A 57273-nucleotide genomic window follows, 5' to 3' on the forward strand; every position below is an offset into this window, starting at 1 on the left:
CGAGACCTGCGTGAGGATGTCGATGCAGTACTTCTCGTCCTCGACCATCCGCTGCAGGCCGCGGGCCTGGCCCTCGATGCGGCGCAGCCGCTTGAGGTAGTCGTCCTTGCGGTGGATGTAGCCGTGCTGGCTGCTGGTCTCCAACGGGTGTCCTCCCGACGCGTCCGGTGGGCGCTCGGGCACAACCATACCCCCCTAGGGCATATGCCACCGTGCGTCGTCGGTCACCCGTCGGCGTCGCGCGCCCGCAGCCGGTCCACCGTGGCCTGCAGCCGCGCGGTGTCGGCGCGGGCGTCGGCCAGCTCGTCCTGCAGGCCGAGGATCACCTCGGCCGAGGCGAGGGTGTGCCCGTCGTCGAGCAGGCCGCGCAGCCGCGCGGCGAGGGCCAGCTGGTGGCGGGAGTAGCGGCGGTGCCCGCCGGGGGAGCGGTGCGGCTGGAGGACGCCGGCGGTGTCGAGGCTGCGCAGGAAGGCCGCCTGGACGCCGAGCAGCGCCGCGGCCTGGCTCATGGTCAGCGCGGGGAAGTCCGGGTCGTCGAGACGGCCGATCGGGTCGTCGTCCCGGGAGGCTGGTGGGGGCATGGCGGTCCTCCGGGGTCTGCGGGTGGCGCGGGGCCGGGAAAGCGCGAGGGCCGGGTCCGCACGGACCCGGCCCTCGGGAGTCGCCGCCGATCAGCTCTCGACGGACTTGCGCTCGGACGTCTCGCCCTCGATGGTCCGCCCCTCGACGGCGGCCGGCGTGTCGGCACGGGTCACCGTGATCTTGCGAGCCCGTGCCTTCTCGGCGACCGGGATGCTCACGGTGAGCACGCCGTCGTGGTAGTGCGCCTCGAGGCGGTCGGTGTCGAGGCTCCTGCCGAGGACGAGCTGCCGGGTGTAGCTGCCGTACGGGCGCTCGGCGATCGCCCACTCGGCGTTCTCCAGCTGCGGCACCGAGCGCTCCGCGGTGACGGTCAGCGTGGTGCCCTCGACCTGCAGGTCGATCGAGCCGGGGTCGACGCCGGGCAGGTCGAAGTGGGCGACGAAGTTGTCACCGACGCGGTAGGCGTCCATCGGCATGCCCGACAGCGGGCGGGCGGTCAGCCCACCGCCCCGGCCGGTCAGCTGGTCGAGCGCGCGGAAGGCGGCGTTCGTGGCGGCGAACGGGTCATAGGCGGTCAGCATGGCCATCGCTGTGTCAACCTCCTGTGTTCGTGCTGGTGTGTTCGCTGCCCGAGGTGAACCTCTAGTGGCAACTGGAGAATACCTCGGTCGCACCCGAGTAAACATCCTGTGCACAGATTTGTTCCCGTCCTCGCGCCGGACCGACGCGGGCGGGCCGACGTCCCGCACTGCCGGTGCGCCGTACGCACGCCCACGCGTGAGCGGGGTCCCCCTGGGGCAGGAGACGCCCGTGGACGACACCAGTGCCCCCCGAGCGCAGGGGGAGACCGAGCAGCAGCGCGGCGACCTGGAACCGGCGGTGACCACCGACCTCGACGGCGACGTCGCGACGCTGACCGTCGGTGGGGAACTGACCGAGGAGGCCCGCCGTCCGCTGGTGCGGACGATGACCGACCTGATGCTCAGCCGGCCGGACCTGCGGCGGGTGCGGCTGGACCTGCGCGCGGCCACGTACCTCAACTCCGCCGGCATGGCCGTGCTGGTGCAGCTGCAGAAGCTGGGCCAGCCGCGGGGCGTGGAGGTCGCGCTCGTCGCCCCGCCGGCCGCGGTCGCCCGGCCGCTGCAGCTGTCCGGGCTGTGGCTGCGCTTCCCGGTCGAGGAGCAGCAGGCGGTGGAGGACGACCGGGTCGACCGGGAGGGCGGCGCCGGCTGACTGCCGGTGTCGCGGACGGCGCGCCGTGGTGCAGCTCCTAGCCTGACCGGGTGCCGTCGAGCCACTCCCACAGCCACGGTCCCGACCCGGACGCGCCGCCGCCGACCCCGGAGGTGCTCACCCGGAGACGGCGCGCGGTCTGGCTGATGCTCCTGCTGCTCGTGCCGGTCGGTCTGGCGACCGTCGTCGGGCTGGTGGTGCTCTGGCCCGGCGACGAGCCGACCCGCGCCGAGCAGGCGGCGGTGCAGTTCTCCCCGCCGGGGACGACCTACCCGGAGGGCCGGGTCTCCGCCGTCGAGCCGTTCGACTGCTCGATCCCCGGCGGCGGTGGGCAGGTCGCGCAGCAGCTCACCTGCGCGAACGTCGTCGTCGAGGTGCTCGAGGGCGACGGGGCGGGGGAGTTCCAGCAGGTGGAGCTCCCGCCGGAGGTCTACGCCGGCGGGATCGAGGTGGGCGACGTCCTCGTCCTCACCCGGGACCCCGCCGCCCAGGGCGGGACCGGGTACGCGTTCTACGACTACGACCGCGACGTCCCCATCGTCGCCCTGACCCTGGCCTTCGCCGTCGTGACCGTGGCGGTCGCCCGGCTGCGCGGCTTCGCCGCCCTCGTCGGCCTGGCGTTCGCCTTCTTCGTCATGCTGCAGTTCCTGCTGCCCGGCCTGCTCGGCGACTCCTCGCCGACGCTGGTCAGCCTGGTCGGCTCGGCGGCCATCATGTTCGTCGTCCTCTACCTCGCCCACGGTCTCTCCGCGCGGACGACGACGGCGCTGGTCGGCACCCTCTTCGGGCTGGCCCTGGTCGCCGTCCTCGGGGCGGTGGCGGTGTCGGCAGCCCGGCTGACCGGGCTGACCAGCGAGGAGACCGTGCAGCTGCAGACCTTCGACCCGACGCTCGACTTCTCCGGTCTGGTGCTCGCCGGCATCGCCGTCGCCGGGCTCGGCGTGCTCAACGACGTGACGATCACGCAGGCCTCGGCGATCTGGCAGCTGCACGAGGTCGACCAGGGCATGACGTGGCGGGAGCTGTACCGCCGCGGGATGGCGGTCGGCCGCGACCACATCGCCTCGACCGTCTACACCATCGTCTTCGCCTACGCCGGCGCCTCGCTGCCGTTGCTCATGCTCTTCGAGCTGTCCGGGCGGTCGTGGTGGACGACGCTGACCAGCGCCGCACTGGCCGAGGAGGTCATCCGCACGCTGGTCGGCTCGATCGCCCTCGTCCTCGCCGTCCCGGTGACGACAGCGGCCGGCGCCTTCTTCGCCAAGGCCGCCGGCAGCCGGGCGGGCGCGGCGACCGACCAGCGGCTGACCGCCCTGCGCGCCCGCTTCGCCCGGTGAGCGAGGCTGTGCAGGTGCCCCGCCCGCCCGCGCCCGCCACCGACCTCCTGACCGCCGCCCGCGCCGCCCCCGGCTTCATGCCCGACGACGAGGGGACGGCGCTGTACGAGGCCGCTCGCACCGTCGCCGTCCCGGGGCCGTTGCTCGAGGTCGGCAGCTGGATGGGGAAGTCGGCGCTCTACCTGGCCGCCGCGGCCCGCGAGGCCGGCCGGCAGGTCGTCACCGTCGACCACCACCGCGGCTCGGAGGAGCACCAGCCGGGCTGGGAGTACCACGACCCGTCGCTGGTCGACCCGGTCGTCGGGCTGCTCGACACGCTGCCGCGGTTCCGCCGGACGATCGCCGGCGCCGGCGCCGAGGACGTCGTCATCGCGGTGGTGGCGCGCTCGGAGGTGCTGGCACCGCTGTGGGCGACCCCGCTCGCGCTGCTGTTCCTCGACGGCTCGCACACCGAGGAGTCCGCCCGCCGCGACCAGGACGCCTGGGTGGCCAAGCTGGCCGTCGGCGGCACGCTGGCCATCCACGACGTCTTCCCCGACCCGGCCGACGGCGGTCAGGCCCCCTACGGCGTCTACACGCGGGTGATGGCCTCGGGTGACTTCGAGGAGCTGCCCGGCACCGGCTCGCTGCGGCTGCTGCGCAGGCTGCGGTGAGCGATCCGCTCGAGGCGGAGCGGGACGCGGCCCGGGCGCAGATCGCGGCTCTCACCCGCGAGTTCGACCAGGTCGTCGACGCGTCCAGGCAGTCCAACGCCGACGACGAGCACGACCCCGAGGGGGCGACGATCGCCTTCGAGCGGCAGCAGGTGGCTGCCCTGCTGGAGTCGGCGCAGCGTCGGCTGGCCGACGTCGAGGCGGCGCTGGAGCGGCGGGCGGCCGGCGGCTACGGCGTCTGCCAGAGCTGCGGCCGGCCGATCGCCCCCGAGCGGCTGGCCGCCCGCCCCGCGGCGCGAACCTGCATCGACTGCGCCACCCGGAGCTGAGGGAGCGCCCCCGCCGCGAGCCCGCGCGGGGTGGGGGCGAGGGGTCCTTCAGCTCACGTAGCGGCGGGCGGTCGACGTCCGCTGGGCGTGCTCGAGCGCGGCGAAGCGGGCCTCGGCGTGCTGGGGCAGCACCCGCCGCTCGCGCAGCACCCAGGGGATCCCGCGAGCGGCCGCCCACAGGCCCTGGGCGGTCACCCGGTCGCGGGGCAGGGTGCGCAGCAGGTGCACGGTGCGGCGCAGCGCCGGGCGGACGGGACGGCGCAGCCACGTCGTCCAGAGGGTGTTGCGGATGCCGTCACGGCGCCGGCGGTGGGAGTCGCGCGCCTTCGACGCCTGGTGGTGCACCGTCAGCGCGGGCAGGTAGCACAGCTCCCACCCGGCGGCGGCCAGGTCGCCGGCCATCAGCTCCTCCTCGCCGCCCAGCCACAGCCGTTCGCAGAAGCCGCCGACCTCGGTGAACGCCTCCCGGCGCAGCACCGAGGCGCCGGCGAGGAAGGAGCCCAGCGCCGGCCCGGGCAGCCAGGCGGCGCCGCGGACGGGTGAGTCGCGCAGCTCGGGCACGATCGGGTCCTCGCGCCCGCCGGGCTCGACGAGGATGCGCGCGGTCACCACCGCCAGGCGCGGGTGCGCGTCGAGGACGTCGGCCGCGGTGCGCAGCGACCCCGGGTCCCACCAGGTGTCGTCGTCGCAGAAGGCGACGTAGGGGGTGTCCACCCGGGCCACGCCGACGTTGCGGCCGATCGCGCCGAGGTTCTCCGGGCTGGCGACGAGTTCCACCTGCGGGAAGCGCTCGGTGATCGCCTCCGCCGTCCCGTCGGTGGAGCCGTTGTCGACGACGACGACGTGCGGTTGCTCGGGCAGCGCGACCAGCCGGGAGAGGGCCAGCAGCACCTCGTCGCGGCGCTGGTGGGTGATGACGACGACCGACACCCGCGGGTCGCGCCGGCCCTCCTGCTCCTGCGGCCTGGCCTGCGTCGCCGTCACGCGGCGGCCCCGGCCTCGGCCAGCACGCGCAGGTCGGCGCGGACGTGCTCCGGGACCACCCGGCGACGGCGCAGCGCGGCCGGCACCTCCGGCAGCGCGCGCAGCAGCCCCCGGCGCTCCGGCGCCCCGGTGCGCAGCGCCCGGAGCACGAGCCCGACCACCTGTGACCACGGACGGCGCATCACCGCGGTGAGCAGCCGGCTGCGCCAGATCGCCGTCCGCCGGCCCTCCGGTGCCGACCGCCGCGGCGACGGGTGGTGGTGCACGGTGACCGAGTCGACGTAGGCGATGCCCCAGCCGGCGGCGGCCAGGTCGAGCGAGAGCCGCTCCTCCTCGCCGGGGAAGCGGACGACGGGGTCGAAGCCGCCGACGGCGAGGAACGCCTCGGTGCGCACCATCGCGCCGCAGGCGATGAACCCGAGCAGCGCCGGGCCGGGCAGGTCGTCGGGCGTCCCCAGCGGACTGCGCGCCAACTCGGTGCAGAACGAGTCCAGCCGCTCCTCGGGGCCGACCAGGATCCGCGCGTTGAGCACCGCCAGCCGCGGGTGCGCGCGCATGACCTCCACCGCGCGGGCCAGGTCGCCCGGCGCCCACCACGAGTCGTCGTCGGCGAAGGCCACGAACTCGGTGCCGGCCCGCTCGACGCCCAGGGTGCGGGCGTGGGACCCGACGTTGCGCTCCAGCGGGACGACGGTGACCCCGGGCAGGGCCGACCGCACCGCCTCGACGGTGCCGTCGGTGGAGGCGTTGTCCACCAGCACCACCGGCGCCTCGTGGCGCGGCAACGTGCGCAGGAGGTCCTCGCGGCGGTTCTGGCTCATGACGACGACGGCCACGTCGCCGGGGGAAGGGTCGCCGGGGCGGGGAGGGCTGCTCACGGCAGCACCCTGCCCGCGCCGCCGGGCAGCCAATCCGCGGTCTCCTGTGACCCTGCCGTCCCGGCCGCGGGCAGCGCGCCCGGGTCGGTGAACAGGCCCGACGCCGCGGTCGCCCCGGAGAGGGCGTCGGCGGCGAGGACGACGGCCGCCGCGGTCCACGTCGTCCGCTCGACCGGCCAGCGGGCGTCGTCGGGGTAGACGTAGCCGGTCCAGTAGGAGCCGTCGTCGGCCCGCAGGTGCTGCATGGCGGCCACCTGCTCCAGCGCGGCGTCCGGCCGCCCGGCGGCGGCCAGCGCGAGCGCCAGCTCGCAGGTCTCCGCGCCGGTGACCCACGGCCGGTCGGCGACGCAGCGCGCGCCCAGCCCGGGGACGACGAAGCGGTCCCAGTCGGCCGCCAGCCGGGCGTCGGCGTCCTCGCCGGTGACCGCACCGCCGAGCACCGGGTAGTACCAGTCCATCGAGTAGCGCGACCGGTCGGCGAACGCGTCGGGCCGGGTGCGCAGCGCGGCGCCCAGGTCGGCGGCGGCGAGCTCCCAGTCCGGCTGGGGCTCACCCGTCAGGCCGGCCAGCGCGACCCCGCAGCGCAGCGCCTGGAACAGGCTGGCGTTGCCGGTGAGCAGCGCGGTGTCGTCGGCGGTGCCGTCGGGGCGCAGCGCCCAGCCGACCGCGCCGCCGGGCAGCTGCATGCGGGTGACCAGGTCCAGGCCGCGGCGCACGGCCGGCCACAGCGCGGCGACCAGCGACTCGTCGCGGGTGAGCAGCCAGCTGTGCCAGACCCCGACCGCCAGGTAGCCGGCGTGGTTGCTCTCCGCGGCGGGGGAGGTCTCCGCGCCGTCCCGGTACTCCGACGCCCACGAGCCGTCCGGTCTCTGCCGGCGGGCCAGCCAGCGGTAGGCCGCCCGCGCCCGCGCGTGCTCGCCGCCGAGGTCGAGCGCCATCGCGGCCTCGACCGTGTCCCACGGGTCCAGCTGGCCGCCGCGGAACCAGGGCAGCGCGCCGTCGGCCGCCTGCTCGGCGGCGATCGCCGCCACCGTGGCCCGCACCTGCTCCCCGCTCAGCACGCCGGGCAGCTCGGGGAGCAGCTCAGACAGCGGTCGCCTCCCGCTCGGTCTCGCCGGCCGTGGTCGCTGCCGCCGGCTTCTCCGCGTAGACGACCAGGCTCTTGCCGATCACCGGGTCCAGCAGCCGCTCGGCGATCCGGGTCGGCCACGGCCGCTGCGTCAGGTCCCAGACCAGCAGCCGGTGGTAGGCGCGGACGGCGGCGCTGTCGCGCTCCACGCCGACGGCGCACTTGAGCCACCAGAACGGTGCGTGCAGCGCGTGCGCGTGGTGCTGGCCGCCGGGGACCAGGCCGGCGGCCGACAACCGGGCGCGGAGCACGTCGCCGCGGTAGATGCGGATGTGGCCGCCCTCGTTGGCGTGGTAGGCGTCCGACAGCGCCCAGCAGACCCGCTCCGGCCCGTACCGCGGCACCGTCACCGCGACCGTGCCGCCGGGCTTGAGCACGCGGGCGATCTCGGCCATCGCGGTCGCGTCGTCGGGGATGTGCTCGAGCACCTCCGACGCGATCACCCGGTCGACGCTCCCGTCGGGGAAGGGCAGCGCCAGCAGGTCGGCGCGCACCACCTCGTAGCGCGCAGCCTCGCCGTCGCCCGCCACGCCCCCCTCGCCGGCCTCGGCGATGGCGCCCAGCCAGCGCTTCGTCGTCTCGACCTCGGACACGCCCCGGTCGACGGCGACCACCCGGGCGCCCCGCCGGTAGGCCTCGAACGCGTGCCGGCCCTCGCCGCAGCCCAGGTCCAGGACCGTCATCCCCGGCCGCAGGTCCAGCCGGTCGAAGTCCACGGTCAGCACGGACGCGCCTTCCGCTCCAGCACCTCGCGGTACCACTCCGCCGTCCGTTCGGCGGTCGACCGCCAGGTGTAGGAGGCCAGCACCCGGCGCCGTCCGGCCCGGCCCAGCTGGTCGGCCAGGGACGGCGAGTCGAGGACCAGCTGCAGGGCCGCCGTGAGCTCGCCGACGTCGCCCGCCCGCACCCGCAGGCCGGCCTTGCTGCCCACCACCTCGGGCAGCGCCCCGGCGTCGGTGGTCACCAGCGCGGTGCCGCATGCCATCGCCTCGATCGCCGGCAGCGAGAAGCCCTCGTACAGCGAGGGGATGGCGACGACGGCGGCGCCCTGCAGCAGCCGGACCAGGTCCGCCTCGGGCAGCGGGCCGGTGAAGCGGACGGCGTCGCGCAGCGCCAGCCGGTCGAGGGCCGCCTCGGCCGGTCCACCCGGCCGCGCGCTGCCGACGACGGTCAGCCGCACCGGCCGCTCGGTGCGCAGCTTCGCGACCGCCTCGAGCAGGTGCACCAGCCCCTTGAGCGGGACGTCGGCGCTCGTGGTGACGACGATCGAGTACGGGTCGCGCGGCCGGCCGGCCGGCGGCGGGGTGAAGACGTCGGGGTCGATGCCCACCGGGACGACCCGGATGGCATCCGCGGGGACGCCGAGGTGGGTCTCGATGTCGCGGCGGGAGTTCTCCGAGACGGTGGTGACGCCGTCCAGCTGCGGGGCGACGCGGGCCTGCATGCGGGTGAAGCCGTACCAGCGGCGCAGCGTGAGCCGGCGGCGCAGCGAGGGGGCGGCGGCCAGCTCCAGGTCGCGGTCGATGGACACCGGGTGGTGCACGGTGGCCACGGTCGGCACGCCGGCGCGGGTGAGCCGCAGCAGGCCCGAGCCCAGGCACTGGTTGTCGTGCACCAGGTCGTACCGCGGTGCCTGGGGGAGCAGCAGCCGGGCCGCGCGCAGGCTGAAGGTGAGCGGCTCGGGGAAGCCGGCCGTGCACATCGTGGCGTACTCGAGCAGGTCGATCCGGTCGCGGAACTCCGACGGGCGCGGGGTGCGGAACGGGTCGGGCTCCCGGTAGAGGTCCAGGCTCGGCACGCGGACGAGCGGCACCCCGTCGTCCAGCTCGGGATAGGGCTGGCCGCTGACCACGGTGACCCCGTGGCCGAGGGCGGTGAGCTCGCGGGAGAGCGCCCGGACGTAGACGCCCTGGCCACCGCTGTGCGGCTTGCTGCGGTAGGACAGCAGTGCGATGCGCAGCGGCCGTCCCATGGTCGGCGACTCTAACCAGCCCCCGTTCCCGGCCGTTCCGGGGAGCCCCGTGCTGCGGCGCCGCCCGGGTGCCTGACAGGGTGGCCGCATGCTGCGCCACGTCGTCCTCTTCACCTGGTCCGACGACGCCGACGAGGAGCGCCGGGAGCAGACCCTGGCCGCCCTGCGCCGGCTGCCCGAGGAGGTGGGCGGGATGACCTCCTTCGCGGTCGGCCCGGACGCCGGGCTGCGCGAGGGCAACGCGCACACCGCCCTGGTCGCCGACTTCCCGGACGTCGAGGCGTGGCGGCGCTACGCCGACGACCCGGTGCACCTGCAGGTCATCGCCGACCACGTGAAGCCGATCCTCTCCGCGCGCAGCGCCGTGCAGTACGAGGTCTGAGGGAGGACCCTCCTGCTCCCCGCTCCTCGCGAGCTCGCGGCGGGACCTCGCAGGAGAGCCGTTCCAACACCTCACCGGGCTACCGTCAGTGGCATGACGCGATCCCGGCGCGCCCGCCGCACCGCCCTGCTCGCCGCCGGCCTGGTCACCGGTGCGGTCCTGACCGGCTGCGCCTCGGGCGACGGCGTCCGGGAGGCCGCGGCCACCGGGACGCCGTCGCCGTCCGCCGAGGCCGCCTCCCCCGGCGTCGACCTGTCCGCCGGGCTGCTGCCGGCCGAGGCGTTCGGCGCCGAGGCCCGGGTCGTCCCCGTGTCCGGGGAGGAGCTGTCCCGAGGGGCGCTGGCCGGGATGGCCTCACCGGCCGACGTCGAGGTCACGCCCGGGTCGTGCACGGCGGCCCTGCAGGCGCTGCCGGTGCAGCAGCCGCCCGCCGTGGAGGACCTCGCCGCGCAGGTCGCCGTCCAGGGGACGACGTACACCGCCGAGCTGCTGGCCGTGGCCGGCCCCGCGGCCGAGCTCGTCGGCCGGCTGCCCGAGCTGGTCGACCAGTGCCCGCAGGTGACCGTCAGCTCCCCCGAGCACGGCAGCGCCACGGTCGACCTGGCGACGTTCGACGTGCCCGACCTCGGCGACGCCGCGGTGGGGGTGTCGGTGGACGTGGTGGCCGCGGAGCCCGGCGGCGCCCGGCGGGAGGCCTCCGGACTGGTCGCGTTGGTGCGGGACGGCGACCGGGTGGTCGCGCTGGCGACCGGCGACCGGGAGGGCGCCGAGGCCGACCGTGCGGCGTTCACCGCGCTGCTCGAGCAGGCGTACGACGTGCAGGCCGACGCCCTGGGCTGAACGAGGACCCCCTGCCCCCCGCCACTCGCAGGCTCGCGGCGGGACCCTGCAGGGGGCCGACCGCCGGGCGTCCACAGCCGTCCGGCCGGTCCACAGATCTCCCCGCGGGGCCGCTCCGGGCGGGCACGGCGGCGAGGGTCGGGCGCATGGACGACCCCATCCGCCCCCTGGTGTCCCTCTCCGATCCCGCGGACATCGCCGCCGCGTTGCCCCACCTCGTCGGGTTCCACCCGCACGAGTCGGTCGTGCTTGTAGCGCTCGGCGGGCCCACCGGCAACCGGGTGGGCCTCACCGTGCGCGCCGACCTGCCGGCCCGGTCGGCCTCGGCCGCGGTGGTCACCGCCCTGGTCCGCAGCGTCGCCACCGACGACCCAGCCGGCGTCGTCGTCGCGGTCGTCTCCGAGGCGCCCGACGAGCGCGAGTCGCTGCCCGGCGGCGACGCGTTGGCCGGCCTGCCGCACCGCGACGTCGTGCACGACGCCGTCGTCGCCCTGGCGGGGCTGGACATCCCGGTGCGCGACGCCCTGCTGGTGCGGGGCGGCCGCTGGTGGTCCTACGACTGCCCCGAGCCCTGCTGCGCCCCGGGGGCCGGTGCGCCGCTGCCCGGCGGCGTGACCCCGCTCGCGGCCGCCTCGGTCGCCGCCGGCCAGGTCCTCGCCCCGGACCGTGCGGCGCTCGATGCGCGGATCGCGCCGCTCGACGGCCCGGCCCGCGCCGCGATGGAGGCGGCCACCTGGCGGTTGGTGGACCGCCGGGCACGCGCGGCGCGGACCGACCCGGACGCCGAGGTCCGCCGCTCCTGGGACGCCGTGCTGCGGGCCGTCCGGCGCTGCCGCCCGCCCGAGGCCGGCCGGCTGCCCGACCGCGAGGTGGCCGGTGTGCTGTGGGCGCTGGCCGACGTCCGGGTGCGCGACCGGGCGCTCACCCTCGCGCTGGGGGACGACGCCGCCGCGGCCGAGCTGCTGTGGACGGAGTGCACCCGCCGGGCCCCGGCCCCGCTGGACGCGGCCCCGGCCACGCTGCTGGCGGTCAGTGCGTGGCTGCGCGGCGACGGCGCCATGGCCGACGTCGCCCTGGAGCGGGCGCTGGACAGCCGCCCGACCTACACGCTGGCGAGGCTGCTGGCCGACGGGCTGGCCGCCTGCCTGCCGCCGGCCGAGCTGCGGGCGATGCTGGCCGAGGTGTCCGCCGACCCCGACGAGGTCTGGGCGACGGGGTGACCGTGCCTCACAGCAGTTCCGGGCGCTGCCACTCCTGGCCGTGCACGTGCTCGGACAGGAAGTTCAGCACCGTCTCGTACCAGACCTGCGAGTTGCCCGGGGTGAGCACCCAGTGGTTCTCGTCGGGGAAGTACAGGAACCGGGACGGCACGCCGCGCTTCTGCAGGTCGTACCAGAGCCGCAGCGCCTCGCCGATCGGCACCCGGTAGTCGCGGTCGCCGTGGATGACCAGCATCGGCGTGCGGATGGCGTCGGCGTAGCGGTGCGGCGAGTTCTGCTCGTAGCGCTTGGGCTCGCGCAGCGGGTCGCCCCACTCCCGCTCCCAGTAGTAGGCCGCGTCGGTGGTGCCGACGAACGAGTCCACGTCCCACAGGCTGGCGTGGGTGACGATCGCCCGGAAACGGTCGGTCTGGGTGGCCACCCAGTTGGCCATGTAGCCACCGAAGGAGCCGCCCATCGCCGCGGTGCGCGTCTCGTCGACGTCCGGACGCTGCGCGACGGCGTCGACGGCCGCCATCAGGTCGGTGTAGGGCGCCTCGCCCCACGCTCCCCAGCCGCGGCGGACGAAGTCCTGCCCGTAGCCCTGCGAGAGCGCCGGGTCGGGCAGCAGGACGGCGTAGCCGCGGGCGGCCATGACCCACGGGCACCAGCGCCAGGACCACGAGTTCCAGCTCATCAGCGGCCCGCCGTGGATCCACAGCAGCAGCGGCGCCGGGTCCTCCGCCGACGCGCCCTCGGGCAGCACCAGCCAGGAGTGCACCGGCGTCCCGTCGGCGGCGGTGGCCTCGACCTCGTGCAGGCTGCCGGGCAGCCCGCCGAGCGTGCCGGGGTTGGGCAGCGGCTCCGGGTGCTGGCCGGTCGCCCGCGGGTCCAGCCGCACCGGCGCGGGTGGCTCGTCGTACGCCGCCCGCAGCGCGTACAGGGCGCTGCCGTCGCGGGCCACCTGCAGGTCGCTGTAGGCGCCGTCGGTGGTCATCCGCACCGGCTCCCCGCCCTCGGCCGGCACCCGGAACAGCGCGTGCCGGCCGTCGTCGTCGGCCAGGAAGTACACCGTCGTCCCGTCGGCGGCGAACTGCGGCGCGGAGGGCCAGCGGTCGAAGCCGGGGGTGAGCTCCCGCGCCGCGCCGGTGGACACGTCGACGTGCAGCAGCGTGTAGTCCGGGGGGTCGTCGTGGGTCGACATCGACTCCCGCACGCAGACCACGGCACTGCCGTCGGGGGAGAAGCGCGGCGCCGAGAGGTCGGCGAGCGGGTCGTCCACCAGGGCCCGGCTCCCGCCGGTCGCGGTCTCGACCAGGAGCAGCCGGTCGCGCCGACCCGCGGGACCGTCGGGCACCGTCTCCACGCGCACCAGCAGCCGGCCGTCGGGGGAGAGGTGCAGGTGGCCGCCGGCGCCGCTGGGTGGAACGGCGTCGGGGGTCAGGTCGCGCAGCTCGACCGGGGGGCGCTCGGCGCCGGCGGCGGGGTCGGCAGGCAGCGCGCCGGCCCAGAACACGTGCGGGGTGGCGGGGCCGAGGTCGGCGTCCCAGTGACGCACCGGGTAGGCCTCGTGCAGGATCGCGGTGACCCCGGCCTCCTTGCGCCGCTTCCGGCGCTCGGCGTCGGCCTCGGCGTCGGTCGCGCCGGGCATGGCCGAGGCGGTGACCACGACCTCGCCGGTGTCCGCGGCGACGCCGACGGCCTCGATCCCGCCCGGGCGGGTCAGCAGCAGCCGGGCCTCACCGCCCTCGGCGGGCAGGCTCCACAGCGCCCGCTGCGGGTCCTCCCCGGCACCGGCCCCGGACCTGCTCCCGGCCTCGGGGTCGGGGCGGGCGGAGGTGAACAGCAGCGAGCCGTCGGGCGCCCACGTCGGCGTGGACTCGCCGGGGGCGCTGCGGGTGAGGCGGCGGGCCGGCCGCCGTCCCTCCGGGTCGACCTCCCACAGGGCGGACTGCCACGCGGTCTTCTCGGCGTCGAGGGTCTGCACCGCCACGGCGAGCCGGCGGCCGTCGGCGGAGAGGGCCAGCCCGGCCAGCCGGGGCAGGGCGACGAAGGCGGCGAGGTCGGCGAAGGGGGAGGAGGGCGGGACGGGGGCGTCGGCGGGCTCGCTCACCCGGCCCACCGTAGGAGCCGGGTGAGCGTGGCCCCGTGCAGGGTCCCCGGTCCCGTCCCGGGGCAGGCCTCGTCCAGGGCACCGCCCAGAGCCTGCGGAGGGCGGGGTCCTCCCCCGGTGAGGAGGACGGGGTCCTCCCCCGAGGGGTGGGGGGCGAGGGGTCCGCGCTCAGAGGCGGGGAGCCGCCTCGGCCGGGGTGAGGTCCTCGTCGAGGGCGCTGACGAACACGTGCTGGGCCACGCCCATCGGCAGCACGTTGCCGTCGAGGCTGATCGAGCCGGCGGTCAGCTGGGCGACGGCGGTCATGCCCGGTCGCAGGCCCTGGGCGGCGAGCTGGCGCATCAGCTCGCTGTCCTCCTGCAGCTGCTCGCTGATCCGCTTGATCTCCACGCGGCGCCCCTCGGGGGTGGCCGTGGTGGACAGCAGCGTCAGGGAGTCGAGCACCGCGGAGGTCGCGCCGCCGAGGGCGTCGAGACCGGGGATGGGGTTGCCGAACGGCGACACCGTCGGGTTGCCGAGCAGGGTGAGCAGCTTGCGCTCGACGGCCTCGCTCATGACGTGCTCCCAGCGGCACGCCTCCTCGTGGACGTCGGCGTAGTCCAGCCCGATGACGTCGACGAGCAGGCACTCCGCGAGCCGGTGCTTGCGCATGACCGCGGTGGCCAGCTGGCGCCCGGACTCGGACAGCTGCAGGTGCCGGTCGCCCTCGACGGTCAGCAGGCCGTCGCGCTCCATCCGGGCGACCGTCTGGCTCACCGTCGGGCCGCTCTGGTGCAGCCGCTCCGCGATGCGGGCGCGGAGGGGGACGATCCCCTCCTCCTCCAGCTCGAAGATCGTCCGGAGGTACATCTCCGTGGTGTCGATGAGGTCGTTCACTGGTCTCCTCCGTGTCGTCCCTGATGGTACGGGGGGAGAGCGCGTGCACCCGCTCACGCGGCGGCACCGTCACCGGGACGGCGCCGCGGTGCCGACGGTAGCGTCGCCGGGGACACCGCCGTCGCCGTCGAGGAGTGCCCCGTGAGTGACTCGGTCGCGGTCGTCTGGGACGACGCGCTGCTCGGCTACACGATGGGCGGGGACCACCCGCTGCACCCGGTCCGGCTGGACCTCACGATGCGGCTGGCCGACAGCCTCGGCGTGCTGGCCACCGACCGGCTGCAGGTGCTGCGGCCCACTCCGGCCGACGTCGACCTGCTCACCCGGGTGCACGACCCGGCCTACCTGGACGCGGTGAAACGCGCACCGGCCGACCCGGGGGTGGGGCACGGCCTCGGGACGCCGGACAACCCCGTCTTCGACGGGATGTACGACGCCGCGGCGCTGATCACCGGTGGCAGCGTGCTCGCCGCCGAGCAGGTGCACAGCGGCCGGGCGCAGCACGCGGTCAACATCTCCGGTGGCCTGCACCACGCGATGCGCGACCGCGCGTCGGGCTTCTGCGTCTTCAACGACGCCGCCGTGGCCATCTCGTGGCTGCTCGACCAGGGGCACCAGCGCATCGCCTACCTCGACCTCGACGTCCACCACGGCGACGGTGTGCAGGCCGCCTTCTACGACGACCCGCGGGTGCTGACGGTGAGCATCCACCAGACGCCGCTCACCCTGTTCCCCGGCACCGGGTTCCCCGAGGAGACCGGCGACCCGGACACGGCGCTGGGCAGCGCGGTCAACCTGGCGCTGCCCAACGGCACCGACGACCCGGGCTGGCTGCGGGCCTTCCACGCCGTCGTGCCCAGCGTGCTCAAGGCGTTCCGGCCGGAGATCCTGGTGACCCAGTGCGGCTGCGACGCCCACCACGAGGACCCGCTCGCCGACCTCGCGCTGACCGTCGACGGGCAGCGGGCCAGCTACCGGGCCGTGCACGACCTGGCCCACGAGATCTGCGACGGCCGCTGGGTCGCCCTCGGCGGCGGCGGCTACGGGCTGGTCCGGTGCGTGCCGCGCGCCTGGACGCACCTCATCGCCGAGGCCGCCGGAGCCCGGCTCGACCCGGCCACCGAGATCCCCGAGTCGTGGCGGGAGGACGTCGTCCGGCGCGGGCTGCGCGCCCGTCCGCCGACGCACATGACGGAGGGCGGCTACACCGGCTTCGCGCACTGGGACCCGTTCACCGAGTCCCGCGTCGACCGGGCCATCGCCCGCACCCGGACCGCCTCGTTCCCCTACTTCGGCCTGGACCCGGACGACCCCCGTGACTGAACAAGGACCCCCCTGCCCCCCACCGCTCGCGAGCTCGCGGCGGGACCCTGCGGCGGGGCCGCCGCCGGCTCCGGTGGAGGACGCCCCGCCGCCCCAGCCGCCGGCCCACTGGGAGGCCGACATCATCGCCGCCGACGGCGGCACGGTGCACCTGCGCCCGATCTGTCCCGAGGACACCGAGGGCCTGGTCGGGCTGATGGACCGCAGCTCCGACCAGACCCGCTACTACCGCTTCTTCGGTCCGATGAAGCGGCTGTCGGACAAGGACCTGCACCGCTTCACCCACGTCGACCACGACACCCGGGTCGCGTTCGTGCTGGTGCTGGGCGACCAGGTCATCGGTGTCGGCCGCTACGACCGCTACCCGGGTACGAACGACGCCGAGGTCGCCTTCCTCATCGAGGACGCGCACCAGGGACGCGGGCTGGGCTCGGTGCTGCTCGAGCACCTGGCCGCCGCCGCGCGGGAGCGGGGCATCGAGAACTTCGTCGCCGAGGTGCTCGCGCAGAACAACCGGATGGTGCGGGTCTTCCTCGACGCCGGGTACACGCCGACCCGGTCCTACGAGGAGGGCGTCGTCCACCTCACCTTCCCGATCGCGCCGACCGAGACCGCGCTGCAGGTGGCCTACGAGCGGGAGCAGCGCAGCGAGTCGCGGTCGATCGCGCGGCTGCTCACGCCGTCGTCGGTCGCGGTGGTGGGCGCGAGCAACGACGAGGACAAGATCGGCCACGCCGTCCTGCGGCACCTGCTCGACTACGGCTTCCGGGGCCCGATCTACCCGGTCAACCCGGGCACCCGGCACGTGCGTGGCGTGCCGGCCTACGCCGGCATCGAGGACATCCCCGACGACGTCGACCTCGCCGTCCTCGCGGTGCCCGCCGACGAGGTCGCCGACGTGGTCGAGGCGTGCCGGCGCAAGCGCGTCCACGGGCTGGTCGTGATCTCCGGCGGCTTCGGCGAGTCCGGCCCGGAGGGACGGGTGCGCGAGCGGCAGCTGGTCGCCGCGGCCCGCGCCTCGGGCATGCGGGTGGTGGGCCCCAACTGCCTGGGCATCGTCAACACCGACCCGGGGGTGCGGCTGAACGCCAGCCTGGCGCCCCGGATCCCCGGCCACGGGCGGGTGGGCTTCTTCGCGCAGTCCGGCGCGCTGGGCTCGGCGCTGTTGGAGCGGGCGCGCAGCCGCAACATCGGCCTGTCCAGCTTCGTCTCCGCCGGCAACCGGGCCGACGTCAGCGGCAACGACCTGCTCCAGTACTGGGCCACCGACGCGGGCACCGAGGTGGTGCTGCTGTACCTGGAGAGCTTCGGCAACCCCCGCAAGTTCGCCCGCCTCGCTCGCCGGTTGGCGCGCATGAAACCGGTGGTGGCGGTGAAGGGCGGTCGGCACGTGCGGATGACCGAGGGCCTGGCCGGGACCTCGGTGGCGGTGCCCGAGGAGTCGGTCGCGGCGCTGTTCGCCTCGGCCGGGGTGATCCGGGTCGAGACCCTGGCCCAGCTGTTCGACGTCGGCACCCTGGTGGCGCACCAGCCGCTGCCGGCCGGCGACCGGGTCGCCGTGGTCGGCAACTCCACCGCCATGGGCTGGCTGGTCAGCGACGCGGTCCTCGAGCACGGTCTGCGGCTGGCGCACGAGGCGCCCACCGACATCGGCGCCGACGGCTCCGCCGAGGCGTTCCGCGTCGCGCTGCAGGAGGCGGTCGACGACGAGGGCGTGGACGCCGTCGTCGCGGTGTTCCTGCCCCCGGTGACCCGCCGGTCCGGGGCCGCGGAGTTCGGCCGGGCGCTGCTGGAGGTCACCCAGACGGCGGACAAGCCGGTCGTGGCGAGCTTCCTCTCCACCGAGGGCATCCCGCCGGAGCTCGCCGTCCCCGGGGAGGACGGGACGCCGGCCCGCGGCTCGGTGCCGTCGTTCTCCACCCCCGAGCGGGCGGTCATCGCCCTGGCCAAGACGGCGCAGTACGCGGCCTGGCAGCGCCGCCCGGTCGGTGAGGTCCCCGAGCTGGAGGGGATCGACGAGCAGGCCGCGCGGGACGTCGTGCTGTCGGCGCTGGCCTCCGCGCCGGATGGCCGGGCGCTGACCGACGAGGAGCTCATCGCGCTGCTGGCCGCCTACGGCATCCCGCTGCTGGGCACCCGCACGGTCACCGACGCGGAGGCCGCGGTGGCGGCGGCCGAGGAGATCGGCTACCCGGTGGTGCTCAAGTCGACCGCCCCGTGGCTGCGGCACCGCTCCGACCTCGGCGGGGTCCGGCTGGACCTGGGCGACGCCGACGCGGTCCGCTCGGCGTTCGCCGCGATCCCGTCGGGCGACCCGGTGATCGTGCAGGAGATGGCCGCCCCCGGGGTGGCCACCGTCGTGGGGATCGTCGACGACCCGTCCTTCGGTGCACTGGTCAGCTTCGGCCTCGGCGGCGTGGCCACCGACCTGCTCGGCGACCGCGCCTACCGGACCCTGCCGCTGACCGACCTGGACGCCGCCGAGCTGGTGCGCGCCCCCCGGGCGTGGCCGCTGCTCAACGGCTACCGCGGCTCCGAGCCGGCCGACGTCGCGGCGTTGGAGGAGCTGCTGCTGCGGGTCGCCCGGCTCGCCGACGACCTGCCCGAGGTGCTGCAGCTGGCGCTGGAGCCGGTCATCGTCGGCCCGCCCAACCCCTGGCACGGTGGCCGGTCGCTGGTCGTGGCCGGGGCCACGGCCCGGGTCGGCCCGCCCACCGCGCGGGTGGATCCCGGTCCGCGTCGCATGCGCACGCCCGGGGTCTGACCGGCTCCGTCCTGAGCCTGGTGACGTACTGGAACGGCCACCCTTCGGGGCCCGCTGGCCCGGTCCAGGGCACCGCCCCGAGCCTGCGGGGCGGGGAGTGCGGGGTCCTTCGACGAGCGGCGGGGGATGGGTGGTCCCTTCTCAGTCCACGGGCGTCCGGGCGGCGACCAGGTGCCCGCGGAACGGGGCGCGGAGGGTGCTGTCGGCCGCGGTGAACGGGCGCAGCACCTCCCGGGCCCCCGCGCGGATGCGCGCGTACACCTCCGCGGAGATCCGGCTGCCCAGCGGAGAGCCCTCGACCTCCGTGGTGGTGAACTCGTCGGGCGAGGCGAACTCGGCCGTGCCGAGGTGGGTTCGCGTGCCCACGACCTCCAGGCCGGCGTCCGCGAGCGACGTGGTCAGCGCGTCGAGGTCACCGCAGACCCAGTAGCTGCCGAGCAGCGTCCGCGCCTCCGGACCCGCCTGCTGCGCCGCCATCTCGACGAAGGGGCCGTAGGCCGGCTGGTCCTCCAGCGCGGCGGGCACGCAGAGCGCGACCGCGCCGCCCGGGCGGACGACCCTGGCCATCTCCCGCAGGGCCGCCGTCCGGTCGGGGAAGAACATCAGCGCCATCTGGCACAGCACCACGTCGAAGGAGCGGTCGGCGAACGGCAGGGTGGCGACGTCGCCCTGACGCCACTCCAGGTCCGGCCGGATCCGGCGGGCGACGGCGAGCATGGCCTCGTTGAGGTCCACGCCCACCACGCGCCCGTCCCCGGCGAGCCGGTCGGCGACGGTGCGGGCGACGATGCCGGTGCCGCAGGCGGTGTCGAGGACGGTCTGCCCGGGGTGGACGCCGGCCAGGTCGGCCAGGAGCGGCGCCCACTCGGCGAAGAGCGCCGGCACGAACCGGGCCTCGTACAGCTCGGCCGCCTCGGCGGTGACCTGGAACGCCTCGGCGTCCCGGTGTTCGGTGGTCATGGCGCCCCCTCGGTGCTGGGCACCCCCAGGATCCCGCCGACTGCCGATCCGGTCACGGGCTTGCGGCGTGGTGGGCCGGGACGACGGAGCCGGGCCGTCCTCGAGGAGGACGACCCGGCTCCGGTCGGTGGGTCAGGCGAGGTAGTCGCGCAGGGCGTCGGCACGCTGCGGGTCGCGCAGCTTGGCCATCGTCTCCCGCTCGATCTGGCGGACCCGCTCGCGGGAGAGGCCGAACTGCTTGCCGATCTGCTCCAGCGTCCGGGGCTGGCCGCCGTCGAGGCCGAAGCGCAGCACGACCACGTCGCGCTCCCGCTCCTCCAGGGTGGCGAGCACGTTGCGCACGTCGCCCTTCATCATCTGGAAGGCCACGGCGTCCTCGGCGACCGCGGCGTCGGCGTCCTCGATGAAGTCACCGAGCCGGGACTCCTCGTCGGCGCCGACCGTCTGGTCCAGCGACACCAGGTCGCGGGAGTACTCCAGCAGCTCGGTGATCCGCTCGGGGGTCATGTCGAGCTCGAGGCCCAGCTCCTCGGGGGTGGGCTCCCGCTCGAGCTCCTGGTGGATCCGGCGCCGGGTGCGCACCACCTTGTTGACCTGCTCGGCGAGGTGCACGGGCAGCCGGATGGTGCGGCCGGAGTCGGCCATCGCGCGGGTGATGGCCTGGCGGATCCACCACGTCGCGTACGTCGAGAACTTGAAGCCCTTGGTGTAGTCGAACTTCTCGACCGCCCGGATCAGGCCGACGTTGCCCTCCTGGATGAGGTCCAGGAACGTCATGCCGTGGCCGGTGTAGCGCTTGGCCACCGAGACGACCAGGCGCAGGTTGGCCTCGAGCAGGTGCCGCTTGGCAGCCTTGCCGTCGGCGGCCAGCGCCTTGTAGTCCCGCTGCAGGGCGGGGGTCAGCTGCCGCTCGGCGAGCAGGCGCTCGGCGTAGAGACCGGCCTCGATCCGCTTGGAGAGCTCGACCTCCTGCTCGGCGGTCAGCAGCGCGGTCTTGCCGATGGTGTTGAGGTACACCCGGACGAGGTCGGTCGAGACCAGCCCGCTGGTGTCCGGCTCGCGCCGCGGCGAGCGGACCTCGAGGGTGTCGGTGGTGGAAGACTGCAGCAGCGTCACGATCTGTCTTCGTCCTTGCCTTCGGATCGGATGCGCACCGTCGGTCGTCGATGGGCGACGGTGCACCCCGGGCGTCGGGGGTGGGGCCACTCGGCCGGCTCTGGTGGACCGGTGAGCCCCTGCTCTGTGTGTCCGTGTGGTACGCCCTGTCCAACGGCACCGACGGGGTCGGGTGTTCCACGGATGCCCGTTTCCCAGCAAACGCACAGGGCGTGTGTCGCGTCACGTCGGGGTACCCCGTCCGGGAGCGGCTCAGACCTCCAGCAGCAAGGTCATCGGCCCCTCGTTGACCGACGACACGAGCATGCGCGCCCCGAACACCCCGGTCGCCACCTCGCTGCCGCGACGGCGCAGCTCGGCGACCACCTCCTCGACCAGCGGCTCGGCCGCCTCAGCGGGGGCGGCGTCGGACCAGGAGGGACGGCGGCCCTTCCGGGTGTCGGCATACAGTGTGAACTGGCTCACGATCAGCACCGGGAGGCCGAGGTCGCCCACCGATCGGGCGCCGTCCTCGGTGGGGAAGACCCGCAGCTCGTGCACCTTGCGCGCCAGCGCCCGGGCCCGCTCCGCGTCGTCCTCGCGGCTCACACCGACCAGGGCCAGCAGCCCCCGGCCGATCTCCCCGACGACCGCGCCGTCCACCGTCACCGCCGCCGTCCCGACCCTGCTCACCACCGCGCGCACCCGGTCATCCTCCGTCGGTCGGCTCGGAGCCGGACGTCCACAGCCACCCTCCGCGCCGTCCAGCGGGACGCGCGACCGGCGGGGGGCCGGTCCCCACGTCGGCGCGGGCGGGGCGAGGAGGGCGATGGGCCGGGCTGCACGGGCTCGGCTGGCCGGCTGGGCGGTGGTCCGACGGGTACCCGGGCGAGCCGCGCCACTCGTCGTCCACCCCACGGGGCCACGCGGAGACGCCCGAGAGCCCCCACCGACGGCGCGGTCCCGTCTCCCGGGGTCAGCGCAGCAGCCGCTCCACGTCGGCCCACGACTCGACGACCGCGGCCACCCCGACCTCGTGGAGGGCCTCGGCGCGGGCCCGCCGATCGGCCGCCGGGACGAACTGCAGGATCCCGACGGTCGGGTACCCGGCGGCCACTGCCGAGAGGGCGCCGTTCACCGAGTCCTCGACGGCGACCGCGTCCGCCGGCGCCACCCCGAGCGTGCGGCCGGCGTGCACGTACACGGCGGGGTCCGGCTTGCTCGTGGGTTCGACCAGCGAGTCCTCGGCGCTGAACCTGCGGTCGGCGCCGAACAGCGGGGCCAGGCCGGTCACCTCGAGGCAGGCGGCCAGCCGGGAGGAGGCACTCGAGGTGACCGCCGCGAGCGCGAACCGGCCGGAGAGGCGCTCCAGTGGCCCGCGCACCGCCGGGTCCGGGCGCAGGACGGTGCGCAGGTGGGCGGTGACGACGTCCTTCTCCTCGGTCACCCAGTGCTCGAGGTCGGCGCGGGTCAGGTCGCGCCGGTAGCCGGTGGCGAGCTCCGTGGCCGCGGCCCGGAAGTTCTTGCCGTTGGTCATCCGCTGCAGCTCGTCGGGGGCGAAGGCCCGCTCCGCCCCCAGCCCGGCGAGGAACCGGTTGGTGACGTCGGCCGACGCGGCGTAGGCCGGCTCCTCGGAGGGGAACAGCGTGCCGTCGGCGTCGCAGAGCAGGGTGGTCACCGCGGCCGGGTCCAGGGAGGGGGACCGCTGGCCCGTCACGCGTGCCCGCCCGTGGCGAGGAACTCCTCGATGACCTCGCGCGGCCCCTGCCGGTCGAGCGCGGAGAGCGCCCGCTGGACGCACTCGGCGAACCGCGGGTCGCGGCCGATGTGGTCGAAGACCGACTCCTCCGACAGCAACGGCGTGGCGTCGCCACCCGCCTCCTGCGCGATCGGCACGAGGTCGGGGCGCGGGCCCTGGATCGGGACCTCCTCCCCGGCGTAGTCCGCACCGCGCAGGAAGCGCAGCCAGCCGGCCACCGCCAGGCACAGCAGCTGGTGCGGGCGGCCCTCCTCCATCGCCGCCCGGACCGACGGCAGGACGTAGTTGGGGATCTTGGTCGAGCCGCGCCGGGACAGCCGCGACAGCTGGTCGGCCATCCGCGGGTTGGCCAGCCGGTCGAGCAGTGTGGCCTGGTACCCGGCGAGGTCGACGTCCGGGACGTCCGGTAGCGACGGGCCGATCTCCTCGGCCATCAGCCGGGCGAGGAACGTGCGGAAGACCGGGTCGCCCATCACGTCGGCCGTCGTCCGGTAGCCGGCGAGGTAACCCAGGTAGGCGATGGCGCTGTGCCCGGCGTTGAGCAGCCGGGTCTTGATCGTCTCGTACGGCGACACGTCCTCGACGAACCGGACGCCGACCTCCTCCAGCGGCGGCCGGCCGTTGCAGAAGGAGTCCTCGACCACCCACTGGCGGAACGGCTCGGTGATCACCGGCCACCGGTCGTCGACGCCGGTCGCGACGGCGATGGCGTCCCGGTCCTCCGGGCTGGTGTTGGGGGTGATCCGGTCGACCATGCTGCTGGGGAAGGCGACGTGCTCCTCGATCCACGCGGCGAGGTCGTCGTCCCTCAACCGGGCGAACGACACGACCGCGGTGCGGGCCGCCGTCCCGTTGGACTGCATGTTGTCGCACGAGAGCACCGTGAACGGCGGGAGGCCGGCCTGCCGCCGCCGGTGCAGGGCCTCGACCAGGTAGCCGAAGACCGTCTCGGGTGTGCCGGGGTCCTCGAGGTCGCGGGCGATGTGCGGGTCGTCGGCGTCGAACTCGCCGCTGTGCGCGTCGACGCGGTAGCCGGTGCCGGTGATCGTCAGCGTCACCACGCGGGTGCGCTCGTCGGCCAGCGCCGTGAGCACCGCCTCCGGGTCGTCCGGGGCGTACAGGTACCGGGTCAGCGCACCGACGACGGTGGCGCGGTCCCCGTCGGCCGCACGCTCGACCACGGTGTAGAGCCGGTCCTGGCCGGTGAGGACCTCCCCGATCGCGCGGCTGTGCAGGCCGACGCCGATCACGCCCCACTCGGTGGAGCCCCGGCGGGCCAGCTCGTCGAGGTAGACGGCCTGGTGAGCGCGGTGGAAGCCGCCGACGCCGATGTGCACGACGCCGGGGCGGAGCGCGGCGCGGTCGTAGGTCGGGATGGAGACCTCGGGCGGGAGGTCCGGGAGGGTCCGGTCGGACAGGGGGACGGCGGGAGCCGCGGCCCGGGTCGGGGCAGACGTCATCAGAGGACTCTCAGGAGGAGGGAGCGGTCCGGGGTGGCTGTTCACCCGTGCCCGCCTCCGGCTCATGCCCCGAGATCCGGCGTCCCAACCCGGGAGGGGGCAGATGTGGTGCACCCCTCGGTCGATGGGTAGGGGGCCGGGGCCTCGAGCAGCCGGGGACGTCCCCCACCCTCCGGAGGCACCGTGCCCACCCTGCCCTCCCTCCGCCCGCCCGGCCCCACCCCACGGCGGGTCTGGACCGACGTGCCCGCCCTGGGCGTCCGGGTCCACACCCGGACGTGGCGCCCCGAGGAGAGCAGGGACCGGGTGCCCCTCGTCCTGCTGCACGGGCTGGGCCTGTCCAGCAGGTACCTCGTCCCGCTGGGGCGCCGCCTGGCGGCACTCGGCCACGACGTGGTCGCGCCGGACCTGCCCGGCTTCGGCCGGTCACCGCGCGACCCGCGGCTGCGCCGGCCGGGAGGACCCGACGTGGCAACGCAGACCGAGCACCTGCTGGCTTGGCTGGACGCCTGCGGCATCGCCCGGGCCAGCTTCTTCGGCAACTCGATCGGCTCGCAGGTCGCCGTCGAGCTGGCCGCCCACCATCCGGACCGGGTGGACCGGCTGGTGCTGTCCGGACCCACCCCCGACCCCCGCTACCGCCGCCCGTGGCAGCAGTACGCGCAGGTGCTGCGGAACATGGTCTTCGAGGTGCCCACGCTGCAGCCGTTGTTCCAGGTGGAGTACCTGTCCACGGGCATGGCGCGGATGGTGCAGCAGCTGGTCCGCAGTGCGGACGACCCGGTCGAGCTGCGGCTGCCCGACGTCGTGGCGCCCACCCTGGTCGTGCGGGGGCGGCACGACCGGGCGCTGTCCCAGGAGTGGGCCGAGCAGGTCACCCGGCTGCTGCCCGACGGGCGGCTGGTCGCGATCGAGGGTGCCGCGCACAACGCCCACTACTCGGCACCCGACGTGTCCGCCCGGCTGGTGGACGCGTTCCTCGCGAAGGAGTTGGACGACCCGGACACCGCCGGCGACCGGGTCGTCGTCCCGCGGTCGGAGCCCGACGACCCCTTGGCCCCGCGCCGGCCCCTGCCGGCGCGGGCGCACGCCGCGCTCGACCTGCTCAGCACCGCAGCCCTGCTCACCGTGCCGCGGACCCGGCGCTGGGGGCCGCGAACGCGCGCGCTGTTGGCCGCCTTCGGCGTGGCCGGGCTGGCCGACACCCTGCTCACCGACCACCCGGCCGGGCTGCTGCGCCAGGTGCCGCTGCCCGTGCACCTCAACCTCGAGGCGTCCGGTGGCCTGCAGCTGCTGACGGTCGCCGCCACCTGGTTGCGCGGGGAACCGGCGGCCGGTCGCTGGGCGGTGGCCGGCCAGGGGGTCTACGAGCTCCTCCGGGCCGGGGCGTCGTACGTGCCCGCGGGGCCGGCCCGGCTGGTCCCCGTGGCTGCGGTCGCGCACTGACCATCGGCGCCGGCGTTTGTTACGGGTGCGTTTCGTCCGCGTCAGGGCGGGCATGGTCTCCCGACTCGGCCGGGGTGGAACACCCTGCCCACGGGCCGGGCACGACATCGGGTGGCAGCACATCGTGTGGACCAGTACGCCTCGTCCGACATCCGGCCCACGAGGGCCACGGCACGGCGGGGAGGTGTCCCGTGGTCGCGAGGCCTGACGTCCGGCGGCGGCCGCTGAGCGCCGTCCCGACGATCACCGGCACCCCCTGGCACCCGCCGTCGGAGCACCAGCTGCGCGGCATGGACACCGAGGCCGTCCTGGACCTCGGCTGGGGTCGCCTCGTGTTCGGCCAGACCTTCGCCGACCCGCAGCGGCTGGTGGAGGCGCTGCGCGGGGAGGCCGAGGGCCGCCGCGACATCTGCATCTACCCGCGCGATCCCCAGGTGCTCCTGGGCCTGGCGCCCACCGAGCTGTTCCTGGACCCCTCGCTCACCTTCCGGCTGGACCTGCACCGGTACCGGCCGCGACGGGAGCTGGTCGAGAACGTCTTCGTGCGCACGGTGACCTGTCCGGACGACGTCGCCGCGATGGAGCGCATCATCACGCGCACCGGCATGGTCTCCGGGGACCCGGACACCGTGTGGCACAACCACTCCACCCGCACGGTCCGGTACCTCGTGGCGGAGGACCGGCGCACCGGACGGGTCGTCGGCACGGTCACGGGCGTCGACCACGTCCGCGCGTTCGGCGACCCCGAGGGCGGCAGCAGCCTGTGGTGCCTGGCCGTCGACCCGGGCGAGGCCCCGCCGGGGACGGGGGAGGCGCTGGTGCGCGTGCTCACCGAGCGCTACCTCGCCCGGGGGCGCAACTACCTCGACCTCTCGGTGCTGCACGACAACGCCCCCGCGATCGCGCTCTACCGCAAGCTCGGCTTCCGCCAGGTGCCCGCGCTGGTGGTGAAGCGCCGCAACGCGGTGAACGCGCCGCTGTTCGTCCCCGGCCCGGCCGGGCTCGACCGGCTCAACGTCTACGCCCGGATCCTCGCCGACGAGGCGCTGCGCCGGGGCATCCGGGTCGAGGTCACCGACGCCGCCCACGGGGAGATGCGGTTCAGCCTCGGCGCGCGCAGCGTGCTGACCCGCGAGTCCCTCTCCGAGCTCACCACGGCCGTGGCCATGAGCCGCTGCGACGACAAGCGGGTCACCCGCCGGATCATGGCGGGTGCCGGCGTCCGCGTCCCCGTCGGCGCCGAGGTGGTCGGCGACGACCTCGGACCGGCCCTGGCCCTGCTCGAGCGGTTCGGCGAGGTGGTGGTGAAGCCGGCGCGCGGGGAACAGGGCAAGGGCATCACCGTCGGGGTGCGGGACGAGGCGGGCCTGCGGTCGGCGGTCGCGCTGGCGCGGCAGCACTGCCCGGACGTGCTGGTCGAGGAACTGGTGCCGGGGGAGGACCTGCGGGTGGTCGTCATCGACTCCGAGGTGGTCGCCGCCGCCGTGCGCCGGCCGGCCACCGTGGTCGGCGACGGCGTCTCCGACGTCACGACCCTGATCCGCCGGACCAGCCGGCGCCGGGAGCGCGCCACCGGCGGGGAGTCGCGGATCCCGCTGGACGACACGACGGCCGCCGTCGTCGCCGAGGCGGGCTGGGCGATGGACGACGTCCCGCCGGCCGGTGCGCGGATCCGCGTGCGCCGGACGGCGAACCTGCACACGGGCGGCACCATCGAGGACGTCACCGCTCGGCTGCACCCCGAGATCGCAGCGGCCGCCGTCCGGGCCAGCCGCGCCATCGGCATCCCGGTGACCGGCCTGGACTTCCTCGTCCCCGACCTCGACGGGCCCGAGCACGTCTTCGTCGAGGCCAACGAGCGGCCGGGGCTGGCCAACCACGAGCCCCAGCCGACCGCCGCCCGCTTCGTCGACCTGCTGTTCCCGGAGACCCGTCGCCGCTGACGCACCCACCCGGCTCGGGCCGCGGGGCAGCTCCCCGGCGTCGCGGTGAGGTCCCGGTACCCGGCCTGCACGACGTCCCAGCAGTCGCAGGCTGCCTGATGAGGAGCGGGCTCGGAGGTGCGGTGGCGCCGGGCTGCCGGGGTCGGTGGACTACCTGAAGGCGTCCTTGATCTTCTCGCCGGCCTGCTTGAGGTTGCTCCTGGCCTGGTCGGCCTTGCCCTCGGCGACCAGGTCCGGGTCGTCGGTTGCGCGGCCGACGGCCTCCTTCCCCTTGCCGGCCAGCTCGTCGATCTTGTTGCTGATCTTGTCCTCGCTGCTCATGCCGGCCCTGCTACCCACTGGGACGGGCAGCATGCTGCGGGCCACCGCACCGGTGGCGTGGCACGTCCGTCCGGGCCCGCAGCGTCACGGACGTGCGCCGGGCCGCCCGGCGTGGCCGGTGGGCGGGTGCCGGGATGGTCGATCTCGTCGCCGGCCTCGTCGGTGCGCTCGCCCGCCTGCTCGAGCCCCGGCGAGCGGGGCCTCCGCACCCCCCGCGACCCTGCTGCCGGGCCCGGCCGCACGCACTGGTGGGGTCCGGTCGTCAGGCGGCGGCTGTGGTCGGCTGCGGGAACAGGCGGCGCAGCACGTCCGACAGCGTGATGACGCCCAGGACCGCACCGCTGTCGGTGACGACTGCCAGGTGGTTGCGGGTCTCCCGCATCGCCTTGAGCGCGGCGTGCACGGTGGTGTCGACGTCCAGGGTGAACACCGGCCGGGCGAACCCGGCCGCGGACGCCTCCTCGGGCGCGGTGAGGGTGTCGCGGACGTGCACCACACCGGTCAGCCGCGCCCGGGTCCCGAGCAGGATGCGCAGGTGCCCGGTGCGCCGGGTGGCCTCGCGCACGGCGCCGACGCCGGCGTCGGCGGCTACGGCGACCAGCGGCGCGTCCGGCGTGACCAGCTCGCGGACGGTCATCCGCTCCAGCTCCAGAGCGCCGGAGATCTGCGCGGAGAACCGCGCGTCGAGCGCGCCGACGTTGGCCGAGTGCTCCACCAGGTGGCGCAGCGCGTCTGGGCTGTGGCCGACGGCGACCTCGTCGGCCGGCTCCACTCCCACGCGACGGACCAGCCGGTTGGCCGCGGTGTTCAGCAGCCGCAGCACCGGACGGAACACCGCCATGAACGCCCGCATCGGCCCGGCGAGCAGGGTCGCCGAGCGCTCCGGGTGCGCGATGGCCCACGACTTCGGGGCCATCTCGCCGACCACCAGGTGGATGAGGGTCACGATCAGCAGCGCGAGGACGAAGCCGGCGACGTCGGCGGCGACCAGCGGCAGCCCCCAGGTCTCGAACAGCGGGGTGAGCCAGTGGTGCACGGCCGGCTTGCTGATGGCACCGAGGGCCAGGGTCGCCGCCGTGATGCCCAGCTGCGAGCCGGCCAGCAGCAGCGTCAGCTCCGAGGAGTTCCGCAGCGCCGCCCGCGCCGAGCGGCTGGTCGGTGCGGCTTCCTCCAGCCGGTGCCGCTTGGCGGCCAGCGCGGCGAACTCCACCGCCACGAAGAACGCGGACAGCGCGACGATGACGACCGTCGCGGCGAGCACCACCACGGGGTTGTCGCTCATCGGGTGTGCTCCTCGGCGGTCGCGGCCGTGCGGCCGGTGGGGTCGGTGGCGGCACCGGTGGCAGTGTCTGGGTCGGCGCCCGGGGCGGTGCGGTCGGGCAGCTCCAGGCGCACCCGAGAGGGGACGTGCCGTTCCACGGCGAGGACTGCGACGGCCAGGTGCCGGACAGCGGGGGCGTCGTCGTGGACCAGGTCACCGGGGTCGGGCGGCAGCTCGACGGTGAGCGTGGCGCCGGGCTCGGGCAGAGTGCCGGCGGCGGCCATGACCAGGCCGGCGATCGTCTCGTAGTGCCCACGTGGCAGGTCGACACCCAGGGCGCGCTCGACCTCGTCGACGTGCACGTCGCCGGCCATCTCCCACACGCCGTCGCCCTCGACCGGCACGTACCCGGGGTCGACGTCGGCGTCGTGCTCGTCGGTGATCTCCCCGACCAGCTCCTCGGCGAGGTCCTCGAGGGTGATGACGCCGGCGAACCCGCCGTACTCGTCGATGACGCAGGCCATCTGGTTCCTCGTCTCGGCGAGCTGGCGCAGCGCGTCGGGCAGCGAGGTGAACGTGGACACGACCAGGCACTCCCGCGCGATGGCGGTCACCGGTGCGGAGTCGGGCTCGGTGGTGGTCAACAGGTCGGCCAGGTGCACCACCCCGGCCACGTCCCCGGTGGTGACGTCGAGCACCGGGTACCGGGAGTGCCCGGAGGCCATCAGCTCACGCAGCTGGCCCAGGGTGTCGGCGTCGCTGACGGTGCCGACCCGGGGGCGGGGGATCATCGCGTGTTCGACGTCGCGGTCGGGGAAGTCGAGGATGCGGTCGACCAGCATCGACAGCTCCGCGGGCAGGTCGCCGCTCTCCCGCGACTCCTCCACGATGTGCTCCAGATCGCGGGCGGTGGCCGCGTGCTCGACGTCGTGCACCGGCTCGATCCTCAGGGCGCGCAGCAGCAGGTTCGACGCCTGGTCGAACACCCAGATCAGCCAGCCGAACACCTTGAGGTAGCCGACGGTGGAGGTGGCCAGCCAGCGGGCGACCGGCTCCGGCCGGGCGATGGCCAGGTTCTTCGGGAACAGCTCGCCGAAGAGCATCTGCACGAGCGTGGAGAACAGCAGCGCCAGCACCGCGCCGATGCCGACGCCGACCGCGGTCGGGATGCCGACGCCGCCGAGCAGCGCGCCGAGGGACTCCCCGATCAGGGGTTCCGCGACGTACCCCACCAGCAGTCCGGTGACGGTGATGCCCAACTGGGCACCGGAGAGCATGAACGAGGTGCGCCGGGTGACGCCCAGGGCGCGCTTGGCGGCGGCGTCCCCGGCCTCGGCGCGGGCACCCAGCGTGGAGCGGTCGACCGCCATGTAGGCGAACTCCTGCGCCACGAAGTACCCGGTGAGCACGGTGATCCCGCCGACCACCGCCACACCCAGCAGGAGAGAGAGCACGTCGGTCACCGGCCACGCCCCCCCTCACCGGAGACGGGGTACGCGGCCTGGGGACTGTGATACGGGCTCATGGCTCTCTTCGGTGGAGGTGTCGTGGTGGGCCGGGAGGCCCCTCGGCTGAACGCGGCAGGGACGGTCGCCGTTCCGGCCGGCGACGCGGGTCACGGCGCCGACCCGGGAGGCGACAGGTGTGCCCGCGACACGGCCGCCGAGCCGCGCTCAGGGCTCGATCAGGCCCGCGCGGATCGCGTACCGGGTCAGCTGGGTGCGGTCCCGCAGTTCCAACTTGGCCAGGATGTTGGCCCGGTGCCGCTCGACGGTCTTGACGCTGATCACCAGCAGGTCCGCGATCTCCTGCGAGGACCGGCCCTCGGCGATCAGCTTGACCACCTCCTCCTCGCGGGCCGACAGGACGCTGCCGGGCAGGCGTTCACCGCGAGCGGCGCGCTGGAGGTACTCGCGCATGAGGGCGGTCAGCGCATCGGGGTAGATGAACGGTTCTTCGCGCACGACCGCGCGGCAGGCCTCGACGAGGTCCCGGTCGGCGACCGACTTGAGCACGTACCCGGAGGCGCCGGCGCGGAGGGCCTCGAAGAAGTACTGGTCGTTGTCGTACATCGACAGCAGCAGGATGCGCGTGGCCGGAGATCGCCGGGACAGCTCCCGGGCGGCCTGCAGGCCGGTGAGCCGGGGCATGGCGACGTCGAGGACGGCGAGGTCGATGGCGTGCACGCGGGCCAGCGCCAGCGCCTCCGCGCCGTCGCCGGCCTCCGCGACGACGGTCAGGTCCGGCTCGCTGTCCAGGATCAGCCGGACGCCGCGGCGGACGAGGGCGTGGTCGTCGGCGAGCAGGATCCGGGTGGGCGCGGAGGCGGTCACCGGCCGTCCCCCGGGCGGGGCGTCGGGACCAGCAGCCGCAGCTCGGTGCCGCCCTCGGGGTGGGGCCCGACGGTGAGCGTGGCGGCGACGAGCATGGCCCGCTCCCGCATGCCGCGGATCCCCGCACCCTCACGGCTGTCGCCGAGGCCACGGCCGTCGTCGACGACCCGCAGCTGCACCGCATCGCCGGCGAAGGTCGGTGCGAGGTCGACGCACACCCGCCCGGCGTCGGCGTGCCGGGCGACGTTGGTCAGCGCCTCCTGCGCGACCCGGTAGACGACCAGCTCGGCGTCGGGGCCGAGCGACGGGAGGTCGGGGGAGAGCCGTCGGCAGACCTCCGCGCCGGTGAGCTGGGCGTGCTCGGTCACCAGCGACGTCAGGGCGCTGACCAGGCCCAGGTCGTCGAGCACGCCGGGCCGCAGCCGTCGGGCCACCTGCCGGACCTCGTCGAGGCTCGCCCGCGCGGACTCCTGCACGAGCAGCACGTCCTGCTGCAGCTCCGCCGGCGCCCGGTCGGCCACCCGGCGCAGGCCGAGCAGGACCGCTGTCAGGCTCTGCCCGACCTCGTCGTGCAGCTCCTGGGCGACCCGCCGGCGCTCGGCTTCCTGAGCGGCCAGGGCCTGTCCGCTGGAGGCGGCACGCTCGGCCTCGAGCCGTTCCAGCATGGCGTTGAAGCTGCCGACGAGGTCGGCGGCCGGTCCGCTGCCCTGCTCCCGGAGGCGCTGGCCGGGGCGGAGCAGGTCGACGTCCTCCATCAGGTGCCGCAGCCGGTCCAGTGGCCCCAGCATCCCGCGGAGCAACAACCCGTTGGCCGCCAGCATCACGGTCAGGCCGACGGCGAGCACCAGCGCCTCACGGGCCAGCACCGGCGTCGAGACGGTCGCCGGGGACGCCGCCAGCACTGCGGTGCCCACGGCGAAGACGGCGCCGTTGACCAGGCAGACACGCCAGAACAGCGGCAGCCCGCGTCCTGTCCTCAGCCCTGCCTCCTGCGCCATGCGCTGGCCCCCACCCGCCGTTGCACGTGATCGACGCTGTCGAGCCTCGGGCACGGGAGCCCGCCGGCCAAGTGCCGATCACGAAGATGGGGTCCAGCACCCATCCCCTCCCGCGGCCACCCGGGAATGGGTGCTGCCACGGATTCCGCCCCCGCCCACCGGCCCCGAGGATCGTGCGAGCCGGCGATCGGCAGGCGGAGGAGGACGTCCAGGGGAGGCCGGGTGCACCACGTCGCTGAGGCACTCATCGCGCTCGGTGGCGCGTTCCTCGTCTGCGGCCTGGTCGCCCGGGCCGGCGTGCCCATCGGGCTGCCGACCATCCCGCTGTTCATGCTCGCCGGCGTGCTGCTGGGGCCGCACACCCCCGGCTTCGTCCTGGTCAGCCGACCGGCGGACCTGGAACTGGTCGCCCGGCTCGGCCTGGTGTTCCTGCTGTTCTACCTGGGCCTGGAGTTCTCCCTCGCCCAGCTCACCTCCGGCGGACGGCGGCTCGCGGCAGCCGCCGGGGTCTACCTGTGCCTGAACATCGGCGGCGGGCTGGCGCTCGGCTTCGCGCTGGGCTGGGGGACGTCGGAGGCGTTCGTGATCGCCGGCATCGTCGGCATCTCCTCCTCCGCCATCGTCACCAAGCTGCTGGTGGAGACCCGGCGGCTGGGGAACCCCGAGACCCGCGTCATCCTCGGGATCATCGTCATCGAGGACCTCTTCCTCGCCCTCTACCTGGCCCTGCTGCAACCGGTGCTGGGCGGCGCCTCCGGCGTGGCCGAGGCCGTGACCGGCATCGGCATCGCCTTCGCGTTCCTGCTGGCGCTGTCCGTGGTGGCGCGGCACGGCACCCGGTGGGTCAGTGCCCTCATGAAGACGAAGGACGAGGAGATCGTCGTCGTCCTGGCCCTGGGGCTGGCGATCACCACCGCCGGCGCCGGTGAGCACCTGGGCGTCTCGGACGCCATCGGCGCGTTCATGATCGGGCTGATCCTGGCCTCCACGCCCACGGCCCGCCGGCTGCGGCAGCTGACCCACCCGCTGCGGGACGGCTTCGGCGCGATCTTCTTCTTCCACTTCGGCCTGACCATCGACGTCGGGGACGTCCTCGCCGTGCTCCCGCAGATCCTCGCCGCCGCCGGGACGACGGTCGTGCTCGCCGTGGTCGCCGGCATCGTCGCCGCCCGCCTGCACGGCCTCGGCCGCCTCGGAGCGGCCAACATCGGCCTGACCGTGCTGACCCGCGGTGAGTTCTCGCTGGTCCTCGCCTCGCTGGCGCTGGCCGCCGGGCTGGACCCCCGGCTCGGCTCCTTCGCCGCCGGCTACGTCCTCGTCCTCGCCGTCCTCGGCCCCATCGCGGTCTACTCCTCCCCGCGGCTGGCCCGCGGGATCCCGCGCCGGCTCGTGCCCGGGGGCTCCGAGCCGGCGGGCAGGTCCAACGGCGTGCCGCTGGACATGGACGTCGGCACCTCGTCCCTGCACGAGCTGGGCACCGACCTCCTGCAGGTCCGGGTCCTGCCCGGCTCCCGCCTGCACGGCGTCTACATGAGCGAGCTCCGCCTGCCCGAGGGCGCGACCCCCGGCCTGCTCTCGCGCGACGGGTCCACCTCCGCGGTGGCTCCCCACACCCGGCTGCGCACCGGCGACGTCCTGCTCGTGTTCACCCAGCCCGACCTGCGCCACGACACCGAACGCCGCATCCTCGCCGTGCACCGGAGCGGCAAGCTGGCCCACTGGCTGGGCGACACCGGCACGTGAACGCGCAGCCGGACCGCGACGCACCCGGACGGGTGGGGACTCGGCGCCACGCAGATGGTCCCGCTGGCGCTCGCTGCCGTCGTGGGCGCACCGGGCCTCGTCCCCGGTACGGCGGACCCGGCGCGGGGCGTCGTGCACCTGCCGTTCGCCGCCCCCCTGATCCCCGCCGTCAGCCCATGACCAGCCGCTGGACAGCGGACTGGGGCAGGACGGCTTGCGGCCCACGGTGATGGCCGGTGCTGCCGAACGGGGTCGCACGGTGACCGAGGAGAGTCCCGCGTCCACCAGCGACTGCTGGGCCCCGACGTCGTCGAGAGCCGTGACGTCCTGCTGGCGGAGCACGACCCGGTCGGCCGCGGGGCTGGCCGCCCGGACCCGCTCGGCGAGGGCGAGCACCCGGGGCGCCAGGAACACCGCACACCTCCGATGAGCGAACGGCGTCCTCGGCGCGCGGCCCCCCGATCGGTTGCTTTCGCCTCTTGACCCCCTCCGCAGCCGGCGTGACCGTCTCCAGTGCCCGACGGGGCAGCCTCGCCACGCTGCTGCAACTCGAGAACAGGGATCTCTTCCCCACCTCGCGCGGGTGCCCGCGCCCCCGCAGGGCCCGGGCGGCGACAGTCCTCCACCAGGCCCTGCAGGCCTCGTGGATCCACAAGGAGGTTCTGCCATGACCCTCGACGAGAACAAGCTCAACGAGCTCCTCGGCCGCTTCGTCATCGACGTGGGCGGGAGCTACCACGCGCTGAGCGCCGTCCTCGGTGATCGGCTGGGGCTGTACCGGGCGCTGCAGAGCACCATGCCGGCCACCTCCCAGGAGGTGGCGGCCCAAGCGGGCGTTGCCGAGCGCTACGTGCGCGAGTGGCTGGCCGGCCAGGCCGCCGGGGGCTACGTCACCTACGACCCGGCCGACGGCCGCTACTCGCTCACCGAAGAGCAGGCGTTCCTCCTCGCGGACACGGCCGGGATGCAGGCGGCCTCCGCGTTCCACTGTCCGGTCGCGGTCGCCAAGAACATCGAACGGATCACCGAGGCAGCCCGCACCGGGGGCGGCTTCCCGTGGCACGAACACGACCCTGCGCTGTTCGAGGGCGTCGAGCGGTTCTTCCGCCCGGGGTACGCGATGAACCTCGTCTCGTCGTGGATCCCCGCTCTCGACGGCGTCGAGGCCAAGCTGAGGGCCGGGGCCCGGGTGGCCGATCTCGGATGCGGACACGGGTCCTCGACCCTGCTGCTGGCCAACGCCTTCCCCGCCTCGCAGATCGTCGGCTTCGACTACCACCCGGCGTCGGTGGACGTCGCGCGCAAGCGGTCGGTCGAGGCCGGGCTCGCTGATCGGGTCTCCTTCGAAGTCGCATCCGCCTCGGACTTCCCCGGCACGGACTACGACCTGGTGGCGATCTTCGACGCACTCCACGACATGTCCGACCCGCTGGGCGCAGCCAGGCACGTCCGCGAGGTGCTGAAGGATGACGGGACCCTCCTCCTCGTGGAGCCGATGGCCGGTGACCGGGTCGAGGACAACCTCAACCCGGTGGGACGGCTCTACTACGGGGCCTCGACGGTCCTCTGCGTGGCGCACTCCATGTCGGCGGAACCCCGGACCGCCCTCGGCGCGCAGGCGGGTCAGGCGAGGTTGACCGAACTCCTGCACGACGCCGGGTTCGGCTCGGTCCGGCGCGCGGCGGAGACCCCCTTCAACATCGTGCTGGAGGCCCGCGTCTGATCCTGCTCATCGGTTGCACCCGCAGGACAGGGGTGGGCAGTCGCGCCGAGACGGGTGCACCACCTCCTCGGCGGTGCTCCGATGTCGGAGGGTGGCTCCTGGCCGATCCGCGACAGGACCTCCGACCAGAGGTTCGGCCGGGAGGGCGCGACGCCCGTCGAGGGGCAGCCCCGCCGGCGGACGATGGCGATGGGGTCGCCCTACGGCACCATCTCCCGTGTGCCGACCCTCCGCATCACCCAGGACGCCGCCGCCGACGAGCTGCTGGGCCGGGACCCGCTGGCCCTCCTGCTCGGGATGCTGTTCGACCAGCAGTTCCCCATGGAACGCGCCTTCGCCGGGCCCCGGCTTCTGGCCGACCGCATGGGCGTCGACACCCTCTCGGCAGCCGACCTCGCCGACGCCGACCCAGAGCAGGTGACCGCCTGGTTCCAGGGGCCACCGGCGGTCCACCGCTACCCGGGGTCGATGGCCGCCCGCACCCAGGCGCTCTGCCGGCTGCTGGTCGAGCACTACGACGGCCGCGCCGAGGCGCTGTGGGCGGACGTCCCCGACGGCGCGACCCTGCTGGAGAGGATCGGCCAGCTGCCCGGCTTCGGCGCGCAGAAGGCGAGGATCTTCGTCGCGCTGCTCGGCAAGCAGTACGGCGTGACCCCGCCGGGCTGGCGGGAGGCCGCCGGCGACTACGGCCAGGAGGGCTCCCGGCGGTCGGTCGCGGACATCACCGGGCCCGAGTCGCTGGCCGAGGTGCGGGCGTTCAAGCAGGAGGCCAAGCGCGCGGCGAAGGCGGCCGTGACCTCCTGAGACGGGGTGCCGGGGCGCCTGCATCGTGCGCGATCCGGTGGCACGATGGGCGGCAGACCCCGGGCTGTGCGGGGACCCGGACGCCGTCGGGACGTCGGGCGCCGCAGCCCGTGGAGGGGATCCGTCGTCCTGCGAGGACGGCGGAGGGGAGGAAGCCCGTGGCCTCGAGCCAGCAGCCCGCGCGATCCCGCCGGCCGGAGCCGGTGCTCATCACCGAGGCAGCACCGAGCCTGGCCGAGCAACACGCCGCCCGGAAGAAGCGCTACGTGATCACCATGGCCGTCCGCGGGGTGAGCCTGGTGCTGGCGGCGGTCTTCTACCAGACGCTGTGGCTGGCGATCATCTTCGCCGCACTCGGCACCGTGTTGCCGTGGATCGCGGTCATGATGGCCAACGACCGGCCGCCGAAGAAGAAGCTCGACGTGAACCGCTACACCCCGCCGCGTCCGGACCGCATCCTGGAGAACCCCGCGCGCCCGGGCCGGGTCATCGAGCACTGAAGAAGGACCTGCTGCCCCCCACCGCTCGCAGGCTCGCGGCGGGTCCCTGCAGGGGGCCTCAACGGGCACCGGGTCGGGCCACCACGGCCGCGGCCCGCGCCAGGCCGGCCTCCAGCGCGGCTCCGGGTTCGCCGTCCGGGGCGGCCAGCCAGACCGACAGCAGCCCGGCGGTGAACGCGTCGCCGGCGCCGGTCGTGTCGACCACCGTCGCCGGGTGCGCCGGGCGGTGCACCAGCCGGTCACCGGCAGCCCACAGCGCCCCCTCGGCGCCCAGCGTCACGACGGCGACCGGGTGGCGGGTCACCAGAGCCTGCGCGGCGGCCGCCGGGTCGGCGCAGCCGGTGAGCAGCCGCGCCTCGTCGGCGTTGGGCAGCACCAGTGTGGCCGCCGCGGTGTCGGCCAGCCAGCGCTCGACGCCGTAGGCGGCCAGCGGCCCGGTGGACGCCGGGTCGATCGACACCGTGCAGCCGGCCGCGCGGGCGGCGGTCAGCGCGGCCAGTCCCGCGGCGCGCGGACCGGGCGCGAAGAGGGTGTAGCCGGACAGGTGCAGGTGCCGACGCGGCGTGGGGACGTCGTCCGGCGCGAGCGCGAGGTTGGCGCCGCGGTCGGCCAGCATGCTGCGCTGCCCGCCCGGCTCGACCAGGCTGACGATCGTGCCGGTGGCCGTGCCCGGGACGACGCGGACGGCCGGCGTCACCCCGGCGGCGGCCAGCTCGGCGACCAGGGCGGTCCCGGCGGCGTCGTCCCCCGCGCACCCGGCGAAGGTGACCGGCGTGCCCAGCCGGGCGAGGTGGACGGCGACGTTCGCCCCGGCACCCCCGCCGTGGCTGCTGATCGACGCCGGCCGGTCGGAGCCGGGCGCGGGGTCGCCGTCGAGCAGCACGACGACGTCGGTGGCCAGGTCGCCGACGACCACGACGTCCGGCACGGTCAGCGGGAGACGCCGGCCAGGGCGGCGGCGATCCGGCCGGCCAGCTCCGCGTTGCGCAGCACCAGCCGCACGTTGACCGCCAGGGTGGCGCCCTCGCTGGCCCGGTGCAGGTGGTCGAGCACGAACGGCGTCACCGCCTTGCCGCGCACCCCCGCCCCCGCCGCCGCGGCCAGGGCGTCGGCGATCACCCGGTCGTGCAGCGCGGGGTCGAGCTGCTCGTCGTCCGGCAGCGGGTTGGCGACCACCACGCCGCCGGGGGCCAGGCCGCGCCGGGCGGCGAGCACGGCCGCGGCCTCCTCCGGCGAGGACACCGCCCAGTCCACCGTCGAGCCGGAGTCGGCGACGTAGAACCCGGGGAAGGTCGTCGTCCGGTAGCCGACGACGGTGACCGACAGCGACTCCAGCCGCTCGAGCGTCGCCGGGACGTCGAGGATGGACTTCACCCCGGCGCAGACCACGAGCACCGGCGTGCGCGACAGCGTGGTGAGGTCCGCGGACTCGTCGAAGGTGTCCGCCGCCTCGCGGTGCACGCCGCCGAGGCCCCCGGTCGCGAAGACGCCGATGCCCGCGGCGGCCGCCAGCAGGGCGGTGCTCGAGACCGTCGTCGCCCCGCTGCGGCCCAGCGCCAGGGCCACGGGCAGGTCCCGGACGGCGAGCTTGGCCAGGTCGGGATCGGCGCAGACCCGGTCGAGCTCGTCGGCGGTCAGGCCGACGTGCGGCGCGCCGTCCAGGACGGCGATGGTGGCCGGCACCGCCCCGCCGGCCCGCACGGCCGCCTCCACCTCGTCGGCCGCGGCCCGGTTGTCCGGCCGGGGCAGGCCGTGGGCGAGCAGGGTGCTCTCCAGCGCCACGACCGGCTGGCCCGCGGCCAGCGCCCCGGCGACCTCGGGGGAGAGCACGGGCGCGGGGGACCTCGGCGCGGCGGGCGCGCCGGAGGAGGGCAGCTGCACCCTGCCATCATGGGGGGCAGGGGAGCCACGCCCAGGAAGCGCCTCCCGGACCCGTCCCCGACCCGAGGGAGCACCGCGTGAGCAGCACCGACCTCCTCGAGAAGCCCGACGTCCGCGAGGGCGACACCGGCAACGCCAACGAGGTCTTCCACTACGTCCGCAAGAACAAGATCGCCGAGAGCGCGGTCATGGGCACGATGGTCGAGGCCCTGTGCGGCGAGGTCTTCCCGGTGACCAAGAGCCCGAAGCCGGGCAGCCCGGTGTGCCCGGCCTGCAAGGAGATCTACGAGCAGCTCCGCAAGGACTGAGGGAGGACCCCTGCCCCCCGCCATGGAAGGACCCCGTCCTCCGCACCCCTCGCGAGCTCGGGGCGGGCCTCGGGACGGGGCCGGCGGCGGGACCCTGCAGGGAGGCCAGCGGGGCCCGGGACCCGCTGCCCGCGATGATCATGGAGGCCGGGTGGCGACGCGCCGTCCGGATCCGGTGTGTCGCCACCGCGCCTCCGTGATCGTCGCGGGGAGCGTCCCGGGCCGGGGGACGGCACCCGGCCGCGGTGTCGGCCGGGAGGCCGGCGATGAGCTCAGTGCTGCAGCTCGCGGGCGCGCTCGAGCTTGGCCGCTCGCCGCGCCTGGCTGCGGCGCTGGTGCCGGCGCAGCGGTGCCGGCCAGCGGGACTGGATCGTCGCGTTGAGCTCGGCGCCCAGCAGCACCGACATCCCGAAGAAGAAGCAGAACAGCAGGACGGCGATCGGGGTGGCCAGCGCTCCGTAGGGCAGCGTCGTGGTGAGGATGTCGGCCACGTAGGCGCGGGTGGCCAGCGCCGCGACGACGAAGAAGCCGACGGCCAGCACGGTCCCCGGCAGGTGCCGGTGCCAGGGCAGCCGCCGCGGCAGCACCACGTGGTAGAAGCTCGTCAGCGCCAGGAGCAGGCCGATGAGCACCACCGGCCAGTAGACGGCGTTCACCAGCACCGTCGCGGTGCCCCGCCAGTCGGCCGGCAGCAGCGAGACCAGCACCCCCCGGCCGAGCACCAGCAGCGGGAGCGTGAGCACCGCCAGCAGCAGGCCGACGACGAACAGCCACAGCGCCTTCAGCCGGGTGCGGATCGGGCCGCGCACGTCGCGCTGGTCGTAGGCGATGACGACGGTGTTCATGAACGTCGCCGTCGCCGAGGAGCCGGCCCACAGCGACAGCAGGAAGCCGACGCTCACCAGGTCCAGCCGCCCCGAGCCGAGGATGTCGTCGAGCGTCGGCTGCACCAGCCCCTCGACGACGTCCGGCGTCAGCACCTCGGTGGAGGCCCGCACCAGTTCCGCCTCGATCTGGGCCACCGGGGCCTCGCCGATGAACGTGCCGAGGTAGCCCAGCGTGCCGAGCAACCCGATCAGCAGCGGCGGCACCGAGAGGATCTGCCAGAACGCCGCCTCGGCGGAGAGCCCGAGGATGCGGTCGTGCCAGGCCTTGGCGACCGTGCGCCCGAGCACCTGCAGCGGCACCCGCAGCAGCGCGGGCCAGCCGTCCAGCCGTCCCCGCGCCGGCGGGGTCTCCAGGCGGACGGCGGTGGCGCCCGCCGGCCGGTCGTCGTCGCCGGCACCGTCCTCGGGGTGTCCGGCGCCGGCCGGTCGGCCCCCGGGCAGGACGGTGCGCACCATCCCAGTGTGCACGCCGGTCAGCGCGCCGACCGGCCCGCCTGCAGGATCCCGCCGCGAGAGGCGGGGGCGGGGGGTCCTTCTTCAGCCGCCCGGTGCGGGTGCCGGGGCCGGGACGGCGCCGTCCGGCGCCGGCGGCGCGGGTGCGGCGACCGGCACGCAGGTGATCCGCGGCTCGGCGGCGTACCGGGTGCGGAAGTCCTCGCGCTCGACCTCCGCCCCGCTGGCCGGGTCGCGCAGCACCCGGGTGACGGTGATGTCGAAGCCGGTCGAGCCGGCCTGCGGCTTGCAGCTGCCGTCGTCCGGCTTCTCCTGCACGACCGGCTCGCGGAGGTTGTAGCGATCGCTGCTGATCGACTCGACGTCGTAGCGCTTGGTCCCGTAGAAGGTGACCGTCAACGAGTTCGGCGTCCACTGGGTGTCGACGTAGACGCCGGTGTCGCTGTCGTTGCGCCACTTGAGGTCGATGGAGTCGTAGTAGACCGTCGCCTCCCGGCCGGCCGGGTAGCGGCTGATGTAGAAGCTGTGCGGCTTGTGGTAGACGTCCTCGAGGCCGGCGAAGAAGACGGCGTTGAACATCGTCGTGGCGACCTGGCTGACGCCGCCGCCGACAGCGGTGGCGAACGCGCCGTTCTGGATGACGCCGGCCTCGACGTACCCCTGCGCGGTGGTGCGTGGGCCGGTGTGGCCGTTCAGGCTGAAGGTCTCCCCGGGCCGGACCAGCGCACCGTCGAGCTCGGCGGCGGCCACCCGGATGTTCGTGCCGCTGGCCGCGCTGGTGAAGTTCGTGGTGAAGGTGCTGATCTCCTCGCGGATGCCCAGCGCCTCCGCGTCGGCGGTGCTGAACTCCGCCGGCACCGGACCCAGGTCGGCGGTGACCGTGCGCGGCGCCGGCTGCGGCAGGACCTCCTGCAGGTCCGTCGCGAGCGCCGCCGGGTCGATGCCGACGCCGTCGACCGACGGGACGATCGAGACGCTGCCGTCGGAGAGCTCGAAGCGAGCGTCCTCGGCGGGCGTGCCGAACTCGGCGAAGTCGTCGCCCATCGCCTCCTGCAGGGCGGTCGGGTCGACCGCGACCGTGAGCTCGCCGTCCTCCTGGGGTGTGAAGGTCAGCGAGGCGGCGATCGCGGTCTCGGGCACCTCGACGGTGGTGGCGCCGTCCTGGCTGGTCACCGTGACCGGCGCGGCCAGGCCGGGGGTGACGGTCTCGTCGAGCACCCGCTGGGCCGCGGCGGTGTCCACGGACACCTCGGTCACGTCGACGGGCAGCTCGATCGGGGTGCTGGGGTCGCCGCCCGAGGCCAGCGCGGCGGTGACGGCCTCCGCGGCGCCCTCCCGGTCGAGGGTGCGGCCGGGCACGGGCTCGACGACGCTCGCGCTCGTGCCCTCGATGGCGATCGTCGCGTCCACCGGGGCGCGGTCGACCTGCTCCGCGATGACGTCGATCTGGGCGGCCAGCGCGGTCTCCTCGCCGGTGATGACGGGCGCGACCTCGCGCTCGTCGACGAGGCTCACCAGGCGGGTCCACGGGTTGAGCGGCTGCCCGCCGGCCCGCTCGACGGTGCCCTCGACGTCGAGGGTGATCCCGGCGGTGGCGGGGGAGAGGGTGCCCTCCACGTCGTCGGCCAGCACCACGTGGTCGGCGACCACGCGCGGCGCGAGCTCGGTCTGCAGGCGTTCGGTGGCCGCCGCGGGAGACAGGCCGCCGAGGTCGACGCCGGCCACGACGGTGTTGCGCGGGACGTCGTCGCCGGAGACCAGCAGGTCGACCCCGTAGGCGGCGGCCAGGACACCGGCGGCGGCGACCGGCGTCACGACGGCCGGCCGGCGCCACCACGGACGGGGGGTCCGCGGCGTGCCGTCGGGGCCATCGCCGTCGGAGCCGCCGGAGCCGCCGCCCGTGGCCCGTGTGCCGTCGGGGACGTCGCCCGTGGCGCGGGTGCCGTCGGGGACGTCGTCCGGGCCGTCGGTCACCGGGGGCAGGACGCCGGTGTGCTGGTCGGCGTCCGCGGAGGGTGGCGGTAGCTCGGCGGGAGCCTCGCCGGGAGCGAAGCGGATGTCCTGGGTCTCGCCGTCCTCGACGGCCGGCGTGCCCGTGTCGTCCTCCGCGCCGGTCGCCGGCGGAGCGGACGTCTGGGCCGCGGTCACCGGGCCGGGCACCTCGGGGCCGACGGGCCCGCGGTCGCGCGGGACTGGGCGGGTCTCGTCGGACAGGCCCTCGGTGTCGATGCGAGCGGTGTGGTCGGGCTGGTCGGGGACCTGCTGCGCCGGTGTCTGACCCGTGGGGGACTGCTGGTCGTGCGGCGCGGGGGTCTGCGGGGGCATCGCGGGATCTCCGGGTAGTCGTCGACCGGGAGGTCCCGGGAACGACGGAGCCGCCGGCGCCCTGTCCCCATCAGGCGGGAACGGGACGCCGGCGGCGGCGTCGGGTGAGGGCTTCATCGCTGTGCGCGACGATAGCGCCTCCGTCAGTGGCTGAGGCGCTGCTCGCCGTCGGTCTCGATGATGTCGACGGCGATGTCGCGGAGCTTGCCCTCGTACTCACGGGCGTGGTGCCCGCAGAAGACGAGGTCGCTGCCGCTGGCGAGGACCACCCGCACCTTGGCCAGTGCGCCACAGCGGTCACAGTGAAAGGGAACGACGAGGTCGTCGGCGGGCGGGGTCGTCGTCAGCGTCTGGGTCATCTGGGTCATCACTCGCTCTCTACCGCACGGACCCGCGGCTGCGGATCGGCCTCCTGCACAGCGCCAGGATGTCCCCCTGTGTTCCCGACCCGCCCGATCCGACGCTGGACTCGCCGAGAGCGGTGAGGCCGGTGCCGGGTGGTGCAGGTGGTCCGGGTCAGCAGGGACGTCACTGGGTCGTGCCGGTCTGTCGTGTCGTGCTGTTCTCGTCGTTCGCGTGCGCCGGTCGTCGTCCGGCTGGTGGGTCCGCTGCTGTCTTGACGGGCACCACGCTACGCCGTCTACCCGGCGCATGACGGCGTACACCGGCGGACCGGCTCATCGGGGTGAGATCGTGACCTCGTCGCAATCGTGCCGTCATCGTCCTGGACGACGGAGCGACCCACCCGACGCATCCGCGAGGGCAGTGGGGGCCAACGGCCCTCGTGACCCTCGTGCCGTGGGTGCAGGCTCGCCTGGCAGGGGGATCCGACGGCACGGGATCCAGGGGCGCCATGAGTGACCGACGTCACGACCCGCCGGAGCGCGGCGGCATCGTCGTCATCGGGGCCGGGCCGGCCGGGCTGCTGGCGGCGATCGCGCTCGCTCGCCGCGGCATCCGCACGACCGTGCTCGAACGGCACGACTACCCGCAGGTGAGCCCCCGGTTCGATCCCGAGCGCTCCTACACGATCGACATCACCGGACACGGCCACCGGGCGCTGCAGCACATCGACGCGACGGCGTACTTCGACGCCCGGCTGCTGGCATTCCGCGGCATCCAGCACGGCGGCCGGGTGGTCGAGGAGTGGCGCGCGCCGGGATGGACCGGTTCACGGGGCGACATCCTGCGTGCGCTCACCGACGCCCTCGGGGAGACGGTCGAGGACGAGGTGCAGCTCGAGTACGGCTGCCTCGTGGAAGCCGTCGACGTGGCGACCGGGAGGGTGACCTGGACCCCGCCGGGGGCGGCGCCGACGACCCGGCGCTTCGACCTCGTCATCGGCGCCGACGGTGCCGGATCGGTCGTGCGCCGGGCGGTGCAGGAGCAGGTGCCGGGCTTCGAGGTGCAGCGGGCGGAACTGCCGAACCACCTCACGATGGTCGAGCTGGACCGCCTCTCCGACCAGCTCGACCCGCACTACCTCCAGGCGCTGGCGACCCGGCCGTTCTGCGTGGCTGGGGCGATCAAGGCGGACGGCGACGGCGACGCCCCACGGTGGTTCTGCGGCGTCGGCACCCGGCGCGAACTGCGATTCGGGTCGGTCGACGAGGCCCGCGCGTGGCTGCGCCGCCATTGCCCTCGGATCCTGGACCTGGCCTCACCCGAGGCGGTCGCCGCGTTCGCCCGGCGACGGTGTCACCACATCGGCCAGAAGCTGACCTGCTCACGCCTGTCCGCCGGACGCTGCGTGCTGATCGGCGACGCGGCCGGCCCCTTCCCCCCGATCGGGCAGGGCGTCAACGCCGCGCTCGAGTCCGCGATGACACTCGACCTCGCCGTCGGCCGGTCCGGCACCACCCCGGCGGGCCTGGTCGCCGCCGCTGCGGCCTACGACGAGGAGTGGAGACCGGAGGCGGACGCCATCTCCTGGATCAGCGAGAAGATGCTGTTCGAGAACCGGGTCCACATGTTGCGCGCCGACCTGACGATGCGGCTCGGCATCAACCCCATCGACCAGGCGAAGGACGCGTCCACCCCGTGGTCCGTCGTGGCGGCACGGGCGCGGCGATTCGGGCCGCTGTGGTGGTGAGCCGGCGTCGGGGGCCGCCGGACGACTGAGGGTCCGGCCCGCCGGAGCGGACCGGACCCTGTGTCGTGGGCTCAGTCCAGGTAGTCGCGCACTACGAACGCCTGAACGGTGTGCATGGTCAGCTGACAAGCCTGCAGGTCAGAAGCGCTGTGCGTGGAAATATCCTGGACTGAAGATGTGGCCGCGGCGACGTCCTCTGAGTGGTGCATGTACCCCTCACCGTGGTGGTGAGTGGTGAGGTGACCATGGCGCGATCAAGGCTGGCTGCGCCATCTCCCTGGCCGGTTGGTCGGGCTGGGCCATGGAGCCTTCGCAGAGGTGGCGACGGTCAGAGACCTGCCATTCGTCGTGGACCTCAGCCAGCACGACGGCGGCGAGGCGCAGCCCGGCTTCGGGGTGGAGGGAGACCCCGACGACGTCGGTGCTCCGGACTACTGCGGCTGTTCCTCGTCCGGTCCCTTCGGTCCGCCGTCCACATCCGCTACGGCGGGCGTCTTGCGTCGTGCCTGTGCCGATCGCAGCGCGAGGCGCGTGAAGTAGGCCTTGCGAGCGTGCCCGGCTCGGCGTGCCCGCTCGGCCGGCGACAGCACGCCATCGGGGTCGACCTGGCGCTCGAAGCGATCCAACAGCGCGCGACGTGCCGGCGCGGTCCGCGCACTGGGATCGGCCGTGTTGGCCCACGACTCGTGCGCGGCCAGCCGCGCGATCAGGGAGCGGTCGGCCGTCATGGAGTCGAGGCTGCGTCCGCTTCTCCAGTTCATCTCCAGCAAGGCAGCCCCTGCATGGACGCTCTTGATCGAGCGGGACTGCAGACTCCTGTTCGTCCACACTCCCCATGACGCGGACTCCCGACATCCGGCGGCCGCGGCGACTGGCGCTCCGGTCCTTCCGGTGCCGTCTCCACTGCAGGACAACTGGAGATTCCGGTCTGCGCTCACGGACCAGGGCATGCCGCGCAGGCCGAACACTCCAGAGATGAATCGGGCCCGGGGCGCTCACCGCAGATCGAGGAAGCCTCCTGTGCGGCCCCGGTCCCGGACGTACGGGCGTCGGCGTAGGCATCCAGGACGGCGGTCAGCGCCGTGGCGAGTGCAACGAGGTCACGGTCGTAGACGCGGCCGTCCTCCAGTTGACGGGCCAGCTCGGCGAGGAGACGTCCCCAGCCCCGACGCGTCGGCGCCATCGGGGTCGGGATCTCGACTCGGCGCTCGACGACCTGGACAGCCGAGCGGCCGGACGCCGCGGCCCGCCTCTGCTCCCACGCGCGGTGACGGCAGGTGGCTGAGCACCACTTCGGTACCGGTCCCCGCGACCGTGGCGTGATGGCACCTCCGCACCAGGCGCAAGCCGTGGCAGCTCCCCGTCGGACACGGCCGTCTGCCACCACGGGAGTGGACTCTCTCGGCGTCGTTGAGACGGTCCTCCCCTCTTCACGTTCGGTGCGCTGGCGACGCTGCCGCTCGCGTTCTCGCCGGCGCGCCCGGTAGTCGGCGCTGCCTCCGCTTGCCATGTCCCCAGCGTCCGGACCGATCTCCTGCAACCCGTCACAACGAGATCGCTGACCTGAGATGCAGGAGGTGTGTGGCACTTGATCTTGTTCAATCTCCAGTAGCGATGAAGAGCAGCAGGATCGACGTCGAGGCCCCGGTCGAGCGGGTCCGGGAGGTGCTGCGCGAGGTCGAGCGGTGGCCGGAGTGGGCGCCGACGGTGACCTCGGTGCGACGCCTGGATGACGGGTCGCTCGCCGTCGGGTCCAGGGTCCGGGTGGAGCAGCCCCGGATCCCCCCCGACCGTGTACGTGGTGACCGAGCTCGAGCCGGGCCGCTCGTTCACCTGGGTGGCCACCGGCCGGGCGTGCGCACCACCGCTCGGCACCTGCTCGGGGAACTCAGCACCGGCGGCACGCGTGTGACGCTGGCGGTGGAGCAGGCCGGGCCCGTGGGCGTGGTGATGGGACGGTTCTACCGCCGCCTCACTGATCGCTACCTGGCCGCCGAGGCTGAGGGGATCAAGGCCAGGAGCGAAGGACAGGTGTGAAGTCCGGCCATGCGGGAGTCAGCCGCGATGGCTCGGGACCGTCCCTGAGGGCGGCTTCAGGGACACCTGATACGCCGGGATACGCGACTCGTGCGGCGCCCACCACCGTTCGCCTGAAGGCGGCTCAGGAGACAGCGGCATCCGTCGCGACCTGTCCCACCGAGTGAGGGTTCCGATAGTGACCGCTACCCGTCGCCGTCACCGCCGTCCCCCAAGCCACCGAACCCAGTGCTCCAGTCGGGCGGGAGTTCTGCTGGCCCGGCCGGGTGGAGAGCGATCGTCTCTTCAAGCGCTACAGGCTCCGGCAATTGCTGATAGCCGGGGCTGCCGCTGTCAGCCCAGCGTGTACGAGCGTCGTCCGGTGCTGTCATGGTCGTCACCCTTCGCCATCCGGAGTGCGGCGTCGATAGTCCGCGTCGCACAGGCAGGGTGAACGTTGGCGGTCGGGTACCAAGCGCGAAGGTGGGGCGTCGGTGTGCTCGCGGTCATCATCGTTGCCAGCCTGGCCACGACCCGCCGCGACCCCTCCGCGAAGGGCCGCCCCGGGTCGCTGCGCGCGACCGGTTCCCGGCATCGCGAGGATGACCTGTAGGCGTAGTCGCCGACTCTCCGCGCCTGGTCGCGCATGCGGCTCACCGGCTGTCCCATGGTGGGCCGCTACGGGACACCCGGCCCAGGTCGCCGTGAGGGCGGCCTATGGGACAGGTCAGTCGTTGCCCCGCAGGAAGAACGGCCTCGTGAAGAGCCAGACGAGGAACCAAGCCGTCAGGCCGCCGAGGACCAACTGGAACAGGAATCGGATAAGGTCAAAAGGCGGATCACGGAGCTCACCGACAAGAGCTCCGATCAGCACCAGGGCGGTGACCCCGACGATGATCCACCGACGACGCCTGCCACTCATGGCTGCTCGGTTCTGCCTCGTCACAGCCTCATGATCATGCGGCTATGTGAACCGCGCAGCCGAGGACTCACCGGGTGTCCCATAGTGGGCCGCTATGGGACACCGGCCGGGCTCGCCGTGAGGGCGGCATGAGGGACACGGCTCACCCAGGGCCGCCGACCGTTGTCTCTCCTTCAGTCGCCGCTGCGGAGTTGCATCAGTCCGCGCAGACCGAACTGCTCGATGGCGCGCACGACCTCGGCCGCCGGCCCCGCTGGGTCGGTGTCTGGTGCCAGCTCCCACCAGACGTCGTCGTGCTCGGGCATCAGTTCGCCCAGCCGCACGTAGGTGCCCACGGGGCCTTGCGCTGTCGCGGAGGGCTTGCCCCACCACGACTGCCAGCCCTGCTTCCACGCGTTCTTGCTGATGACGGCCAGGTTGACGGTGAAGCGTACGGCCTCCGCGGTGTTCGATCGAGAGCTCTGAAAGCCGACGAGGAGGTAATGGTCGGGGTCGGGCAGCGCGAAGTTGCCGGAGGAACCCTTCATGCCCAAGTGGCGGAGTGCAGGAGCAACGTGTTCTCGGAGCATCCGCTTGTACAGGTCCTGCGCGGTGGCCATACGCGCATGGTGATCGACTGCTACGCGTAGCGCCGGCAACACATAGCCGGTCGCCTGCTGATGTCTCATGGTGGGCCGCTCGAGGACACCCACCCGCAGGCGGCCCCCGGGCCGTTCGCAGTCGACGTCGAGCGAACCCCAGCCCCAGCGGTAGCACCGGATAGCGTCCAGCTGTGGGCCTGTTCCGGAGGAGAAGACCGACGTCGAGCGAGATGCCCGCGCGGGCATGGCCCCAGGTCATGAGGACGCCGGTTGAGTTCTCCGGCATCGCCGAAGACAGCGTTGAGCGTCCCGACTTCGGCCTGTACGAGTTCCAGACAGACGGACGCTGAGCACCAGGCTGCTGTTCTCCGCCGGCCGCCTGGTTGTGCGCCTCGAACCGCTGACGCAAGGCCCCCCATCGGCAGGTCAAGACCGTCCGTGAGTGGGCCGTTATGGGACAGCCGGCCGGCTCGCCGTGAGGGCGGCTTTTAAGTGGGCCGCTCAGGGCGAAGCACGCCGGGCACGCTCCAAGGGCGGCTTCTGGGACACCGCTGCGCGTGCCGCGAGTCCTACCAACGCCCGGTTGTTCGGCACCACTTGAAGGGCAGCCCCACCACGCCGACGAGTCCCACACAGCGCCGTCCCCAGGTGGGCCGTACACCAGGCACGCGGCTGCGGCCTGACCAGGTTCGCTGACCTCAGCTGCCGCTGGGGGCGCGCGTCAACGCCGGAGGTCCGTCACCCTGCGCGGGGCATCCCAAGGAACTACCCTTGACGGACCGCAAGGGAAAGGCCAAGCATGGCGGACGACATCGACAAGCTCATCCGGTGGGCACGCTCGCAAGGCTTTCGAGTGGAGGTGGACCAACAGGGTTACCGACGGTTCTACGAGCCGGACGGCCCCTACCTCGTCCGCTACCCGGCCACTCCGAGCAACCCCCGCCGGCGGCTCGCCGAAGTTGTCAGCGCACTGCGCAAGGCGGGTCTGCCCTGGCCGCCTCCGAGTAAGAAGGAAGAACGTTCGCAACGTCGGAAGGGGAGCCAGCAGTGAGCGAGTGGACTGTGACCATCGACGTGGCCACCCCTACCCCTCCCTCGGAGGAGTTGCTCATCGAGTTGGACGATGCGGTCGAGTACCAGGGGGGCAGCGTCAGCGCCCGCGGTGAGGACGGCCCCGGCTTCACCCTTCGGTTGAACATGCATGCAGACTGGCCCGTGCCCGCGGTCGAGTCGGCCGCGCAGCTGGTCGAGAAGCTGACTGGCTCCATCCCAGGGGCCGCCTGGACGGGCATCACATGTGAGCTGGCTGAGCTCTTCGAGAAGCATGCCTTTGAACCGGACACCCCGGAGCTCCTATCCGCTCAAGATGTTGCAGACGTCCTCGGGGTGTCTCGGCAGCGGGTCTGGCAGCTGGCCAAGCGAGCAGATTTCCCAGCTCCGTATGCCCGGTTGGGATCGGGTCCCATTTGGACGCGGCCGGCAATCGACGGATTTAGGCGAGCGTGGGATCGCAAGCCGGGACGGCCCCGAGCCAGCAAGGAGCACGTACGCCGCGTCCGCGACAGGAGACAGCAACTCGAAGCGCTCCATGCTCGTGTGGCTAAGGGCTCCCGTCGCCGGGTGGATCACGGCTAGGGTTGGTAGCACGCTGCTGCCTCAGCAGCAGCGTGCTACCAACACTCCACAAGGCCCATCTGACTGGGCCGGTGCTCCTCCGGACGGGGCCCTGCCACCCCACAACCGGCTCGGATTGGCTATTCCAAAGCGGGCCGCTCAAGGACAGTGTTCCGGCCGGAACCAAATGGAAGTGACGTGCCCGGAGTCTTTCGGTCGCCACTCGACCGCAGACCAGCCCAGGTCATCCAAGTCCTTGTAGATGTCAGCCGGGCGCGCCCAGCAGGGCCCCGTCCACGGCCCCTGCCAGCGGGCACGCGGGTCGAACAATCCGTCGCGTCGCGTCGGATGGTTCGGCCTAGTCGACTAACGCTCTCCGGGCCGCACAGCCGTACTGCCCAAGCGGCGACCTCATCCAAATCTGGGCCGCCAGGGAGCGGCAACACCATGACGATGATCAACAGCTCGTCGCTCACCTTCCACCGTAGCCACAAGCCTCGTCAGCGGCGACGAATCGACCGTCCCCTAGTGGGCCGCTCTGGAACACGCCGGCCTAACTCTCAGGGCGGCTTCAGGGATGGTGGTCGTCGGAGGGCCAGGCGCGGCTAGTGAGACGTCTGAACGGTGACGAGGAACTCCCAGCTGCCTGACGGAATCGCCTCGCCGGTCCACGGGTCTTCTAGAAGACCTTCGTCTGCCTCCTCAGCGGCCTGCAGTTCTTGGCCGCTCGGAACACGGAGAATCGACGGCGCGTCCCCGTCCTGTACCACCTGGACCTCAGTCACGCGTCCCCGAACGCGCTCATCAGTCGGCACGTCGAGGCCGCCATGGTGACTCTCAATGAGGCGGACCCCACCCTCCGGTCCCTCGCGACGGAAGCACTGAAAGTCCACGAGTTGATTTCGCTCGATCGCTTCCCCGCAACACGCGTGCTCCCAGCCGCCGACCTCCACAACGACATCCACGGAAGAGATCTCCGCGTCATGCTCGGCAGTTCGTCGAGGCAGTTGCAGTGTTCGCCAGGCTCGGCTGTCGCCCTGAGTGGGCCGCTCAAGGACACAAGGCGGCCTCAGGGACAGGGCGTGGGGGCAGGATCCACATGCCGACGTGCTCGTACCACAGGCCTCACTCGGAATCCCTGCTCCCGGCGGTGGCAGCTTCTTCCATGCGAAGTTCGCGGCCGGCGCGCGGAACTGGCTGCTGGGCTGGCTGGTCGGGAGGCAAGGATTGTTCTGCCTGGAGCGCATCTTGTTCATCGCGCCTGGCTAGGGCCTGCAACGACCGCCCATAGGCCTCGGTGAAGACCTCGCGATCCTCGACGAAGTACGTGAGGAAGCCCCGTTGCATGCCGATCGATACCGGAATCAACTCCAGGGGGCGGTACTCCTTGGCGCGGACGGCGTTGATCCGGGCTGGTGCCGTAACAGCGATCCGCCCAGCGTCGATACCGCTGGTCTCCGGCGCGCTGCGACAGGAGAGTCGACCAGCTGCCTGGAGGTCGTTGATGGTCTCGATGAGCCGGGCCTGCTCGCGGTATGAGGCCTCCCACCAGAATTCGGTCTGCATGTCCTGGACCTCGAAGGCATTCCGCGGCAGTCGGCCGATCCAGCGCTCGCTCGTCGGCTTCACCGCGTAGATCCGGCCGGCGAAGGTGAGTTCGTTCAGGATGATCGACCGGGCGTAGGCGCCATCGACCTCCTGGCTCGGCCCGAGTCTGCCGTCGGCAAAGCCGTAGCCGAACAGCCACAGCGCGGCCTGCACGGCCTCGGGCGTGATCGGCCGGTAGATGGTGCGTCGGTGCGTTCGGCCGTAGTCGGCGTGACGGTCGTGGTGATCGGCGATCCGTTGCAGGGCGGCGTCATTGACGTACAGCTGCTCGATCCCGGTGTTCGGATCGAAGCTGTTGAACGCCACCCCCACCCCGTGGCCGGGATCGGTGAAGACCTCCGCTGCCTCGACGAAAAACTCCCGCGGCAGCCTCGGCACCACCGTCCTTGCCGGGAACCACAGGTCGAGGACCTCGTACAGGGTGGTCGGAACGGCCCCGAACCAGGGGCTGCCCGGATTGATGAAACCGGCCAGCCGCTTTCTCCAGTGCTGCCCGTAGGCCTGGATCCACGGGCCGAACACGCCCGGCACGCCGGTCAACAGGGCGACCACCACCCCCCGCCAGGGGTCGGTCCAGGCGTTTCGCGGCAGCCAGCCGGCCCGTTCGACCGCCGCGATCCGGGCCTCCATCTCCTCGCGGACGTCGTGTCCCTTCAGGTAGGAGACGGTCGAGGCGATGGCGCCGGAGGTACAGCTGATGAACTCCAGCTCCGGCAGGATGAGACGGGCCTCTCGCGCCCGGCTCCGGGCGGACATGTCGGTCGAGGCGCCGGAGGTCTGACCATTCGGTGAGGTGCGCGCCGCCTGCTGCCGCTGCCGCTGCAGCTGTTGGGCGGCAGCCAGGAAGCCGGCGCCGTGCGCGTTATTGCCGCCCAGTCCGGCCAGCGCGAAGGCCGTCGACCGGGATCGTTCTCGTGTCTCGGTTCCGAGCGCGGGGGATGCGCCAGCACACGGACGTTCGTCCATCGAGACCACGCTCATGGTCATGCCTCCGCCAGGGTCAAGGGCTGCCCCGACGAGTCCGGGCCGAGGCCGGACCCCCGCTGTCAGGCGCGCGCCGGAAGGGACAGCACCGGGAGGGCTGACGCTATGGCCACCGCCGTCACCGACCCGTCACGCCGACGAGGTCGAGGCACCCGACCCGGTGTCGTCGCCGTCGGCTGTATCTCCCGGGGCTGGGACGCGCTCTGTCTGAGTACAGGACACATCCCGGGAGGTGCGTGACCGATGAACCTCCTCCTCTACGCCGTCCTCACGATTGCGCCTGCAGGATCCTTCATCGCGTTCGCCAAGGCGCTCGAGTGGTGGACTCGCGGACATGGCGCCATCCGATCAGCCACTGGATCTCCGAGCCCGGAGATCGAACGACTCGTGGGCGATCTGCGTCAGCTTGAGCGCGACTCTTGCCGAATCGAGCACTCCGATCTGCCGCGCCGCGCAGCGCGGTTGCAGAGCGTGGGCCTCGCCTACGACGACACCCTGTGCGCGTGCTTCAAGGCCCTCGAGATCCCATGTTCGGGGCGCCCCCCGCTTGACGAGATTCACCGTCTGGAAATGGAGGCGTCCCTGGCGCAGCGTGGCGTCACATGGTGATTGTCACATTGCTGTCCGGAGGCTAACAGACCTATAACCGGCGACATCGGCTGGCGGCCGCTGTCGGTCATCTGGCGTCCATCAAATACGAAGCAATCAACCCCACGCAGGCAGCTCAGGCCGCCTGACCGAACCTGTCACCTGTCCGTGCAGCAGTCCCGATCGCTGGTCGGGCGGGTCGCTGAGCCCTCCCGCCGGAACTCGGCGTCCCGCAGGGGAACCCGCTGCGGCGAGAGCCGCGCGTCCTGATCGCCTGACTCGCGGGGGATCCCCCTGCGGGACAGGGCTGCCGGGCGTCGGTGATCAGCCGTGGAGCGAGTGCCCCATAGCGGCCCACTCAAGGACAGTCCTTCCCACGCTCTCGACGCAGTAGTGCTCGTCGGCGGTGCCCGTCGCAAGATGCCACCGGGTCAAGCTTGGGCGCCCGGTCCCTCTCATCAGTGGGTGCCGCCCCGAGGGCCCCACCATCGCGGAATCGAGGTCTCCGCCGTCCCCTCGGCCGCCCTACTCTTGCCCCTCGCGCACACCTGGCGCGTTGGGGGAATCAGCATGACCGCCACCACGCAAGAGCCCAGCACCGCTCGAGCGACCGCCCGTACCAATCGGGCGTTTCGACTGCGTCACCGTCCGATCGGCCTGCCCACGGCAGACGACCTGGAACTGGTCGAGGAGCAGTTGCCTGAGACCGGTGCGGGTCAGGCACTGGTGAGGACCTGCTATCTGTCCGTCGACCCCACCACTCGGATCTGGATGAGCGACTACCGCGCCTACATGCCACCGGTGCCGCTCGGCCAGGTCATGCGCGGCGTCGGCATCGGTCAGGTGATCGAGTCCCGCCGGGACGACCTGCCCGCGGGCACCCTCGTGACCGGGTGGCCTGGTTGGCAGGAGTACTGCCTGACGGACGACGCCAGCCTCCTGCCGCTGCAGTTCCCGTTCCTGCCGTTGCCGGATCCCTTACCGGCGCCGCTCTCGGCCTTCGCGGGCCCTCTGGGGCACACCGGGCTGACTGCCTACCTGGGCATCGACATCGGACGCCCGCGCCCGGGGGAGACCGTCGTCGTGTCCGCCGCCGCCGGCGCCGTCGGCTCGATCGCCGGACAGCTGGCCGAGATCAACGGCGCTCGCGTGGTCGGCGTCGCCAGCGGGGAGTCCAAGTGCCGGCACGTCGTGGAGGGTCTGGGGTTCGACGCCTGCATCGACCGCCTCGGGGCGGGCTGGCGGCAGCAGCTCGACGAGGCGACCCCCGATGGCATCGACCTCGACTTCGAGAACGTCGGAGGCGAGGTCATGGACCATGTCCTGATGCGGCTCAACGTGGGCGGTCGCATCGTGCTCTGCGGCATGGTGTCCAGCTACAACAGCCTGGGCGGAGACATCCCCGGCCAGCAGGCGATCTCCCAGGTGATCATGCAGCGGGCGCGCATGCAGGGCTTCCTGGTCCTCGATCATCTCGACCGCTTCGGCGAGGCCGCGGCGCACCTGGGCGGACTCCTGGCCACGGGCCGGCTGCGCTACGACGAGACCGTCGTCGACGGACTGGAGAGGGCCCCGGAGGCGCTGACGCGGATCCTCGAGGGCACCAACGTGGGCAAGATGCTGGTCCACCTCGCCGACCCCGTCCCGATGGGAACTGAAGGCGGCCTCACGCCCGCGTGAGGAGCACGTCGCCGTGGAGGCTCGGCCTCGTCGCACCCACGGCTCACCACCTCGATCAAGTGGCGAGGCCTCCACTTGTCGGCTGCAGGACCTTACTCAGGTGCCCCTACAGGAACTGTCCCCAAGCCGCCGTCGGCCTTATAGCGGTCCATTTGCCTTATAGCGGTCCATTTACTTATAGCGGTCCATTGGGGGCTTTGGCGTTGGTGAGGTCGCCAGTGGATGGGCCTTCACAGAGGTCGACCGTGGCGGTCCCCACCAGCTTCGTCACCGCGCACGAGGCGGCCAAGGCCGGCGTCCTGGGTCAGGTACCGCGTGATCGGATGGTCGGGGCCGAACACCCGGCGGCTGCGCCGCAGGGTTTCCTGGCCCAGGGCGCGGGCCGGTTCGGCCTGACCGAGCTGGACCAGAGTGAAGGTCAGGGCGGCGGCCGCCGCCAGGGTGATGGTGTCGTGCGGGCTGAGCACCCGGCGGCAGCGCTGCAGCGTGTCCTCGCCCAGCGCGCGGGTCGACTCCGCCTCGCCCAGCAGATCCAGGGCGATGATCAGGTTGTTCGCCGCTGCCAGGGCGATTGGGTGGTCCGGGCCGAGCATCAGACGGCTGCGCCGCAGCGTGTCTTCACCGAGGGCACGGGCCGCCTCGGCCTTGCCCAATTGAGCCAAGGCGACGGTCACGACGGCGGCTGTCCATAGGGTGGTCGGGTGGTCGGGTGGTCGGGTGGTCGGGTGGTCGGGTGGTCGGGTGGTCCGGGCCGAGGACCCGGCGGCAGCGCTGCAGCGTGTCCTGGCCCAGGGCACGGGCCGGCGCCGCCTCGCCCAGCTCGATCAGAGCAATGGTCAGCCTGCGCGCGGCGGTGAGGGTGTCGGGGTGGTTGGTACCGAGGATCGACCGCCAGCGGTCAAGCAGCGGTTCGCAGACGGCCCGGCTGGTGCGGTCGTCCCCGTGGTTGTGCAGGTATTCGACGATGTTCAGGACCAGGTGCCGGCCGGCCGGGTCACGGTCCTCCCGTGGGGTGGTGGCGAGTACGTGCGGGGCGAGCTGGCCGAAGCCGGCCCAGCTGGCCGGGTCCCCCGGGTCGCCGGGGGAAGCGGCGGCCAGCACCGCCACTACCCGTTGAACGATGGCCTGCTGCCGGTCCGTTGGCAGCTGGTGGCGGATCACCGCCTGCACGAGCCGGTGCACCTGAAAGCCGTCGGGGGAGCGGCGGGCCAGGGAGTATCCGACCAGCGCGCCGACGGTGTCGGCCAGAGCGTCGGGATCGCCGGCGGTGCCGCGCAGCGGCTCGTCGAGCAGCTCCGGGTGGCCGGTGAACAGGGGCAACGGAATGGGTTCGGGGGCGAGGAACGCGGCCAGTTCCAGCAGTTGCACGGCGGCCGGGTCCTCGTACCTGAGTCGCTCGAGGGACAGTGCCCAGGTGGTGTCGATCCGCCCGGAGTAGCCAACCACCTCGCCGCGGGCCAGCAGGCCGGCTCGGCGGGTGCGAAATCGGCGCAGGTAGTCCGCGGGCGGAAGGTCGGTCTGTTCCAGGTAGCCGGCGGCCTGGGCGGCGGCCAGCGGCAGGTCCCCGAGCTCGGCGGCGAGCTCGTCGGCCAGCTCCTCGCTCATGCCCGGGATGCGGGCGCGCAGCAGCGCGATCGTCTCCGCCCGGGTCAGCACGTCGATCTCCAGCCGGCCGCCGAGTGCGCCCCAGCCGGGGTTGCGGGAGGTGATCAGCAGGTGCCCGGCGCCGCCGGGCCGGTAGGCAGCGATGTCGGCCGGCCGCTCGGTGTTGTCGAAGACCAGCAGCCAGCGGTCCCGGCCGCGCAGCTCGGCCAGCAGCCGCTCCACGGTGTCGGTGACCTTCGGCCCGGACGGCAGGCCAAGCTGGGCGGCGAGCGCGGCCAGTTGCTCGGGGATCAGCACCGGTTGTTCGGCGTCGATCCACCAGACCAGGTCGTAGTCGGCGGCGAAGCGGTGCGCGTACTCGGTGAAGAGCTGGGTCTTGCCCACTCCACCGAGCCCGTAGAGCGCCTGCACCATCAGCGGGGCCTCACCGGCGTGCAGCCGCCGGCGCAGTTCGGTGAGCATGCCGTCCCGCCCGGTGAAGCGCGGATTGCGCAGCGGCACCCGCCACACCGCTGGTAGGCGGCCGGCGAACCCCGGCTTGTCCGCCGGCGCCGGTCCCGCTCGGGGAAACGGCGGCGCGCTCGTGGGTCGGCCACCGGCCAGCCCGGCCCGCAGCCGGGCGACTGCGGCGGCCTCGTCCAACCCCGTCAGGTCCAGGGGGATCAGCGGCGCGTACAGCGGTGGCAGGGCGACCGGCTCGACGAGCACCGGCACGATCCGCCCCGCCGCTCCCGCCTGCCCGGCGAAGGTGGCGCGCAGCTCCGCGCCGCCGAACACCGAGGCGAAGTA

Annotated in this window: 51 protein-coding genes (1 of these 51 only partly in view); 20 read left to right on the forward strand and 31 right to left on the reverse strand. The window is 73.8% G+C overall.

The genetic code is table 11. From position 1 onward, the window contains the following. From ACI79G_RS20355 to ACI79G_RS20365, 3 genes are all read right to left on the reverse strand, one after another. On the reverse strand, positions 1-189 hold a 189-nt coding region (locus tag ACI79G_RS20355), incomplete at its 3' end, for a metal-sensitive transcriptional regulator (protein ID WP_456882885.1). A 35-nt stretch (positions 190-224) separates the two neighbouring features. Next, a complete protein-coding gene (locus ACI79G_RS20360) occupies positions 225-581 on the reverse strand; it encodes a helix-turn-helix domain-containing protein (protein WP_456882886.1) in 357 nt (118 codons plus the stop codon). Between the two features lie 90 nt (positions 582-671). Next, entirely contained in the window at positions 672-1169 is a 498-nt protein-coding gene (locus tag ACI79G_RS20365) for an Hsp20/alpha crystallin family protein (RefSeq protein WP_091216781.1), read from the reverse strand. 223 nt (positions 1170-1392) lie between these two features. Here ACI79G_RS20365 and ACI79G_RS20370 point away from each other — a divergent pair, with 223 nt between their 5' ends. The 4 genes from ACI79G_RS20370 to ACI79G_RS20385 are packed head-to-tail and all read left to right on the forward strand — an operon-like array spanning position 1393 to position 4134. Continuing rightward, a complete protein-coding gene (locus tag ACI79G_RS20370; RefSeq protein WP_091216783.1) occupies positions 1393-1815 on the forward strand; it encodes an STAS domain-containing protein in 423 nt (140 codons plus the stop codon). Positions 1816-1865: 50 nt separating this feature from the next. Then, the gene (locus ACI79G_RS20375; protein WP_456882887.1) at positions 1866-3152 is read left to right on the forward strand and encodes a YibE/F family protein; all 1287 of its coding nucleotides are present in this window, start codon (positions 1866-1868) and stop codon (positions 3150-3152) included. Then, on the forward strand, positions 3149-3805 hold the full coding sequence (locus ACI79G_RS20380; protein WP_456882888.1) for a class I SAM-dependent methyltransferase: 657 nt from the start codon (positions 3149-3151) through the stop codon (positions 3803-3805). The genes ACI79G_RS20375 and ACI79G_RS20380 overlap by 4 nt, the downstream gene beginning before the upstream one ends. Further along, positions 3802-4134 carry a TraR/DksA family transcriptional regulator gene (locus ACI79G_RS20385; RefSeq protein WP_456882889.1) on the forward strand — a complete coding sequence of 111 codons (333 nt, stop codon included), beginning with the start codon at positions 3802-3804 and terminating at the stop codon, positions 4132-4134. The genes ACI79G_RS20380 and ACI79G_RS20385 overlap by 4 nt, the downstream gene beginning before the upstream one ends. Before the next feature lie 48 nt (positions 4135-4182). Here the strand turns inward: ACI79G_RS20385 and ACI79G_RS20390 are convergent, their stop codons facing one another. From ACI79G_RS20390 to ACI79G_RS20410, 5 genes are read right to left on the reverse strand one after another with little or no spacing between them, the layout of a single operon-like run. Then, a complete protein-coding gene (locus ACI79G_RS20390; protein WP_456882890.1) occupies positions 4183-5118 on the reverse strand; it encodes a glycosyltransferase family 2 protein in 936 nt (311 codons plus the stop codon). After that, positions 5115-5996 (reverse strand): glycosyltransferase family 2 protein, encoded by an 882-nt coding sequence (locus ACI79G_RS20395; protein ID WP_456882891.1) that lies wholly within the window; start codon positions 5994-5996, stop codon positions 5115-5117. The genes ACI79G_RS20390 and ACI79G_RS20395 overlap by 4 nt, the downstream gene beginning before the upstream one ends. Next, a complete protein-coding gene (locus ACI79G_RS20400; RefSeq protein ID WP_456882892.1) occupies positions 5993-7057 on the reverse strand; it encodes a prenyltransferase in 1065 nt (354 codons plus the stop codon). Before ACI79G_RS20400 ends, ACI79G_RS20395 begins: the two co-directional genes overlap by 4 nt. Positions 7058-7079: 22 nt before the next feature. Beyond that, positions 7080-7850: a class I SAM-dependent methyltransferase gene (locus ACI79G_RS20405; protein WP_456882893.1), complete on the reverse strand. Its 771-nt coding sequence runs from the start codon at positions 7848-7850 to the stop codon at positions 7080-7082. Continuing rightward, a complete protein-coding gene (locus ACI79G_RS20410) occupies positions 7844-9097 on the reverse strand; it encodes a glycosyltransferase family 4 protein (RefSeq protein ID WP_456882894.1) in 1254 nt (417 codons plus the stop codon). The genes ACI79G_RS20405 and ACI79G_RS20410 overlap by 7 nt, the downstream gene beginning before the upstream one ends. An 88-nt stretch (positions 9098-9185) precedes the next feature. Here ACI79G_RS20410 and ACI79G_RS20415 point away from each other — a divergent pair, with 88 nt between their 5' ends. From ACI79G_RS20415 to ACI79G_RS20425, 3 genes are all read left to right on the forward strand, one after another. Continuing rightward, positions 9186-9479, forward strand: a complete 294-nt coding sequence (locus tag ACI79G_RS20415) for a Dabb family protein (protein ID WP_456882895.1) — start codon at positions 9186-9188, stop codon at positions 9477-9479. Between the two features lie 93 nt (positions 9480-9572). Then, positions 9573-10319, forward strand: a complete 747-nt coding sequence (locus ACI79G_RS20420) for a hypothetical protein (RefSeq protein ID WP_456882896.1) — start codon at positions 9573-9575, stop codon at positions 10317-10319. A gap of 146 nt (positions 10320-10465) precedes the next feature. After that, complete coding sequence (locus tag ACI79G_RS20425; protein WP_456882897.1) at positions 10466-11539, forward strand: DUF4192 domain-containing protein; 1074 nt, start codon at positions 10466-10468, stop codon at positions 11537-11539. A 7-nt stretch (positions 11540-11546) separates the two neighbouring features. On the opposite strand, the gene ACI79G_RS20430 is transcribed toward ACI79G_RS20425, so the two are convergent. Both ACI79G_RS20430 and ACI79G_RS20435 read right to left on the reverse strand, forming a co-directional pair. Continuing rightward, complete coding sequence (locus ACI79G_RS20430) at positions 11547-13631, reverse strand: S9 family peptidase (RefSeq protein WP_456882898.1); 2085 nt, start codon at positions 13629-13631, stop codon at positions 11547-11549. Between the two features lie 168 nt (positions 13632-13799). Next, the gene (locus tag ACI79G_RS20435) at positions 13800-14507 is read right to left on the reverse strand and encodes a metal-dependent transcriptional regulator (protein WP_091216814.1); all 708 of its coding nucleotides are present in this window, start codon (positions 14505-14507) and stop codon (positions 13800-13802) included. A 141-nt stretch (positions 14508-14648) separates the two neighbouring features. Between ACI79G_RS20435 and ACI79G_RS20440 the strand changes: the two genes are divergently transcribed. After that, on the forward strand, positions 14649-15830 hold the full coding sequence (locus tag ACI79G_RS20440) for an acetoin utilization protein AcuC (RefSeq protein ID WP_456882899.1): 1182 nt from the start codon (positions 14649-14651) through the stop codon (positions 15828-15830). Positions 15831-15903: 73 nt separating this feature from the next. Beyond that, on the forward strand, positions 15904-18594 hold the full coding sequence (locus tag ACI79G_RS20445) for a bifunctional acetate--CoA ligase family protein/GNAT family N-acetyltransferase (protein ID WP_456882900.1): 2691 nt from the start codon (positions 15904-15906) through the stop codon (positions 18592-18594). A 141-nt stretch (positions 18595-18735) separates the two neighbouring features. Here ACI79G_RS20445 and ACI79G_RS20450 read toward each other — a convergent pair whose 3' ends face one another. The 5 genes from ACI79G_RS20450 to ACI79G_RS20470 all read right to left on the reverse strand — a co-directional run bounded on the left by ACI79G_RS20450 (position 18736) and on the right by ACI79G_RS20470 (position 23868). Continuing rightward, positions 18736-19554, reverse strand: coding sequence for a class I SAM-dependent methyltransferase (locus ACI79G_RS20450; protein ID WP_456882901.1), 819 nt, complete (start codon positions 19552-19554; stop codon positions 18736-18738). A gap of 132 nt (positions 19555-19686) precedes the next feature. Continuing rightward, positions 19687-20670, reverse strand: coding sequence for an RNA polymerase sigma factor SigB (sigB, locus tag ACI79G_RS20455; RefSeq protein WP_456882902.1), 984 nt, complete (start codon positions 20668-20670; stop codon positions 19687-19689). A gap of 252 nt (positions 20671-20922) precedes the next feature. Continuing rightward, complete coding sequence (dtd, locus tag ACI79G_RS20460) at positions 20923-21354, reverse strand: D-aminoacyl-tRNA deacylase (RefSeq protein ID WP_456882903.1); 432 nt, start codon at positions 21352-21354, stop codon at positions 20923-20925. A gap of 271 nt (positions 21355-21625) precedes the next feature. Next, the gene (locus ACI79G_RS20465; RefSeq protein WP_456882904.1) at positions 21626-22327 is read right to left on the reverse strand and encodes an HAD family hydrolase; all 702 of its coding nucleotides are present in this window, start codon (positions 22325-22327) and stop codon (positions 21626-21628) included. A 35-nt stretch (positions 22328-22362) separates the two neighbouring features. After that, positions 22363-23868, reverse strand: coding sequence for a mannitol dehydrogenase family protein (locus ACI79G_RS20470; protein ID WP_456882905.1), 1506 nt, complete (start codon positions 23866-23868; stop codon positions 22363-22365). 183 nt (positions 23869-24051) lie between these two features. Between ACI79G_RS20470 and ACI79G_RS20475 the strand changes: the two genes are divergently transcribed. Further along, complete coding sequence (locus tag ACI79G_RS20475; RefSeq protein ID WP_456882906.1) at positions 24052-25314, forward strand: alpha/beta fold hydrolase; 1263 nt, start codon at positions 24052-24054, stop codon at positions 25312-25314. Positions 25315-25505: 191 nt separating this feature from the next. Further along, positions 25506-27257, forward strand: coding sequence for an N-acetylglutaminylglutamine synthetase (ngg, locus tag ACI79G_RS20480; protein WP_456882907.1), 1752 nt, complete (start codon positions 25506-25508; stop codon positions 27255-27257). A gap of 150 nt (positions 27258-27407) precedes the next feature. Here the strand turns inward: ngg and ACI79G_RS20485 are convergent, their stop codons facing one another. The 5 genes from ACI79G_RS20485 to ACI79G_RS20505 all read right to left on the reverse strand — a co-directional run bounded on the left by ACI79G_RS20485 (position 27408) and on the right by ACI79G_RS20505 (position 32170). After that, on the reverse strand, positions 27408-27578 hold the full coding sequence (locus tag ACI79G_RS20485; RefSeq protein WP_456882908.1) for a CsbD family protein: 171 nt from the start codon (positions 27576-27578) through the stop codon (positions 27408-27410). 262 nt (positions 27579-27840) lie between these two features. Beyond that, entirely contained in the window at positions 27841-28860 is a 1020-nt protein-coding gene (locus ACI79G_RS20490; RefSeq protein WP_456882909.1) for a hemolysin family protein, read from the reverse strand. Then, complete coding sequence (locus ACI79G_RS20495) at positions 28857-30302, reverse strand: hemolysin family protein (protein WP_456882910.1); 1446 nt, start codon at positions 30300-30302, stop codon at positions 28857-28859. The genes ACI79G_RS20490 and ACI79G_RS20495 overlap by 4 nt, the downstream gene beginning before the upstream one ends. 210 nt (positions 30303-30512) lie before the next feature. After that, positions 30513-31172: a response regulator gene (locus ACI79G_RS20500; RefSeq protein WP_456882911.1), complete on the reverse strand. Its 660-nt coding sequence runs from the start codon at positions 31170-31172 to the stop codon at positions 30513-30515. Next, the gene (locus ACI79G_RS20505) at positions 31169-32170 is read right to left on the reverse strand and encodes a histidine kinase (protein WP_456882912.1); all 1002 of its coding nucleotides are present in this window, start codon (positions 32168-32170) and stop codon (positions 31169-31171) included. The genes ACI79G_RS20500 and ACI79G_RS20505 overlap by 4 nt, the downstream gene beginning before the upstream one ends. Positions 32171-32392: 222 nt before the next feature. Between ACI79G_RS20505 and ACI79G_RS20510 the strand changes: the two genes are divergently transcribed. The 4 genes from ACI79G_RS20510 to ACI79G_RS20525 all read left to right on the forward strand — a co-directional run bounded on the left by ACI79G_RS20510 (position 32393) and on the right by ACI79G_RS20525 (position 36940). Then, a complete protein-coding gene (locus ACI79G_RS20510; RefSeq protein ID WP_456882913.1) occupies positions 32393-33913 on the forward strand; it encodes a cation:proton antiporter domain-containing protein in 1521 nt (506 codons plus the stop codon). 667 nt (positions 33914-34580) lie between these two features. Next, a complete protein-coding gene (locus ACI79G_RS20515) occupies positions 34581-35636 on the forward strand; it encodes a class I SAM-dependent methyltransferase (protein WP_456882914.1) in 1056 nt (351 codons plus the stop codon). 219 nt (positions 35637-35855) lie between these two features. After that, positions 35856-36440, forward strand: a complete 585-nt coding sequence (locus tag ACI79G_RS20520; protein WP_456882915.1) for an HhH-GPD-type base excision DNA repair protein — start codon at positions 35856-35858, stop codon at positions 36438-36440. Between the two features lie 158 nt (positions 36441-36598). Further along, a complete protein-coding gene (locus ACI79G_RS20525; RefSeq protein WP_091216855.1) occupies positions 36599-36940 on the forward strand; it encodes a DUF3099 domain-containing protein in 342 nt (113 codons plus the stop codon). Positions 36941-36998: 58 nt separating this feature from the next. On the opposite strand, the gene ACI79G_RS20530 is transcribed toward ACI79G_RS20525, so the two are convergent. Together ACI79G_RS20530 and ACI79G_RS20535 are read right to left on the reverse strand one after the other, a co-directional pair. Then, on the reverse strand, positions 36999-37868 hold the full coding sequence (locus tag ACI79G_RS20530; RefSeq protein ID WP_456882916.1) for a carbohydrate kinase family protein: 870 nt from the start codon (positions 37866-37868) through the stop codon (positions 36999-37001). A 2-nt stretch (positions 37869-37870) separates the two neighbouring features. Continuing rightward, complete coding sequence (locus ACI79G_RS20535) at positions 37871-38821, reverse strand: pseudouridine-5'-phosphate glycosidase (RefSeq protein ID WP_456882917.1); 951 nt, start codon at positions 38819-38821, stop codon at positions 37871-37873. 77 nt (positions 38822-38898) lie between these two features. Here ACI79G_RS20535 and ACI79G_RS20540 point away from each other — a divergent pair, with 77 nt between their 5' ends. Next, the gene (locus tag ACI79G_RS20540; protein ID WP_091216861.1) at positions 38899-39129 is read left to right on the forward strand and encodes a DUF3039 domain-containing protein; all 231 of its coding nucleotides are present in this window, start codon (positions 38899-38901) and stop codon (positions 39127-39129) included. Positions 39130-39401: 272 nt separating this feature from the next. Here the strand turns inward: ACI79G_RS20540 and ACI79G_RS20545 are convergent, their stop codons facing one another. The 3 genes from ACI79G_RS20545 to ACI79G_RS20555 all read right to left on the reverse strand — a co-directional run bounded on the left by ACI79G_RS20545 (position 39402) and on the right by ACI79G_RS20555 (position 43162). Next, positions 39402-40469, reverse strand: a complete 1068-nt coding sequence (locus tag ACI79G_RS20545; protein ID WP_456882918.1) for a YihY/virulence factor BrkB family protein — start codon at positions 40467-40469, stop codon at positions 39402-39404. Between the two features lie 84 nt (positions 40470-40553). Further along, positions 40554-42794 carry a VanW family protein gene (locus ACI79G_RS20550; RefSeq protein WP_456882919.1) on the reverse strand — a complete coding sequence of 747 codons (2241 nt, stop codon included), beginning with the start codon at positions 42792-42794 and terminating at the stop codon, positions 40554-40556. A 143-nt stretch (positions 42795-42937) separates the two neighbouring features. After that, positions 42938-43162: a DUF7455 domain-containing protein gene (locus tag ACI79G_RS20555; protein WP_012949566.1), complete on the reverse strand. Its 225-nt coding sequence runs from the start codon at positions 43160-43162 to the stop codon at positions 42938-42940. Positions 43163-43647: 485 nt separating this feature from the next. Between ACI79G_RS20555 and ACI79G_RS20560 the strand changes: the two genes are divergently transcribed. Then, positions 43648-44886, forward strand: a complete 1239-nt coding sequence (locus ACI79G_RS20560; protein WP_456882920.1) for an FAD-dependent oxidoreductase — start codon at positions 43648-43650, stop codon at positions 44884-44886. Between the two features lie 431 nt (positions 44887-45317). On the opposite strand, the gene ACI79G_RS20565 is transcribed toward ACI79G_RS20560, so the two are convergent. Next, positions 45318-45614, reverse strand: a complete 297-nt coding sequence (locus tag ACI79G_RS20565; protein ID WP_456882921.1) for a hypothetical protein — start codon at positions 45612-45614, stop codon at positions 45318-45320. Between the two features lie 886 nt (positions 45615-46500). Here ACI79G_RS20565 and ACI79G_RS20570 point away from each other — a divergent pair. After that, complete coding sequence (locus ACI79G_RS20570) at positions 46501-46923, forward strand: SRPBCC family protein (protein WP_456882922.1); 423 nt, start codon at positions 46501-46503, stop codon at positions 46921-46923. Between the two features lie 706 nt (positions 46924-47629). Here the strand turns inward: ACI79G_RS20570 and ACI79G_RS20575 are convergent. The 3 genes from ACI79G_RS20575 to ACI79G_RS20585 form a co-directional block, all read right to left on the reverse strand. After that, on the reverse strand, positions 47630-47848 hold the full coding sequence (locus tag ACI79G_RS20575) for a hypothetical protein (RefSeq protein WP_456882923.1): 219 nt from the start codon (positions 47846-47848) through the stop codon (positions 47630-47632). A gap of 149 nt (positions 47849-47997) precedes the next feature. Continuing rightward, complete coding sequence (locus tag ACI79G_RS20580) at positions 47998-48423, reverse strand: DUF4304 domain-containing protein (protein ID WP_456882924.1); 426 nt, start codon at positions 48421-48423, stop codon at positions 47998-48000. Positions 48424-51144: 2721 nt separating this feature from the next. Continuing rightward, positions 51145-52614 (reverse strand): hypothetical protein, encoded by a 1470-nt coding sequence (locus tag ACI79G_RS20585; RefSeq protein WP_456882925.1) that lies wholly within the window; start codon positions 52612-52614, stop codon positions 51145-51147. Positions 52615-52854: 240 nt separating this feature from the next. Between ACI79G_RS20585 and ACI79G_RS20590 the strand changes: the two genes are divergently transcribed. Both ACI79G_RS20590 and ACI79G_RS20595 read left to right on the forward strand, forming a co-directional pair. Continuing rightward, positions 52855-53220, forward strand: a complete 366-nt coding sequence (locus ACI79G_RS20590) for a hypothetical protein (RefSeq protein WP_456882926.1) — start codon at positions 52855-52857, stop codon at positions 53218-53220. Between the two features lie 549 nt (positions 53221-53769). Next, a complete protein-coding gene (locus ACI79G_RS20595) occupies positions 53770-54879 on the forward strand; it encodes an NADP-dependent oxidoreductase (RefSeq protein WP_456882927.1) in 1110 nt (369 codons plus the stop codon). A gap of 230 nt (positions 54880-55109) precedes the next feature. Here ACI79G_RS20595 and ACI79G_RS20600 read toward each other — a convergent pair whose 3' ends face one another. Both ACI79G_RS20600 and fxsT read right to left on the reverse strand, forming a co-directional pair. Next, positions 55110-55553, reverse strand: a complete 444-nt coding sequence (locus ACI79G_RS20600; RefSeq protein WP_456882928.1) for a tetratricopeptide repeat protein — start codon at positions 55551-55553, stop codon at positions 55110-55112. Continuing rightward, a protein-coding gene (gene fxsT, locus ACI79G_RS20605; RefSeq protein ID WP_456882929.1) for an FxSxx-COOH system tetratricopeptide repeat protein crosses the window boundary here: on the reverse strand, positions 55498-57273 show its 3' portion. 204 nt of this gene lie beyond the right edge of the window; 1776 of the gene's 1980 nt are visible here — the last part of the coding sequence; its start codon lies beyond the right edge, outside the window; its stop codon occupies positions 55498-55500. The genes ACI79G_RS20600 and fxsT overlap by 56 nt, the downstream gene beginning before the upstream one ends.

It is taken from the genome of Geodermatophilus sp. SYSU D00779 (assembly GCF_054050595.1).

What these genes read in the sequence shown, in the direction of transcription:
- ACI79G_RS20360 (WP_456882886.1), bottom strand. Translation starts at nt 581, where the DNA reads ATGCCCCCACCAGCCTCCCGGGACGACGACCCGATCGGCCGTCTCGAC.
- ACI79G_RS20420 (WP_456882896.1), top strand. Translation starts at nt 9,573, where the DNA reads ATGACGCGATCCCGGCGCGCCCGCCGCACCGCCCTGCTCGCCGCCGGC.
- ACI79G_RS20485 (WP_456882908.1), bottom strand. Translation starts at nt 27,578, where the DNA reads ATGAGCAGCGAGGACAAGATCAGCAACAAGATCGACGAGCTGGCCGGC.
- ACI79G_RS20470 (WP_456882905.1), bottom strand. Translation starts at nt 23,868, where the DNA reads ATGACGTCTGCCCCGACCCGGGCCGCGGCTCCCGCCGTCCCCCTGTCC.
- ACI79G_RS20560 (WP_456882920.1), top strand. Translation starts at nt 43,648, where the DNA reads ATGAGTGACCGACGTCACGACCCGCCGGAGCGCGGCGGCATCGTCGTC.
- ACI79G_RS20365 (WP_091216781.1), bottom strand. Translation starts at nt 1,169, where the DNA reads ATGGCCATGCTGACCGCCTATGACCCGTTCGCCGCCACGAACGCCGCC.
- ACI79G_RS20550 (WP_456882919.1), bottom strand. Translation starts at nt 42,794, where the DNA reads ATGCCCCCGCAGACCCCCGCGCCGCACGACCAGCAGTCCCCCACGGGT.
- ACI79G_RS20570 (WP_456882922.1), top strand. Translation starts at nt 46,501, where the DNA reads ATGAAGAGCAGCAGGATCGACGTCGAGGCCCCGGTCGAGCGGGTCCGG.
- ACI79G_RS20425 (WP_456882897.1), top strand. Translation starts at nt 10,466, where the DNA reads ATGGACGACCCCATCCGCCCCCTGGTGTCCCTCTCCGATCCCGCGGAC.
- ACI79G_RS20490 (WP_456882909.1), bottom strand. Translation starts at nt 28,860, where the DNA reads ATGAGCGACAACCCCGTGGTGGTGCTCGCCGCGACGGTCGTCATCGTC.
- ACI79G_RS20595 (WP_456882927.1), top strand. Translation starts at nt 53,770, where the DNA reads ATGACCGCCACCACGCAAGAGCCCAGCACCGCTCGAGCGACCGCCCGT.
- ACI79G_RS20450 (WP_456882901.1), bottom strand. Translation starts at nt 19,554, where the DNA reads ATGACCACCGAACACCGGGACGCCGAGGCGTTCCAGGTCACCGCCGAG.
- ACI79G_RS20585 (WP_456882925.1), bottom strand. Translation starts at nt 52,614, where the DNA reads ATGACCATGAGCGTGGTCTCGATGGACGAACGTCCGTGTGCTGGCGCA.
- ACI79G_RS20590 (WP_456882926.1), top strand. Translation starts at nt 52,855, where the DNA reads ATGAACCTCCTCCTCTACGCCGTCCTCACGATTGCGCCTGCAGGATCC.
- ACI79G_RS20505 (WP_456882912.1), bottom strand. Translation starts at nt 32,170, where the DNA reads ATGGCGCAGGAGGCAGGGCTGAGGACAGGACGCGGGCTGCCGCTGTTC.
- ACI79G_RS20565 (WP_456882921.1), bottom strand. Translation starts at nt 45,614, where the DNA reads ATGACGGCCGACCGCTCCCTGATCGCGCGGCTGGCCGCGCACGAGTCG.
- ACI79G_RS20580 (WP_456882924.1), bottom strand. Translation starts at nt 48,423, where the DNA reads ATGGCCACCGCGCAGGACCTGTACAAGCGGATGCTCCGAGAACACGTT.
- ACI79G_RS20515 (WP_456882914.1), top strand. Translation starts at nt 34,581, where the DNA reads ATGACCCTCGACGAGAACAAGCTCAACGAGCTCCTCGGCCGCTTCGTC.
- ACI79G_RS20415 (WP_456882895.1), top strand. Translation starts at nt 9,186, where the DNA reads ATGCTGCGCCACGTCGTCCTCTTCACCTGGTCCGACGACGCCGACGAG.
- ACI79G_RS20410 (WP_456882894.1), bottom strand. Translation starts at nt 9,097, where the DNA reads ATGGGACGGCCGCTGCGCATCGCACTGCTGTCCTACCGCAGCAAGCCG.
- ACI79G_RS20555 (WP_012949566.1), bottom strand. Translation starts at nt 43,162, where the DNA reads ATGACCCAGATGACCCAGACGCTGACGACGACCCCGCCCGCCGACGAC.